Origin of the sequence: Salmonella sp. SAL04162, assembly GCF_046551535.1 — a bacterium.
Taxonomy (GTDB): Bacteria; Pseudomonadota; Gammaproteobacteria; order Enterobacterales; family Enterobacteriaceae; genus Salmonella; species Salmonella enterica.
Genome location: NZ_JBGDVX010000006.1, coordinates 229,064 through 286,523 on the forward strand (window position 1 = coordinate 229,064; position 57,460 = coordinate 286,523).

A 57,460-nucleotide genomic window follows, 5' to 3' on the forward strand; every position below is an offset into this window, starting at 1 on the left:
GTGGTTATGCTGATGGTCAACCCGAGCGTGATTGGCGCATTCACCATGATCACTACGGTTTCGGCTATCCTGTTTATGTTTGTCTGGACCATCATTCTGTGTTCATACCTGGTGTACCGCAAAAAGCGTCCCCACTTGCATGAAAAATCCATCTATAAGATGCCGCTCGGTAAGCTGATGTGCTGGGTCTGTATGGCGTTCTTTACGTTCGTGCTGGTATTACTGACGCTGGAAGACGATACGCGCCAGGCGCTGATCGTGACGCCGCTGTGGTTTATCGCGTTGGGTCTGGGCTGGCTGTTGATAGGTAAGAAACGGATGGCGGGAATGCGTTAATTGTTTTGCCCGGTAGCGCTGGCGCTTACCGGGCTTACAGCGTAGCGTTGATTTGTAGGCCGGATAAGGCGCGGTTTACAGCCGCCACCCGGCAAAATGCCTGGCTGGCGATTATTCCCCGGCCAGCGCGCGTGGGAACAGCACGTTATTCTCCAGGCTGATGTGCTCCATCAGATCATCAATCATCTCATTAATGCCGTTATACATCGCTTTCCAGGTGGTGCAGGCTTCTGGCGGCGGCGTTACATTTTGGGTGACGTGTTTGATGACGTCTACCAGCTCTCCCGCCTCGTCATGCTCGATTTCCATTACGCTTATCGGGCCCGTTGCCTGGCGACCCATACCCTGTTTGATCATGGGGAACAGGATCTGTTCTTCTTTCATCATATGGCTGGAAAGCTCTTCATGCAGCGCGGTGAGATATTTTGTCAGGCCGCGTGGGACGTTTGGCTTATCCGCGTGAACGCGTTCCACTTTGGTTGCCTGCAGGATAAGCTCCGGCAGTTGTTCGCGGTGTCGATCATGATAGCGCACCACGATATGGTCAATAATGTCCGCCAGCGGAACGGCGCGCCAGTCTTTTTCGATGGGCTGTTCAGCCAACTGCGCGAGTTGCGCTTCAATGATGTCAATATCGACGTCGTGACGCGCGGCGGCGCGCGCCAGCGTCTGTTTTCCGCCGCAGCAGTAATCCATATCGTACTGGCGAAACAGCGCCGATGCGCGGGGAATAGAGAGCGCCAGTTCGCCTAAAGGTTGATCGCGATAAGCCATTGCCGTTACCTCATTTGCAATAATATAAGTTGTATTTTAAATGCATCTTTAAGGCGAGGCTATAACTCTTTCGGGGTGCGTATAATTTAAGCCAGGATGAGATTAGCGTTCCGTGACCGGAACGACGGTCGCTTTTTCCGGTTTCGCTCTCACGGCAATGACCACGCCCGCCACCAGGAGCGCAATGCCGCTTAACGTCAGGAATGGCGGGATTTCCTGGCGCAGAATGAAGGTATAGAGCAGTCCCGCCAACGTCTCAAAAACAATCAGCGGCCCTAAAATAACGGTTGGCAATTTTTGGCTGGCGATATTCCAGCACAGCGCGCCCACCCAGGAACACAGCACCGCGATGGCGATCATCAGACCGATAAACAGCGCGGGATGCGGGCCAAAGGGCAGGGTAAATAGCGGTTTCTGGATACTCAGCCACAGACAGACCGCCGCGTAGCCGATTAACGAGACCGGCAGTGTAACCAGCGCCTGCGCCGTTGCCCACATCATGGGATGTTTGTCGGGATTTTCCCGCAGCCAGCGGGCGTTGCGCAGCGCATACCATGCCCAGCACGCTACGGAAATCAGCGCCAGCACAATGCCTGAACCATAGCGCCAGCCGCTAACATCGGATAATCCCTGACTAAGTTCAGCAATATTGACGCACAGCAGGCCAAAACCGATAAGCGCCAGCGCGGGCGCTAAACGCCGCCAGGATAATCTGCCGTCTCGTTGGCTATAGAGAACGTTAGCGAAAAGCGGAATGACGACCGGCAATGTCCCGATGATCATCGTCGACACCGGCGCGCCGGTTCGCTGAATAGCGCTGGCGAGGCAGGCGTAATAGATTACATTGCCCATCAGGGTCAGCGACAGGGCGGTGGACCAATCTTTGCGCGTCAACTGGCGTAACCGCGTGCGGCCTAACCAGGCAATCGGCAGGGCAATCAGCCCCAGCGCCAGATAGCGTCCCATTGACTGTAAGAGGGCCGGGTAATCCGGCACGATTAACGGGCCGACGAAAATCAATCCCCACATTAGCCCTGCCAGCAGGGCGTATAGCACGCCGCTAATCATCAGATTCTCCTCATAAACCGTTCTGTCATTATCAGAGAAGGTCTATGAGGATGCTACATAAATTAACTAAATTTTAACACTTACAGTACGGAGCGAAGGCTTTCTGTGAGCGTCGTCGTCGGGCGACCGATGAGTTTACGCAGCGTATGGCTGTCATCAAACAGGCCGCCTTTCGCCGCGCCAGCGTCAGAATTGGCTAACATATCCGCCAGTCCGTCAGGCAGGCCTGCGCCTTTCAGCGCGGCGGCAAAATCGACTTCACTCAGGTTCTGGTAGACGATTTTTTTTCCGCTCTGATGAGTAAGTTCATCCGCCAACTGGCTTAATGTCCAGGCGTCATCACCCGCCAGTTCGTAGACATTCCCGGCGTGACCCTCTTCACGGATGACGCGCGCGGCGGCGGCGGCATAGTCAGCGCGCATTGCGGAGGCGATTTTCCCTTCTCCCGCTGCGCCAATAAAGACGCCATGCTTCAGCGCGGCAGGGACGCTCGCCAGGTAGTTTTCCGTATACCAGCCGTTACGTAATAGCGTGTGAGGAATACCTGACTCAGCCAGCATTTTTTCCGTTTCAATATGTTCATCGGCGAGCGCCAGCGGCGATTTATCCGCATGTAGCAGGCTGGTATAGGCGATGAATTTCACCTTCGCGGCAATGGCGGCCTGAATGACGTTGCGGTGCTGCGCGGTGCGTTGTCCCACTTCGCTGGATGAAATGAGCAGCAGTTTATCAACGCCCTGTAAGGCGGTGGTCAGCGCGGCTTCGTTAGCGTAATCCGCCTGGCGAACGGCAATCCCGCGCTGACTGAGCGGGGCGGCTTTTTTCGGGTTACGGACGATCGCGACGAGGTGACTGGCGGGCGTCGTTTTTAGCAGGTTTTCAATAACGTGTTGGCCCAGTTGGCCTGTTGCGCCAGTGATAGCAATCATGGTGAACTCCTCAGTGTTGGTCTTGTGTTTTATTACGCTACCACCTAAACTTACTTTTAGTAAGTACGTACAAAAAGGTAAGTATCAATGCGCGCTCATACTCTTTCCCGGCAGTTGCGTGAAGGCAATCTCTTTGCTGAACAGTGCCCGTCCCGTGAGGTGTTAAAACATGTCACCAGTCGCTGGGGCGTACTGATTCTGGTCGCGTTACGCGACGGTACACACCGTTTTAGCGACCTGCGCCGCAAGATGGGAGGCGTGAGTGAAAAGATGCTGGCGCAGTCGTTACAGGCGCTTGAACAGGACGGATTTCTCAACCGGGTGTCATATCCAGTTGTTCCGCCGCATGTAGAGTACAGCCTGACGCCGCTTGGCGAGCAGGTGAGCGATAAAGTCGCCGCACTGGCGGACTGGATAGAACTGAATTTGCCCCAGGTATTGGCGCAGCGGGAGCGTTTATCAGATGGCGGCTAGCGCTTTATTCGGCCTGCCAGTCAGGCCGAATAAACGCAGCGCCATACGGGACTCACGTTACTTGCTCAAATCCACCTGATAAATGGCAAAACCAATATCATCGACGGCAACCTTCTTCATCGGATACTGCCCTTTCGCTTTAATGAAGGCAGCGGCTTTATCGCCTGGCGATGTTTCAAAGCGGATATCCAGCGCCGTATCGCTGTGGATTGGCGCCAGACGCCAGTTATTATCCGCCGCCGGATGGATTTCGCCCGCGCGTTTTGACTCTGCGCCAATCCATGCCGCCAGCACGGCGCGATTTTCATCCGGAGACGCAAAGGCGATATGGCTGTCGCCCGTGCCGGCAAACTTGCCGCCGTAAGCGCGATAGTTATTCGTGGCGACCAGGAACGTAGCGTTCGGGTCGACAGGCTTACCGTTAAAGGTCAGGTTTTTAATACGTTCCGCCTGCGGATTCACCATCTGGCATTCGCCATCATAGCGGGCGGGCTGTGACACATCGATTTGATAATTCACGCCATCAATGACATCGAAATTATAGGTGCGAAAGCCATCCCAATTGATCAACGATTGCGGTTTGTTGCTGTGAATATCAATCTGATTAAATTGTCCGGCAGAACATTCCAGCCACTCTTTTACCTCCTTGCCGCTGGCTTTCACCACCACCAGCGTATTCGGATAGAGATAAAGATCGGCGGCGTTACGGAAGGTCAACTGGCCTTTTTCCACTTCGACAAAACTGGCAGGATCGTTCTTACGCCCGCCAACTTTAAACGGCGCGGCGGCGGACAGCACCGGCAGTTTCGCCAGATCCGGATCGCCCTGAATAAAGTGTTCCACATACGCTTTTTGCGCGTTATTCACCACCTGTACGGTAGGATCGTCCTGCACCAGAGCAAGATAACTGTACATGTTATCGGCAGACTTGCCGATGGGCTTGCTGACAAACTCGCGGGTGGCATCGTGATCGGCTTTCAGAATATCGACCAGCTTACTGTCTTCCGCCGCCAGCGACTTTTTAGCGGCGGCGTCATAGATAGGCCGCGCTTCCGCTTTCGCCTGCGTAACCTGCCATTTGCCGCTGTCGTTATTGAGCACCAGATCGACCACTCCCAGATGGTCGCCCCACATGCCAGGCATTACCGCAGGAATGCCGTTAAGCGTACCTTTGGCGATATCCGCGCCTTTGATGTCGGCAAAATCTTTACCGGGGAAGACGGCGTGGGCGTGGCCAAACATAATCGCGTCGACGCCGGGAACTTCGCTGAGGTAATAAACCGAGTTTTCCGCCATGCTGTGGTACGGATCGGCAGAAAGGCCTGAGTGAGCAATGACTACCACGATATCAGCGCCTTTCTCGCGCATTTCGGGCACATATTTCCGGGCGGTTTCCGTAATGTCATTGACGGTAACTTTGCCGCTCAGATTCGCTTTATCCCAAATCATGATTTGCGGCGGAACAAAGCCGATATAGCCGATTTTCAGAGTTTGCGGGTTGCCGTCTTTATCAATAACGCTCGTCTCTTTAATCAGATAAGGCGTAAAGAGCGGCTTTTGGGTTTTAACGTCGATAATATTGGCGTTAACATAAGGGAATTTCGCGCCGGCCAGCGCGTTATGCAGATAGTCCAGACCATAATTAAACTCATGGTTGCCGAGGTTTCCAACCGCGTAATCCAGAGTGTTGAGCGCTTTATAGACCGGGTGAATATCACCGTCTTTGAGCCCTTTTGCCGCCATATAATCGCCCAGAGGGCTCCCCTGAATCAGGTCGCCGTTATCCACCAGCACGCTGTTTTTGACTTCATTTCGGGCGGCATGAATCAAACTTGCGGTACGTACCAATCCGAATTTTTCGGTTGCGGTATCCTTGTAATAATCGAAATCCATCATGTTGCTATGTAAATCAGTAGTTTCCATGATACGGAGATCGACGGTGGCCGCATTCACGCTGGCGGCGATCAGCGTAGCCAGAAGCGTTGCACTAAACTTAATCATCAGAGGCACCTTTTAAGAACGCAATAGAAAAGCCGGATAGTGAAAAATAGCGATGATAAACAGTGAAACCCGATATCGTTCCGACCGTCGCCAGAAGAAGGCGAAACCGCCCCATCCGGCCGATTTTTTGCGAGTGTTCACAGAAGGGTGAATCATGCCATGAAAGGTATTATCAAAACCGCAGACGGTATCACAGTTGGCGGAACCCTTAACGATCGGGTATAAGTAAAACAACGAGTTAACGCCCCCGTCATAAAGAGGTGGAGAATGTTAGAACAAGTATGCCAGCTTGCACGGAACGCGGGCGATGCCATTATGCAGGTTTATGATGGAGCCAAACCGATGGAGTACGCCCGCAAGCAGGACGATTCTCCAGTCACTGCGGCGGATATCGCCGCACATACCGTGATTCTCGAAGGGTTACGCACGCTCACGCCGGATATTCCGGTGCTTTCAGAAGAAGATCCACCTGCCTGGGAAGTGCGCCAGCACTGGCAGCGCTACTGGCTGGTCGATCCGCTCGACGGCACCAAAGAGTTCATCAAGCGCAATGGCGAATTCACGGTCAATATCGCGCTGATTGAGCAGGGCAAACCGGTGTTGGGCGTGGTCTATGCGCCGGTGCTGAAAGTGATGTACTACGCGGCGGAAGGTAAGGCCTGGAAAGAGGAGTGCGGGGTGCGTAAGCAGATTCAGGTCCGGGATGCCCGCCCGCCGCTGGTGGTGATTAGCCGTTCGCATACGGATGATGAACTCACCGAATATCTCCAACAGCTTGGCGAACATCAGACAACTTCTATTGGTTCCTCGCTGAAATTCTGTCTTGTGGCGGAAGGCCAGGCGCAGCTTTACCCCAGATTTGGGCCGACCAGCGTCTGGGACACTGCCGCAGGTCATGCCATTGCCGTTGCAGCCGGGGCGCACGTTCACGACTGGCAGGGAAAAACGCTGGACTATACCCCTCGTGAATCGTTCCTTAACCCCGGCTTCCGGGTGACTATTTACTGAGGAGCTTATGCAGCAGGCCGACCACCTGCTGTACCTCTTGCTGGGTTAACGCGCCATCTTTCACCCATTGAACCCGACCGTCTTTGTCAAGCACAATGACGGCGGACCCCTCTTCTTTTAATTGCCAGGCGTTACGCGCCACGCCATTGCTGTCGACAATAAATTGCGACCACGGATAGAGCTTTTTATTACTTTCTATACTGCTACGCACGAACATACCGGAGCCTGGGATCGCATCATCAGTGTTCACAATTGTGGTCGTCTGGTATCTGTCATGCGGGAGCTTGGCTGATTTAATCGCTTCAATCAGCGTGGCGTTTTTTTCCTTCGCTGACGTTCGACCCGCAATGTGCAGCAGGACGCGCACTTTTCCCGCCAGCTGCGCGCTATTCCAGTTTTTATAACTAAACTCATCTGTATTCAACGTCAGTTCGCCACGATCGGCAATGCCTACCGGCGGCACCCGTTGGTTAACTTCAAGGTTATGCGCACAAGCCATTATGGGGAGTAGCAGACACGACATCGCCAGAATTTTACGTAGGGTCATGGTCATTCCTTCTTTATTTTTTTGCAGGTGATCCGACCACTTTGGGCCGATAGTTAATCATATGTGCGATTGATGCTTTTTCCCGCAAAGGGGATGCCAGTTTGCGGGCGGGCGCACACTTCCTGTGAAAAATGAAGGCATATACTGAGAAAAATGAGCTGATGTTTAGATAATTCTGAATAACTGTAATCAAAAGGTAAATATACTTATGCACACTGGAAACGACGTAGATATGGTCTATAGTCATATGGCATTAAAATTTGCGCCTTAAAACTGTTGGGCCGATTGTGGCACCGCAAGGGCGTAATACTCTGCAGGAGACAACAATGAAAATTTTCCAACGCTACAACCCGCTACAGGTGGCGAAGTACGTGAAGATCCTGTTCCGTGGACGGTTATATATCAAGGATGTTGGCGCTTTTGAGTTCGATAAGGGTAAGATTCTTATCCCAAAAGTGAGAGACAAGCAGCACTTGTCTGTGATGTCTGAAGTTAACCGTCAGGTTATGCGTCTGCAAACTGAGATGGCGTAACCAAAAGTGCTATGCAGTAGGTTAAAAAAGTAAAAAAAACGGCTCCTGAATCAGGAGCCGTTGATGTTTCTGGCAAACGGATTTCAGGCCGCGCTGTCTTCTTTACCTTGCGCATCGGGCAGTTTCGGTGCCGGTACGTTGCTTTTATTGTCGAGACGCGTCACCAGCAACTGATCGATACGGTAGTTGTCGATATCCACCACTTCAAATTTGTAGCCGGAAAACTTCACCGAATCAGTACGTTTTGGAATCTTGCGCAGCATAAACATCATAAAGCCGCCAATGGTTTCATAGTTGCCGGATTGCGGAAACTCATCGATATCCAGCACGCGCATGACGTCGTCAATCGGCGTGCCGCCGTCAACCAGCCAGGAATTTTCATCGCGTGCCACAATTTGCTCTTCCAGTCCCTGGCCGACCAGGTCACCCATTAGCGTGGTCATCACATCGTTCAGCGTAATGATACCGACGACCAGCGCGTATTCATTCATAATGACCGCGAAATCTTCGCCCGCCGTTTTGAAACTTTCCAGCGCCTCAGAAAGGGTCAGCGTATCCGGCACAATCAAGGTATTGCGAATTTGCACGCCGCCATTCAGCGCCATACTTTGGTTCGCCAGCACGCGGTTCAGCAGATCTTTGGAGTCTACATAGCCGATGATGTGGTCGATATCTTCATTACACACCAAAAATTTTGAGTGCGGATGTTCGGCGACCTTTTTCTTCAGGCTTTGCTCGTCTTCGTGCAGATCAAACCAGATGATACTTTCGCGCGGCGTCATGGAAGACGGTACGGTGCGGGATTCAAGTTCAAACACATTTTCAATCAGTTCGTGCTCTTGCTTGCGCAAGACGCCCGCCAGCGCGCCGGCTTCCACCACTGCGTAAATATCATCAGAAGTAATGTCGTCTTTCCGCACCATTGGAATTTTGAACAGGCGGAAGATGTTGTTTGCCATGCCGTTAAACAGCCACACCAGCGGGCGAAAAACGAACAGGCAGAAGCGCATCGGGTTGATGATACGCAAAGCCACAGCTTCTGGCGCAATCATACCGATGCGTTTCGGGGTTAAATCCGCGAACAGGATAAACAGCCCCGTCACCAGCGAGAAAGAGAGAATAAAGCTCAGCTGCTCGGAGAGTTCTGGCGACATATAGTGCGAGAAAAGGGCGGAAAAGGCGGGCGAAAATGCCGCATCGCCGACGATACCGCCAAGAATAGCGACGGCGTTCAGGCCAATTTGCACAACGGTGAAAAACATGCCGGGATTTTCCTGCATTTTCAATACGCGTTGTGCGTTGATACTGCCTTCATCAGCTAATAACTTAAGTTTAATCTTACGTGATGCGGCAAGCGAGATCTCGGAGATGGAGAAGAACGCACTTACAGCGATCAGGCAGAATATAATGAATATACTGTTTAACATATCTTATCCGGCGAAACGCCAGATCCTCGGAAGGGAAGTTTATAAATCCGTGTGGTAACGTTTAATGAAAACCGGCTCGTAGCAGTGAGCCGATAAGTTCAGGGCTAGTATAGCGTAAGCTACTGTAAAGTCGCCAGAGGGTTCATTTTCAACTCCGACAAGTTCCCCCTACGCCAGCGTCGTCACGCGTCAGGCGGCAGGCAAACGCCGATCCCGCCAATCCCGCAGTAACCGTATGGATTTTTGTGCAGATACTGTTGGTGTTCATCTTCGGCGTAGTAAAACGGCGTCGCATGGGCGATTTCCGTGGTAATAGGGCGATGGTTTCCGGCGGCGGCCATTGCCGACTGAAAGCGCTCGCGACTGGCGTGAGCAGCGGCACTCTGTTCCGGCGTTAAGGGATAAATCGCAGAACGGTATTGCGTACCGTGATCGTTACCCTGTTGCATCCCCTGCGTTGGATCGTGATTTTCCCAGAAAATCTGTAAAAGCTGCTCATAACGGATAACGGCAGGATCGTACACTATCCGTACCGCTTCGGCATGACCGGTCTGCCCGGAGCAGACTTCCCGGTAGGTTGGATTAGGCGTGTAACCGCCCGCATACCCTGCCGCGGTGCTATATACGCCGGGCAATTGCCAGAATAAACGTTCTACGCCCCAGAAACAGCCCATAGCGAAGTAGGCGATCTCCATCCCGGCAGGGACATTGGTCATAGAGTGTTCATTTACCGCATGCAGAGTGGCGATCGGCATCGGGGTGTTGCGTCCTGGTAACGCATCTGCTTGAGTAACCAGATGTTTTTTATCAAATAAACTCATGAGCTATTCTCCCGAAAGCGTTAATTGGCGTTAAGGTTGTAACGAGACGCATCTTTGCACACAATAACAACATTAATGTATCTGGATTTAACCATAAGAAATATTTGGGCAGTCGTCTGCTTTTCAATCGCAATTGTTGATTTTATGTTAAGCCGCGGAGCGGTAGTGTGATTTTTTCCAGGGGTGGGAATAGGGGATATTCAGGAGAAAATGTGCCACATATCCGTCAGTTATGTTGGGTTAGCTTACTGTGCCTGAGCAGTTCTGCGGTAGCCGCAAATGTTCGTCTGAAAGTCGAAGGGCTATCCGGAGAGCTGGAAAAAAACGTTCGCGCACAGCTCTCTACGATTCAGAGCGATGAGGTGACGCCGGATCGGCGCTTTCGCGCCCGAGTTGATGATGCGATTCGCGAAGGGCTTAAAGCGTTAGGCTATTACGAACCCACTATCAAATTCGACTTGCTTCCACCGCCTGCGAAAGGACGGCAGGTATTAATCGCCAGGGTTACGCCCGGCCAGCCGGTGTTGATTGGCGGTACAGAAGTCATTTTACGCGGCGGCGCGCGCACGGACAAAGATTATCTGGCCTTACTGAAAACGCGTCCGGCAATCGGCACGGTGCTGAACCAGGGAGACTATGACAATTTTAAGAAGTCGTTAACCAGCGTGTCGCTACGTAAAGGCTATTTCGACAGCGAATTCGTTAAAAGTCAGTTGGGAATTGCTCTGGGCCGTCATCAGGCGTTTTGGGATATTGATTATGATAGCGGTGAGCGCTATCGCTTCGGACCTGTCACCTTCGAAGGTTCGCAGATTCGTGATGAATATTTACAAAATCTGTTGCCGTTTAAAGAGGGCGATGAGTACGAGTCGAAAGATTTGGCGGAACTAAACCGCCGACTTTCCGCTACCGGATGGTTTAATTCTGTTGTGGTGGCGCCGGAATTTGAGAAATCGCGTAAAACAAAAATTCTGCCGTTAAAAGGCGTGGTATCGCCGCGAACCGAAAACACGATTGAAACCGGGGTGGGGTACTCCACCGACGTCGGGCCGCGCGTGAAAGCGTCGTGGAAAAAACCGTGGATGAACTCCTACGGTCATAGCCTGACCACCAGCACCAGTATTTCTGCGCCGGAACAGGTGCTGGATTTTAGTTATAAAATGCCGCTGCTGAAAAACCCGCTGGAGCAATACTATCTGGTACAGGGCGGTTTTAAACGTACCGATTTGAATGATACGGAGCAGGACTCGACCACGCTTGCCGTTTCGCGTTACTGGGACCTTTCCAGCGGTTGGCAGCGGGCGATTAACCTGCGCTGGAGTTTCGACCACTTTACCCAGGGGAACGTCACCAATACCACCATGCTGTTCTACCCGGGCGTGATGATCAGCCGAACCCGCTCGCGAGGGGGACTGATGCCAACCTGGGGCGATTCGCAGCGCTACTCGGTAGACTATTCGAATACGGCCTGGGGCTCCGACGTGGATTTCTCCGTACTGCAGGCGCAAAACGTCTGGATTCGGACTTTGTACGATCGCCACCGTTTTGTGATGCGCGCCAATTTGGGCTGGATAGAAACCGGTGATTTCGACAAAGTTCCGCCGGATTTACGTTTCTTCGCCGGGGGCGACCGCAGTATTCGCGGCTATAAATACAAATCTATTTCGCCTAAAGATAGCGACGGCAATCTTAAAGGCGCCTCAAAACTGGCAACCGGATCGCTGGAGTACCAGTATAACGTCACCGGCAAATGGTGGGGGGCAGTGTTTGTCGATAGCGGCGAGGCGGTGAGTGATATTCGCCGTAGCGATTTCAAAACCGGGACCGGGGTCGGCGTGCGCTGGGCGTCGCCGGTTGGGCCTATCAAACTCGATTTTGCCGTACCGGTCGGCGACAAAGACGAACACGGTTTACAGTTTTATATCGGTCTGGGGCCTGAATTATGAGTTTATGGAAGAAAATAAGCCTCGGCGTGTTGATTTTCATTGTGGTGTTACTGGCGAGCGTTGCGTTTCTGGTCGGGACGACGACGGGGCTGCATCTGGTATTCAGTGCGGCGAACCGCTGGGTGCCGGGGCTGGAGATTGGGCAGGTCACCGGCGGCTGGCGGGACTTATCATTAAAAAATATCCGCTATGAGCAGCCGGGCGTTGCGGTGAATGCGGGCGAAATTCATCTGGCCGTCGGGCTTGATTGCCTGTGGCGCAGTAGCCTGTGCGTCAATGATCTGGCGTTAAAAAACATTAATGTCGCTATCGACAGCAAAAAAATGCCGCCTTCCGAACCGGCGCAAGAAGAGGAAGAAAGCGGACCGCTGAACCTCTCCACCCCCTGGCCCATCACGCTGTCGCGCGTGGCGTTGAATAACATCAATATCAAGATTGATGACACTACCGTTTCGGTGCTGGATTTTACCTCCGGGCTGGCATGGCAGGAGAAAAACCTGACCCTGAAACCGACGCGGCTTCAGGGACTGCTGATCGCTCTGCCGAAGGTCGCTGAGGTGGCGCAGGAAGAGGTGGTTGAACCCAAAATCGAGAAACCTCAACCGGATGAAAAGCCGCTTGGCGAAACGCTAAAAGATCTGTTTGCAAAACCAGTAATGCCGGAGATGACCGATGTTCACCTGCCGCTCAATCTGAATATCGAGTCATTTCGCGGCGAGCAGCTACGCATCACCGGCGATACCGATCTGACGGTGCGCACGATGCTGCTTAAAGTCAGCAGTATCGACGGTAATATGAAGCTGGATACTCTGGATATCGACGCCAACCAGGGCACGGTGAAAGCCTCCGGTACGGCGCAGCTCGCCAATAACTGGCCGGTCGATATTACGCTCAACAGTACGCTGAATATCGATCCGCTAAAGGGTGAAAAGATAAAACTCAAGGTCGGCGGCGCGCTACGCGAACAACTGGAGGTCGGGGTGAACCTTTCCGGGCCGATGGATGTCGCGCTTCGCGCCCAGACGCGGCTGGCGGAGGCCGGTTTACCGCTCAATCTTGAAGTCGTCAGCCAACGCATTGCCTGGCCATTGACGGGTGATACCCAGTTTCAGGCTGACGATCTGAAGCTCAAACTGAGCGGTAAGATGACCGACTATACGTTGTCGATGCGAACCGCCGTGAAAGGACAAGATATTCCGCCGGCGACCATCACGCTGGATGCCAAAGGGAATGAGCGGCAGATTAATCTCGATAAACTCACCGTCGCCGCTCTGGAGGGAAAAACCGAACTGAAAGCGCTGGTGGACTGGCAGCAGGCGATTAGCTGGCGTGGCGAACTGACGCTGAATGGCATCAATACCGCTAAAGAGATCCCGGACTGGCCCGCGAAGCTTAACGGCGTCATGAAAACCAAAGGCAGCCTCTACGGCGGCACCTGGCAGATGGATGTCCCGGAGCTCAAGCTGACCGGCAATGTGAAGCAGAACAGCGTTAACGTCAACGGGACGCTAAAGGGCAACAGCTACATGCAGTGGACGATCCCGGGGCTGCACCTTGCGCTGGGCCCAAACAGCGCCGATATAAAAGGCGAGCTTGGCGTTAAGGAGCTGAATCTTGACGCCGCCATCGATGCGCCGGGGCTGGATAATGCGCTGCCAGGACTGGGCGGCATGGCAAAAGGAATCGTTAAAGTCCGCGGTACGGTAGAAGCGCCGCAGCTGTTGGCGGATATCACCGCCCGCGGTCTGCGCTGGCAGGAGCTGTCTGTCGCCCAGGCGCGCATTGAAGGCGATATTAAATCCACCGATCAGATAGCGGGCCATCTCAACGTTCGCGTAGAGCGGATTTCGCAGCCCGACGTTAACATCAATCTGGTGACGCTTGACGCCAAAGGCAGCGAGAAGCAGCATCAGCTACAGCTCCGTGTTCAGGGAGAACCGGTATCCGGTCAACTCTCCCTGACAGGCAGTTTTGATCGCGAGGCGGCGCGCTGGAAAGGGACGTTAAGCGATACCCGTTTCCAGACGCCAGTGGGGCCATGGTCGTTGACCCGCGCGATTGCGCTGGACTACCGTAATAAAGAACAGAAAATCAGTATCGGGCCGCATTGTTGGCTGAACCCGAACGCCGAGCTGTGCATCCCGCAAACCATTGATGCGGGCGCCGCAGGGCGGGCGGTGGTCAATCTCAACCGCTTTGATCTGGCGATGCTGAAGCCATTTATGCCTGATACCACTCAGGCCAGCGGGGTCTTTAGCGGGAAAGCGGACGTGTCGTGGGATACCACCCAGGAGGGATTGCCGCAGGGGAAGGTCACGCTTTCCGGTCGTAACGTGAAGGTCACGCAGACCGTCAATGACGCGCCGTTACCGGTCGCGTTTGAGACGCTGAACCTCAGCGCCGAACTGCATAATAATCGCGCCGAGCTGGGATGGCTGATTCGCCTGACGAACAATGGTCAATTCGATGGCCAGGTGCAGGTAACCGATCCTCAGGGGCGGCGCAATCTCGGCGGTAACGTCAACATGCGCAATCTCAATCTGGCGATGGTCAACCCTGTCTTTTCGCGCGGCGAAAAAGCGGCGGGAATGTTAAACGCCAGGCTACGTCTGGGCGGCGATGTGCAAAGCCCGCAGTTGTTTGGTCAGTTGCAGCTTAGCGCGCTGGATATTGACGGTAATTTTATGCCGTTTGAGATGCAGCCGAGCCAGCTCACCATGAACTTTAGCGGTACGCGTTCGACGCTCGCCGGTATCGTGCGAACACAACAAGGGCAAATTAACCTGAACGGTAACGCCGACTGGAGCCAGATTGACAACTGGCGCGCGCGGGTGACGGCGAAAGGCAGCCGGGTGCGGATTACCGTTCCGCCGATGGTGCGCCTGGATGTCTCGCCGGATGTGGTCTTTGACGCGACGCCTTCGCTGTTCACGTTGGATGGGCGTGTGGACGTTCCGTGGGCGCGAATTGTGGTGCACGACCTGCCGGAGAGCGCGGTTGGCGTCTCCAGCGATGTGGTTATGCTCAATAATGACCTGCAACCAGAAACGCCGCAGACAGCGTCTATTCCCATCAACAGTAATCTGACGGTCCACGTCGGCAACAACGTGCGCATCGACGCCTTCGGGCTTAAAGCGCGTTTGACCGGCGATTTGAAAGTCGCGCAGGATAAGCAGGGACTGGGGCTGAATGGTCAAATCAATATTCCTGACGGCCGATTCCGCGCCTACGGCCAGGACCTGCTTGTCCGTAAAGGCGAGCTGCTGTTCTCCGGCCCGCCGGATCAGCCGCTGCTCAATATCGAAGCGATCCGTAACCCTGACGCCACCGAAGACGATGTCATTGCGGGCGTGCGTGTCACAGGCACTGCTGATGAACCCAAAGCGGAAATCTTCTCCGATCCGGCGATGCCGCAGGCTGAAGCGCTTTCTTATCTGCTGCGTGGGCAGGGGTTGGACAGCAATCAGAGTGATAGCGCAGCAATGACCTCCATGCTTATTGGCCTGGGGGTTGCGCAAAGTGGTCAGGTTGTGGGTAAAATCGGAGAGACATTCGGTGTAAGTAATCTGGCGCTGGACACGCAAGGGGTGGGCGATTCGTCTCAGGTCGTGGTCAGCGGCTATGTACTGCCGGGTCTACAGGTGAAGTATGGTGTAGGGATATTTGACTCTCTGGCGACGCTCACGTTACGTTATCGCCTGATGCCTAAGCTATATCTGGAAGCAGTGTCTGGCGTAGATCAGGCACTTGATTTGCTCTATCAGTTTGAGTTTTAGCAATGCGAATATTTGTCTATGGCAGTTTACGACAGAAACAAGGCAACAGTCACTGGATGACCAATGCCCAATTGCTTGGCGATTACCGTATCGATAACTACCAGTTGTATAGTCTGGGCCACTATCCAGGCGCAGTTCCGGGAAACGGAGCGGTATACGGTGAAGTTTATCGAATTGATAACGCCACGCTGGCCGAACTTGATGCTTTGCGCACCAGGGGCGGTGAATACGCACGCCAGTTAATCCAGACGCCTTACGGCAGCGCATGGATGTATGTATATCAACGTCCTGTTGATGGGTTAACTCTGATTGAAAGCGGTGACTGGTTAGACAGAAACCAGCCCTGAACTGAACACGCCACCCTCGGGTGGCGTTGTTTTTTTACATTCTGGCTGATGGCGCTAGCGCCGGGCATGGTGAGCTCTTATTCTGCCGTAGATCAATAATGACGCGCCGCCCAGGATAACAATGCATCCAAGAACCATAAATCCCTGCATATAGCTGCCAGTTGTCCGGTAAAAATAGCCGACCATTAGGCCTGCCAACGTACCGCCGCCGCCAGCGCCGATGCCATTAATAATACCGGAGGCTGGGCCAATCGCATGGGGTTTAACGTTCGACTGGATAATCGACCAGATATTGGGGGTAAAGCTGGCGGCATAATAACCCATCGCCAGGGTAATGAGCGTGATTTTAAAGCCCGGCGCATCGACAAATGGCAAGAGAAATAACATTACGCCGGGGATTAGTAGGCCCAGTGAAGCAATAAGTACACGCTTTTGTGTCTTATCACTGATCCATGAGATAGGGATTGCCAGTATAACCGCAGTCAGATAAGGCAGAGAACTGACCAATGCTTTACTGAATCCGGTATAGCCGAGAGAATTGACAACCATGGGGATCCATAACGTAATTCCCCAGAACAACATCCCTTGAGTGATGTAGGTAAAAATAAGGAGTAGGAAAGGGGTTCCGCCCAGCGATTCCAGGGTAAGTTTAGTTTTCTCTGTTGGCGCCGGCGCACGATAATAAGGCGCTTCTTCCTGTTTTTTCAGCATTGTTATATAAAGTGGAACCACAACAAAAATGCCGATCACACCAGTGATAATAAAAACATTTCGCCAACCGAAGGCAGCATCCAGCGGGGACAAAATCATAAATCCCAGGCCTAATGCCAAGAACTGTCCATAATACTGGATAATGCTGTTCGCCTGCGTCCGTTCTTTGTCTGAAAACCAGTCGCTGGCGAAGCGGGACTGCTGCGGCCAATAAATGCCTTCGGTAATGCCAAGCACCAACCGGCAAATCAAAATAACGTACACTGACGAGGTAAATCCGACAAAAACGGTCGCAATCGACCAGATTAGCACCATCAGAATGACTATTTTTTTCGGATCGTATCGCTGGGTAAATACGCCGCCAAAAATATTTGAAAAGGCATAGCCAATAAGAAATATGGTTAATACAATGCTGGCCGTTGCGCCATCAATATTCAGGTCGTGTGTAATCGTAGGTAACGTAACGGAAAGATTAGAACGGTCAAGATAAGCAACAAAAAGGCCGAACATTAATGTCGCGCCGATCCGTAGCCATTTTTGCATTGAGGTCATTTTTCAACTCCGTTTGGCCGCGCGCCAAAATCAATTTGACGAAATAATATCTCACCGGATTTTATGGTCATTTGTGGTACCAGCACATGCGTCCCCGTGAGCGTTTCACCATGAATATCGGCAAATTCAACATGCCTGTTTTTTAATTTAAAGATGGCGATATCGGCAAATGCCCCAGGGGCCAGCGTACCAATTTCTGCTGCCATGCCCAATAAAACTGCTGGGGTATGGGTACAGGCGTTAATGACATCGGTAAGCGCGACGCCGAGTGCTAAATATTTCGATAAAATCCATGGTAAGGCGTAAACAGGCCAGGCGAGTTTAGTGATGGTTGAGAGATCGCTACTGATGATATCCGGAAGAAAGCCATTGGCGATGGCCCGGCGTGCCGTGTTCATTGAAAAATGGCTGCGACCATTGGCGGCATCAAATATAACGCCTCTTTCCCTTGCCTGACGGACTTCGGCTAAGACAGCGCCTTCATCAGTAAGAATGGTGCTACCTTTGCCGTGAAACGCATGAGCGATAATATCGCCGTGGCGTAGCAAGGAGACAAGTTCTTTCATGGGAACGACGGGATGAGTCGAGTGTATTGCCACGGGGCACCTTAAATCGTTGGCAATACGAAGGGATTCAGTCAGCGGTTTTAAGCCATATTCAGCAATGTCCTCAGTCTGAACCTTGAGTTTTAATCCCTGAAGAACATTGCGATACTGGCGAAACAGCGCGTGGATCTTATTTTCATCAATATTGTCAGGATCATAATTTTCTTGTGACCAGGTTTGGCCCGGCGGCGACACGGTCAGAAACGCTTTGATTCGAACTTTACTGGCGCAAATCACCGTTCGGTAGAAGGCATCAAAGTTTGCCGTACCGGCAGAACCTGCATCCACGACGGTGGTGACGCCATTCGGCGGCATGTACATATCAGGCCTGACGCCGCCTTCCGTCGCGTCATAAAAAACATGCGCGTGATAATCGATAAGACCGGGAGTGACGATCATGCCGTCGGCATGGATAATCCGGGTCTCCGAAGTTACAGGATATTTATCGGCATCAACGATAATATCGTTAATGATGCGTAAATTGTTAATCTCATTAATATTACGAGCGGGATCGATGATATGTCCACCGGTAATTAATATATCATTTTTCATCATAATCTCTTAAAATAGTAAATAATTATGGCAGCCCTTAAAAATATATTAAAAAGTGTGTTTTGAGCGGATGTTATGTTGGATTAAAAATACGGTTATTGGTAGGGAGAGCTTAGGATACCTTATTAAAAAGGTAATCGGGCTTATGCACTAAATAAGAATTTGGCGCTTGCTAATATTTAGGGCGTAAGTCCATGGGAGTCTGCGGGAATTCACAAAAAAATTATTATCTTAAGCTTTTTAGAGAAAGCGTGAGCGTATTCAACCCTTTTTAATAAAAAATAAGGTAAGGTCTTATTCATTTCGTGAATGTTAAACTAATAATGATAAAAATTGTGTTCTATTCATTAGCCAATAAAAAGGCCCTCATTACTATGAGAGCCTTTATCTTGACGATTATGTAAAAGCGAACTTATTTCTTCGCTGCGCGCTCGAAGGAGGCAACGATTTCCGCTTTAGCCGCTTCGGCGTTGTCCCAACCGTCAACTTTCACCCATTTGCCTTTTTCGAGATCTTTATAATGCTCGAAGAAATGAGTGATCTGCGCTTTCAGCAGTTCCGGCAGATCGTTCACATCTTTAATGTGATCGTACTCTTTGCTCAGTTTGGTGTGCGGTACGGCAACCAGTTTCGCATCTTCACCGGATTCGTCGGTCATTTTCAGTACGCCAACCGGACGGCAACGGATGACGGCGCCTGGCTGCAGCGGGTACGGCGTCGGGACCAGAACGTCTACCGGGTCGCCGTCCAGAGACAGGGTATGGTTGATGTAACCGTAGTTGCACGGATAGAACATCGCGGTGGACATGAAGCGGTCAACGAACAGCGCGCCGCTCTCTTTGTCAACTTCGTATTTGATCGGATCTGCGTTAGCCGGGATCTCGATAACGACGTAGATATCTTCCGGCAGTTCTTTACCCGCCGGGACGTTGAGTAAGCTCATGTCTGTTTCCTTTGAATTTATGACAAACAAGTGGCGAGTATTATAGCCAACTCACGCCGAAAGTCTTCGCTTGTTTTCGTTTCCGCCTCATCTGGCGCGTCGTTGCGGAGCATGAATGACAAAGGTTAAGAACCGAAAAAATCACGGGCCTGATAAGGCAACGCCGCCATCGGACATGTTATTGCCCAATGGCGGCTTCATGCGTTATTCCGCATGGTGGTAAAGATTACGCGTCCGGGTATTCGCGGATAAAGCGTTCCACATCGTCAACCATATGGCGGTTGCCGACGAAGAACGAGCGGCGCTGGTGAAGGCTTTCCGGAATGATATCCAGAATACGTTCTTTACCATCGCTTGCTTTGCCGCCGGCCTGTTCCGCGAGGAACGCCATCGGGTTGCATTCATACAGCAGACGCAGTTTTCCCTGCGGATGGCTGGCGGTGCTGGGGTAGAGATAGATGCCGCCTTTCAGCAGGTTGCGGTGGAAATCGGCCACCAGAGAGCCAATGTAACGTGAGGTATAAGGGCGACTTGTTGAACTATCCTCTTCCTGGCAGAATTTGATGTACTTCTTCACGCCATTCGGGAATTTAATGTAGTTGCCTTCGTTAATGGAGTAGGTTTTACCCTTTTCCGGGAAACGCATACGTTCCTGGCACAGACAGAACACGCCTAACGACGGATCGTAGGTGAAAGCATGTACGCCGCAGCCAGTGGTGTAAACCAGCATGGTGGACGAGCCATACACGACATATCCCGCAGCGACCTGTTTGTTGCCGGGTTGCAGGAAATCTTCTTCGGTGACCGGCGTGCCGACGGGCGTCACGCGGCGATAAATCGAGAAAATCGTACCGACAGAGACGTTAACGTCGATGTTAGAAGAGCCATCCAGAGGGTCCATCAGCACCACATATTTCGCGTGTTCGCAGCCTTCAAAGACGACGATTTCGTCCTCTTCTTCCGATGCGATGCCCGCTACAATATCGCGCGCTTTTAGTGCAGCTTTCAGTTTCTCGTTCGCGAACAGATCGAGTTTCTGCTGAACCTCGCCCTGTACGTTCTCAGCACCGCTGGCACCCAGGATATCGACCAGACCGGCCTTGTTGATATCGCGGTGGATGATCTTGGCGCCCAATTTTATTGCCGACAGCAAAGCAGTGAGCTCACCGGTAGCCTGAGAGAACTCGTGCTGCTTTTCGACAATAAATTCACCTAACGTTTTCATAACACTTTCCCTGCAATTGATTGGAGTAAAGCGACCGTAACAATCTTAACAAACATTTCAGATGATGCGCTCAGGTGAATCGCGCCAGCAAAGTACAGATTTACCTGAAATGCGTTTCTCACTTGCCAGACATGTGCGTAAAATGGCTCGCAGATAAAAAAAGGATAGTGACGTATGCGCATTCATATTTTGGGAATTTGTGGCACTTTCATGGGGGGGCTGGCGATGCTGGCTCGCTCGCTTGGTCATGAAGTAACGGGTTCGGACGCCAATGTGTATCCGCCGATGAGTACCTTACTTGAGAAGCAAGGCATTGATCTGATCCAGGGTTATGACGCCAGCCAGCTCGATCCGCAGCCGGATCTGGTGATTATCGGCAATGCGATGACGCGCGGGAATCCGTGCGTGGAAGCGGTGCTGGAAAAAAACATTCCCTTTATGTCTGGTCCACAGTGGCTGCATGACTTTGTGTTGCGCGACCGCTGGGTACTGGCGGTCGCCGGTACCCACGGCAAAACCACGACCGCAGGCATGGCGACCTGGATACTGGAAGCGTGCGGGTACAAACCGGGCTTCGTGATCGGCGGCGTACCGGGCAACTTTGAGGTTTCCGCGCGCCTGGGCGAGAGCCCGTTCTTTGTTATCGAAGCGGATGAGTACGACTGCGCGTTCTTTGATAAACGTTCTAAATTTGTGCATTACTGCCCGCGGACGTTGATCCTCAACAACCTTGAGTTTGATCATGCCGACATCTTCGACGATCTGAAAGCGATCCAGAAGCAGTTCCACCATCTGGTGCGCATCGTGCCGGGGCAGGGGCGCATCATCTGGCCGGAAAACGACATCAACCTGAAACAGACCATGGCTCTGGGCTGCTGGAGCGAGCAGGAGCTGGTGGGCGAGCAGGGACACTGGCAGGCGAAGAAGCTGACTACGGATGCTTCCGAGTGGGAAGTGTGGCTGGACGGCGAAAAAGTCGGCGATGTGAAATGGGGCCTGGTCGGCGAACATAACATGCACAACGGTCTGATGGCGATTGCCGCCGCGCGCCACGTGGGCGTCGCGCCCGCTGAAGCGGCCAGCGCGCTGGGGTCATTTATTAACGCCCGCCGCCGTCTGGAACTGCGCGGCGAAGCGAACGGCGTGACGGTGTATGACGATTTTGCTCACCATCCGACGGCAATTCTGGCCACGCTGGCGGCGCTGCGCGGTAAAGTGGGCGGCACCGCGCGCATTATCGCAGTGCTGGAGCCGCGCTCTAACACGATGAAGATGGGGTTATGCAAGGATGACCTGGCGCCGTCGTTAGGGCGTGCGGATGAAGTGTTCCTGCTGCAGCCGCCGCATATTCCGTGGCAAGTGGCGGAAGTCGCTGAAGCCTGCGTACAGCCTGCTCACTGGAGTGGCGATGTCGATACGCTGGCGGAAATGGTGGTGAAAACCGCACAGCCTGGCGATCACATCCTGGTGATGAGCAACGGCGGTTTCGGCGGCATCCATCAGAAATTGCTGGATGGGCTGGCGAAAAAAGCTCAGAACGTAACAGCGTATTAAATGACTATGCGGTCAGCCAGCCTTGTGGCTGGCTGTTTTATATGGGGCATCTTGCCATCGAAAGCGCATTCCGCTCGCCGGGAGACGTTAAAGCAATACTGAAAAATCATTTGCCGCTCAGTATTGAAAAAGAGTAGACGCATATCCTTAAAGTAATCAGTGTAATACACTAAGAGTGTTCCGCCGGTTGCCGTATGCGGGACGAAAAGAGCCAGTTCGCAATAACAGATGAAGGTTTCGTGATTTATAAACGTCATCTTCTGCCTTTCAACGTTTGCGATGCCGCCTGGCTGCGGGCATCGTCCAGTCATAACAATGCTGATCCTGTCGCATTTATGCGGTCAGATTCAGATTGCTCAGAACCCAGCCCGCCAGCAAATTCTGTACTGAAGGTAACCACAGCGCAATTTGAATGTTGTTAACTGTATGTTCAGTTCATTTGTGCTAATATGGTTATTTACGAAATTTTCGTTCTATTAGAGTATCATGCATGTCTAAACATCAAACTCAACTTTCCTTACTGCAGGATGATATCCGCAGTCGCTATGACAGCCTTAGCAAACGTCTTAAACAAGTTGCTCAGTATATTCTGGATAACAGTAATAGCGTTGCTTTTGACACGGTCGCTTCCATCGCGCAACATGCCGATGTTCCCCCTTCGACACTGATTCGTTTTGCTAATGCGTTTGGTTTTAGCGGATTTAATGAAATGAAACAGGTATTTCGCCAGCACCTGATGGAGGAAACAGTAAGCTATACCGAGCGGGCGCGTCTGTTCAGACAGAAAAATGCGGATGAAGGGGAACCTACCCCGGAAAAGCCGGGTGAAATTCTGAAGCTATTTTCAATGGTGAATGCACAGGTATTACAACAATTACCGGTGCAGATTAAAAATGAGCAGTTGGATGCGGCGGTCAATCTGTTAGCGAAAGCCGACAATATTTATGTGATTGGATTACGTCGTTCGTTTAGCGTGGCCAGTTATTTAACCTACGCATTGCGTCATCTGGAGAGACGGGCATTTTTAATTGACGGTATTGGCGGAATGTTCTCTGAACAGCTAAGTATGGTCAGCCCCGACGATGTTGTTATTGCCATCAGCTACTCGCCTTACGCGCAGGAAGTGGTGGAATTAGTCGAGCTTGGCGCGAAACGCGGTGCGCACCATATTGCGATAACCGATAGCCAGGTCAGCCCGCTGGCAGCGTTCAGTGAAGTCTGTTTTGTGGTACGTGAAGCGCAGGTCGATGGTTTCCGTTCTCAGGTCGCGTCCATGTGTCTGGCGCAAACGTTAGCGGTTTCACTGGCGCTGGCGACGGAGTAAAAAAACAAGCCGATGATCGTATTTAGCGATCATCGGCATTGTGGTGAAACTTAATCAGAATAACGTTCGGTTTGAATTGGCTGCAGTTTTTTTCTGCGTTTTGCTAACACTACACTCTCCATTTTCTCCAGCGAAATGCCTTTTGTTTCCGGCAGGTAACGGCAGATAAAGAAGTAACTGAAGATGCAGCAGATGGCAAATATCCACATTGGAAATGCGCCGTGGAAATGCGAAAGTAAATACGGGTTTTCATTAATCATCGGGAAGAATTGCGAAACTAAAAAGTTTGCCATCCACATAAATCCGACCGAAATACTCATTCCCTGCGACCTCATCCGGTTAGGGAATATTTCAGAAATAAGCACCCATGCGCCCACGCCCCAGGAAAGCGCGTAGAAAATCATAAAGAACAGCATACCAAATAGCGCGAAATAACCGGTTGCCTGGCTGTACAGCGCCCATGAGGTGAGCAACAAGCCGATGATGCTGCCAATAGTGCCTTTACGCATCAGCGACAAACGCCCCATCTTATCCATAATCATTGCGCCAATAATGGAACCGATAAGCTGAATCACGCCGATCCAGATTGTCTGGAACAGGGCCTCCTGGGCGCTACCGGTCACATCCTTAAGGACGATTGGCGCGTAATACATCATGACGTTAACCCCTGTTACCTGTTGCAGCATAGCGATCATGCAGCCCAGAATCAGGATGAAACGCACGTTCCCGTCGCGGTAATTGAGTTTTTGATGGGCGTTTAGTTGGTCGTTTTGCAGTGAGGTTTTTATATCGGCAAGAAGATGTCTGGCATGTTCTTCGTTGGATATTTTGGTCAGTATTTTTAGCGTCTCCTCCTCGCGACCAATCATCATCATCCAGCGGGGAGATTCCGGGATTAAAAAGACTAAAATACAGAACAAAATGCAGGGAATAATACCCGCAGCAAACATATAGCGCCAGCCAAGTTCAATGAGCCAGGTATCCGCTGCAATCGATGCTATTTTGTAGTTAACGTAGAAGATCAGAATCTGACCGAAAACGATAGCGAACTGCTGCATACTTAATGCTCTGCCGCGCATGTTTTTCGGTGAGACTTCAGACATATACATCGGTGATACTGTTGCCGCCAGGCCGACTGCCAGTCCACCGATAATGCGATAAATCACAAAATGGGTGAACGTGTAGGAGAGGGAGGTGCCCACTGCGGAAATAGTGAATAACAGCGCTGAAACCATCAATGATTTCTTGCGTCCAAAACGTTTGGATAAATATCCGGCGCTAAACGAACCAATAACGCACCCCACCACAACGCAGGAAACCGCCCAGCCGGTCTCAGCAGGAGATAGATGAAAGTAGCTGGTCAGTGAACCAATCGCACCTGAAATAACAGCAGTATCGTAGCCAAATAATATTCCGCCCAGTGCGGCAATCGCGCAGATGCGTAATATGTAACCCGTATTATAACAACTATCTGATGTGGACATAGGTAGATTATCTCCAGAATAAACTTCATCTATCTGTTTGAATTTAGTGAACAAATAGACAAATTCATCTTATGTCGGTCATTGCCGTAGCTCTGCCGACGATCTTATAGCTATTGAGAACTCTCGTTTCACAACCTATGTTTTAATTTCAAAACGATCAATAATGAAACTTATGTTTTGTTATGGGTATCACATTTCGAATTTCATAATCCTGGCGTTTTTTATCGTTAAGATGCTGCGTTTTGCGCAGCGCCATCCACTATCTTGATGAATTTACTTGATTTTATTGTTTTTGTGACAGTGCCTGAACTCAATTTGTCAGGGGCCGTACTTTTTGTTCTTTCCTGGAACATCTCCATTTCGTGATCTTTTGCATGGAATTTTTCTTCTAATGAATGCAAAAATAAAATGAAAAATTTCATTGGTGTGTTGTTTCGGGAGGGATTATGTCTCAGAGAAGTAAGTACAATTCGGCCTATGTGTACGTCCTGTGTTGTATTGCGGCGCTGGCTGGATTGATGTTTGGTTATTCAACGGCGGTGATTACCGGGGTGGTATTGCCTTTACAGCAGTATTACCAACTGACGCCAACCGAGACCGGATGGGCCGTTTCCAGTATCGTGATTGGTTGTATCATCGGCGCGCTGGTCGGTGGAAAAATTGCCGATAAACTGGGGCGTAAACCTGCGCTTCTGATCATTGCGATCATTTTTATCGCTTCTTCCTTAGGGGCAGCGATGAGTGAATCGTTTATGATCTTCTCCCTTTCCCGCATTGTGTGTGGTTTTGCGGTTGGGATGGCCGGAACGGCATCCACCATGTATATGTCTGAACTGGCGCCTGCTGAAATTCGCGGCAAAGCGCTGGGCATTTACAATATTTCCGTGGTATCTGGCCAGGTTATCGTGTTTATAGTCAACTATCTGATAGCAAAAGGAATGCCTGCTGATGTGCTGGTTTCCCAGGGCTGGAAGACTATGCTTTTTGCCCAAGTGGTACCCTCCATTGCGATGTTAGCGATTACGCTTTTCCTACCCGAATCACCGGCATGGTGCGCCCGTAACAACCGCAGCGAAGCCCGTTCGATAAAGGTGCTTACCCGGATCTACAGTGGATTAACGGCCACAGATGTGGCCGCTATTTTTGACAGCATGAAAGAAACCGTACGTCCACAGGACAACGTCGCCGGGGGAGAACGCACCAACCTGAAAAGCTCGCCGGTGCTCCGCTATATTCTGTTGGTTGGATGCTGTATCGCCGTTTTGCAACAGTTCACAGGCGTTAACGTAATGAACTATTATGCGCCGCTGGTGTTGCAGAACAGCAGTACCGAAGTGGTTATGTTCCAGACCATTTTTATCGCGGTATGTAATGTGGTGGGCAGTTTTATCGGCATGATCCTGTTCGACCGCTATGGCCGTATACCGATTATGAAAATTGGTACCATCGGCTCAATTGTCGGCCTGTTGATCGCGTCATACGGTTTGTACACCCATGATACAGGCTACATTACCATCTTTGGCATCCTGTTTTTTATGCTGCTGTTTGCCGTCAGCTGGAGCGTTGGCGCATGGGTACTGATTTCTGAGGTTTTCCCTGAAAAGATAAAAGGTTTTGGGATGGGGCTGGCGGTGAGTCTGATGTGGATAGCCAACTTCCTCATCTCACTGTTGTTCCCGGTCATAAATGATAACGCCTGGCTGCAGGAGACCTTCGGCGGCGCTTTCTCGATGTGGATTTTTGTCGTCTTTAATTTGGTCTGCTATGTCTTTATTTCTCGTTATGTGCCGGAAACAAAAGGGGTGCCGCTAACAGAAATTGAACGGCTGGCCGAGAACAAGCTGCGTGAAATTCAGGGGAAACGTCGCGATGTAATAGCCTGATACCTCTCCAATATTAGCGGAGAATATCCAGAGATATTCTCCGCTGGTTACATAACCTTTACTCCCTCCAGCGAGTGCGCACAGGATATACCCTGTTGAAATCTCCCCAGTGTTTACCACCTCTACGTAACTACTTGATCCATAATAATATCGGCAAATAGGGTAAGTCTTCTTCTGCATCATTATTTTATTGCGTATTCCTGGTGGGGGCCGTGCCGTAAATACGCTATATACAAAACAGGGAAATAATTTAAGAGAAGGTGGATAGCGATCTTATGAGCGTGTGTGGCGCAGAGTTGAATAAAAAAGCCAGCCGCAGAGGACGGCTGGCAAAGTACCACTCAACGAAGTGTTATCGCGGGTAGTCTGGTGAGTTAATCCACGCGTGGTTCTCTTCCCAGGTGAAACGCCATTTTCGTAGCGGGCCGGCCATCACGTTCAGATAGTAGTTATCGTAACCCGCGATGGTGGCAACCGGGTGGTAGCCTTTAGGTACTTTCACTACATCCCGGTTATAGACCGCCATACATTCATCCAGGCTGCGATCGTCGGTGTAGACGCGCTGTAAGCAGAATCCCTGAGGTGGATTGAAACGGTGATAGTACGTCTCTTCCAGATAGGTCTCCTGGCCTTCAACTGCCGTATCGTGCTTGTGCGCGGGCCAGGAGCTGGTATCGCCTTCATTAGTGTACACTTCAACGACTAGCAGGCTGTCGGCGAGCTGGCTATCAGGAAGGATGTTATGCACCAGGCGCTGATTGCGCCCTTTTCCCCGATGCTCTACCCCGACCTCTTGTGGCGAGATCAGACGTACCGGAAGCTCTCCGAATCCCGGCGCGCTGCATACGGCCAGCTCAAGGTCGGTTTCGGCTGTCACTTTCGCCTCCGTATGATGGGGGAGGTAAACCGAATAAGCCGGAATGCGTTCAAACGGACTCATGCGCTGACCAATCCGATAGAAAAAACTGTCGGCGGCCTTAACGCTGGCCAGCCCGGCAACCAGCACCAGACAGCGTTCACGCTCATCGGACGGCAGGGTTATCGACTCTCCAGCCTTCAACTGCCAGACATCAAAACCGACATACTCCCAGCCTGCATTTTGAGGGGAAATGTGTTGGATATTTCCCGACTCAGAGGTACAGGTACTCAGCAAGTTGGCCATAATCTTCTCCTTCCTGAAAGCGTATTAACCGAGAGTCGGCATACTGAACTCCGATACGATCTGCTGTCCGTTCGGCCAACGCGAGGTAACGGTTTTCATCCGGGTATAGAAGCGCACGCCATCCGGCCCATGGACGTTCAGGGCGCCAAACACCGAGCGCTTCCAGCCGCCAAAAGAGTGAAATGCCATCGGAACCGGAACTGGAATATTAATACCGACCATCCCAGCTTCAACCGACTGGGCGAATTCGCGCGCATAGTGACCGTTGGTGGTGAAAATCACGCTGCCGTTGCCGAATTCATGGGAGTTTACCGTGCTAATGGCGGTGGCATAATCCGGGACGCGCACAATTCCGAGAACCGGGCCAAAAATTTCTTCACGCCAGATGGTCATCTCAGGCGTGACGTTATCAAACAGAGTGCCGCCGACATAAAAGCCTTCAGGATATCCCGCCACGCTATAGTTGCGGCCATCCATGACCAGAGTTGCTCCCTCGCTCACCCCTTTGTCGATGTAACTCAACACTTTCTGTTGATGAGCACGTGAAACAACCGGGCCCATTTCATTTTCATCTTTGCCGCGCAGCTCTCCCGGGCCGATACGTAGCGCCGCAATCAGCGGTTTCAGGCGTTCGATCAGACGGTCCGCCGTTTCATCGCCCACCGCGACCACTACCGGCAGCGCCATACAGCGTTCGCCCGCGGAACCAAATGCTCCGCCCATAATGGCGTTGACGGTGGCGTCCAGATCTGCATCCGGCATGACGATTGCGTGATTTTTGGCGGCCCCGAAGGCCTGTACGCGTTTGCCATGGGCGCTGGCGGTGGTATAGATATGTTCCGCGACGGCGGAGGAACCGACAAAGCTGACGGCCTGTACGCGAGGGTCGCTGGTCAACAGGCTAGCCGCCTCATTGCCACAGTGAACAACGTTAAACACGCCGTCCGGCAGGCCAGCCTCCTGCAGAAGCTGCGCCATACGTAACGATGCGGACGGCACCAGTGCGGGCGGCTTCAGGACGAAGGTATTGCCGCAAGCCAGAGCAACCGGGAACATCCACATAGGCACCATTGCCGGGAAGTTAAACGGTGTGATGCCTGCCACAACCCCAAGCGGCTGCATTAATGAAAAGCTGTCAACGCCTGAGCCGACGTTAAAGGAGTACTCTCCTTTGCTGAGATGCGGGATCCCGCAGGCAAATTCGACAACCTCTATGCCGCGCGTCAGTTCGCCAAGCGCATCTGACCAGACCTTGCCATGCTCGCTGACGATCAGCGCCGCCAGTTCGTCCCGATGCTTTTCCAGTAATACTTTGAATTCAAAAAGGATACGTGCCCGGCGTAGCGGAGTCATTTTACTCCATGCCGGAAAAGCCTCATGTGCGCTTTGAATTGCCGTCAGCATCTCCTCTCGGGTGCTCTGGGTGACCTGACGAATTACTTTACCGGTGGCCGGATTAGTCACCGGTAGCGTCTCGCCGCTGCTGCTCAGTGTCGTTTTACCATGAATAAAATTGCCGACTGTTTCCATCTCTTTTTTATCCTCTTAAACCGATGTTGACGACGTTCTGACTGAGCGGTCACAGGAAAGCCTGGTTATCTTCAGCCTAAAACGCATACCGTATTCAATGTAAATTTTAGGATTAAAAATTTCAAATTTATTTTTATGAAATTTTATTTTGAAAATTTGACGACTGATTTTTATACGAGGGTATGTGCAGTAAGAAATCAAAAATCTAATTAACTTATTGATTTTTATTGTTTTTATTTGGTGTGGTATCAATGGTTGTCTGTTGTGATGAGGAAAGATTTGGAAAAAATTATGATCTATATAGCATTTTTGTTTCATTTGCTGTGGTATAAAAATTCAAATTTCAGGGGTGTTTCGGCACCACAGTTTCGGATATTGGAGGGTAAATCATGCGCTTGTGCTTCTGTCCTTCAGAACGAGAGAATAAGGCTCAGCCCCAGTTGGCGTATGTGAGTCAGGTCAGTGAGAGCAATGGTCCGTTTGTCCGGTTCATGCATATGCACCCACAGACCGTTGAACTGATTCTTATCACCGAAGGAGACGGGGAGTATTTCATTGGCGATCGCATCTACCCGGTTCGTAAAGGCGACCTGGTCATTTATAACAGCCAGGTGGTGCATGATGAGTATCTGGAAAGCGGGCGGCCAATTGGCACTATTTGTTGTGGGATTAACAATATTTCGTGTCCGGGTCTACGTGAGAATGCGCTAATACCGGATGATATTGTGCCGGTTATTCCACTGTATCACCATTATGCGACGGTGGAAAAACTGATGAGCTCCGTGTTTACCGTTATTAATCAGCATGCGGTAGAAGGGCCAGCAATGGCGCAGCTATTGACCCAGGTAGTACTCAAATACATTGAGGGAAATGTCTTATTGCGCACAGGTAACGATGCCATACAGCGCCATGAAAATTTACTTGATTCAATAAAATCCTATATTGATCGCAATTTCTATGAGCCAATTCGGCTGGATACACTGGCGACGAAATTTAATGTCAGTCCTTATTATGTTTCCCATGAATTTAAACGCCGCTATGGTTATTCACCGATGGATTACCTGATAAAACGTAGGCTGGGGGAGGCTCAATCGTTACTAACTACGGATGAAGGCGGGCGCGAAAAGATCACCTCTATTGCCTATCGTGTTGGCTTTAGCAACCTTAGTCATTTTCAGAATTACTTCAAAAATAAAGTGGGGAAAACACCCGGTCAATATCGAAAGGACTATCGTAAAGCTAATTATTTATTATTTGAATATTAATGCTTGCTAAACTTTAATCGTCATGAGAATGGTCGCAATACTGCGGCCATTTTTATTTGTCGGTATATTTTATGCGTTTATCTATAGCGCGAAAAGTCTGGCAATATCATTAAAGAGTGATGATTTTTTTGTGATACCTGACGCATTTATCCCACTTCTTCAACCAGGATAGATAAAGTTTTTCAGGCTACAAAAAGTAATATGTTGTCCATCAAAGGTTAATTTGCATCGCGGTATGCAGTAAAAGCGTTTCATTAAGTGGGAGCCAGCAACATGTACAATGTAAAAAAGAGCATTAAGTTGGGGATTGCGCCTATCGGTTGGCGCAATGATGATATTCCTGAGATTGGTAAAGAAAATACATATAAACAAATACTTAGTGATGCCGCGCTCACCGGTTTTTCCGGGACGGAAGTTGGCGGTTGTTATCCGCAGGATCCTGCTGAGTTAAATAAAGAGTTAATGCTTCGCGGACTGGAAATACCAGGCCAGTGGTTTTCTTCCTTTATTATTCGCGATGGTATTGCATCTGCGATGAATGCTTTTGAACAGCATTGTGCTTATTTGCAGGCAATACATGCATATGTCGCCGTTGTTTCTGAACAAACTTATAGTATTCAAGGTATTATCGATAAGTGCGTTTATACAGAGAAGCCTAACTTCAGCGACAGCGAATGGCAGCTTTTATGCGAAGGACTTAATGCGCTTGGGAAAATTGCCAATGCGCACGGGCTGAAGCTCGCTTTCCATCATCATATGGGCACCGGTGTGCAGACTCTGCCAGAAGTGGATCGACTCATGGAGAATACCGATCCGCAATTTGTACATCTGCTGTTTGATACCGGGCATATATATGTTTCTGACGGCGATGTCATGCCGCTACTGAGTAAACATTTTGATCGTATTAAACACGTTCATTTTAAAGATGTGCGTAATGAAAAACTCAAAGCATGTCGCCTCGCGAAGAAATCATTCCTCAATTCTTTCCTTGATGGTGTGTTTACCGTCCCAGGCGATGGAAATATTGATTTTAAATCCGTATTAGCTTATCTGGTCGGGCATCAATATTCTGGCTGGATTGTTGTTGAGGCCGAGCAGGATCCTAAGAAATATAACCCATTGGAATATGCGCAAAAAGGTAAAAAGCATATTGATGAGTTACTGAAAAATTATCTTTAATTGAAAAGGAAACAGAAAATGACTTTAAAAGCAGGTATTGTAGGTATCGGCATGATCGGCTCCGATCACTTAAGACGTCTGGCCAACACCGTGTCGGGTGTAGAGGTTGTTGCCGTATGTGATATCGTCGCGGGTAGGGCGCAGGCGGCGCTGGATAAGTATGCGATCGAAGCCAAAGATTATAATGACTATCACGATCTGATTAATGATAAAGACGTTGAAGTGGTCATCATTACCGCATCAAATGAGGCGCACGCCGATGTGGCCGTTGCCGCGCTAAATGCTAACAAATATGTTTTCTGCGAAAAACCGTTAGCGGTGACGGCTGCGGATTGTCAGCGTGTGATTGAAGCAGAGCAGAAAAATGGTAAGCGCATGGTGCAGATTGGTTTTATGCGCCGCTACGACAAAGGTTACGTTCAGCTGAAAAATATTATCGACAGCGGCGAAATCGGTCAGCCATTAATGGTTCATGGACGTCATTACAATGCCAGCACGGTGCCAGAATACAAAACGCCACAGGCTATCTATGAAACATTGATTCATGAAATTGACGTTATGCACTGGCTGCTTAACGAAGATTATAAAACCGTTAAGGTTTACTTCCCGCGTCAGTCCAGCCTGGTGACCACTCTGCGTGATCCGCAGCTGGTTGTAATGGAAACCACCTCCGGCATCAATATTGTGGTTGAAGTATTTGTGAACTGCCAGTATGGCTACGACATTCACTGCGATGTTACCGGCGAGAAAGGAATGGCGGAGCTGCCAACCGTCGCCAGCGCCGCGGTACGGAAAGCGGCGAAGTATAGCACCGACATCCTGGTTGACTGGAAACAGCGCTTTATTGATGCATACGACATTGAGTTCCAGGATTTCTTCGATCGCCTGAACGCAGGATTGCCGCCGGCAGGCCCAACGTCATGGGATGGTTATCTGGCTGCGGTTACCGCTGATGCCTGCGTGAAGTCTCAGGAAACAGGGAATACCGAGATTGTTGAATTACCCTCAAAACCTGATTTCTACAAATAAACCTTCCGCGTATTAAAACCTTCTGCCGGATAGCGATGCTTAAGCGTCCTATCCGGCATATCACAATTTATTATCTTCTTTTATCCGGAACTTCCCTATGAAAGGCAGACTCATCTCTTCCGATCCGTATCGTCAGCAATTCCTTGTTGAGCGTGCGGTCTCTTTTTCGCATCGTCAGCGTGATTGCAGTGAATTAATCAGCGTCTTACCGCGCCACACGTTACAGCAGATTGACGGATTCGGCGGCAGCTTTACCGAAGGTGCGGGCGTGGTATTCAACAGCATGAGCGAAAAGACGAAGGCGCAATTTCTTTCCCTTTATTTTTCTGCTCAGGAACATAATTACACTCTGGCGCGGATGCCAATTCAGAGCTGTGATTTTTCCCTGGGCAATTACGCGTATGTCGATTCCAGCGCTGACCTGCAGCAGGGACGGCTCTCCTTTTCCCGCGATGAAGCGCATTTAATACCGCTGATTTCCGGGGCGTTGCGGTTAAATCCACACATGAAGCTGATGGCTTCGCCGTGGAGTCCGCCGGCGTTTATGAAAACTAATAACGATATGAACGGTGGCGGCAAGCTGCGGCGCGAATGCTACGCAGACTGGGCCGATATCATTATCAACTACCTGCTGGAATACCGCCGCCACGGTATTAATGTGCAGGCGCTTTCCGTGCAGAATGAGCCGGTGGCGGTAAAAACCTGGGACTCCTGTCTGTATAGCGTGGAAGAGGAGACAGCCTTTGCCGTGCAGTATCTGCGTCCGCGCCTCGCCCGGCAGGGTATGGATGAGATGGAGATCTATATCTGGGATCACGATAAAGATGGCCTGGTAGACTGGGCTGAACTCGCCTTTGCTGACGAAGCTAATTATAAGGGAATTAACGGGCTGGCATTCCACTGGTATACCGGCGACCATTTTTCGCAAATACAGTATCTGGCCCAGTGCCTGCCGGATAAAAAACTCCTGTTTTCCGAAGGCTGTGTGCCAATGGAGAGCGATGCCGGTAGCCAGATTCGCCACTGGCATACCTATCTCCATGACATGATTGGTAATTTCAAATCGGGTTGTAGCGGGTTTATCGACTGGAATCTGCTGTTGAACAGTGAGGGGGGGCCGAATCATCAGGGTAATCTGTGTGAAGCGCCCATTCAATACGATGCACAAAACGACGTGCTGCGGCGTAACCACTCCTGGTATGGTATTGGCCACTTCTGCCGCTATGTGCGTCCGGGGGCGAGGGTCATGCTTTCTTCAAGTTACGATAATCTTCTGGAAGAGGTGGGATTTGTGAATCCCGACGGCGAGCGTGTGCTGGTGGTGTATAACCGCGATGTCCAGGAAAGGCGTTGTCGGGTGCTGGATGGCGATAAAGAGATCGCGTTAACGCTGCCGCCGTCAGGCGCCAGTACGTTGCTATGGCGGCAGGAGTCGATCTGAATGATGAAGCTGGGATTTAATGAAGCGACCTGTATGCGAAACTCCACGCTGGCACAGGATGTTGTGTTGGCGGAACGTTTTGGCTATGACTGCATCGAAATCCGTCTGGATATGTTGCAGGAGTGGTTGCAGAAACATACGTTAAGCGAGCTGGCAGACATTTTCGCCGTCGGCCACCTTAAGCCCTGGGGCTACAATTCGCTGGAAGACATTACGTTTTGTGATAGCGAAAGCTGGGCGGAGAAACGGCGGCAGTTGGCTTTCGCCTGCCATGCTGGCTCAGTGGTGGGGGGGGATTGTCTGGTCGTGGTGCCCACCATTCGTCAGGGGGGAAATTTTCCGCCAGGGGAAACGGTGAAAGATTCAGTGAAGCGTCTGCGCGAGATGGCGGCAGTGGCGGAAGAAAGCCAGATGCGGCTGGCCTTTGAGCCGATCGGTTCCGCAGGATGCTGTGTGCGCAGTCTTGCCATGGCGATGGAGATCGTAGATGCGGTCGATCGCAGTAACGTCGGGCTGGTCGTCGATGCCTTTAATCTTTACCTGCACGATCAATGGCGGGATCTGACCACGCTTCGCCAGATCCCTGTGGAAAAGATCTTCGTTTACCATATTGATGACGCCGATAATCTGCCGCTGGCAACGCTGGAGCATTGCCATCGTCTGTTTCCTGGCAACGGCGTGATCCCACTGCATGAGATCACGCATGAGCTAGTGCAGAAGGGCTATGAGGGGATCTGTTCGCTGGAACTGTTTAACCCTGGCTACTGGCAGATGGCGGCCAGCGAAGTCTTTGCGATAGGGGCGGAAAAGACTCGCCCCTTCTTAACTGCTTAATGTTGCCGCAGCAGGAGATGGACAACCGCCGCGCCCAGCAGCGCGCAGGCCGCGGCCAGAAGAAAGACCTGCTGATAGCCGATAAACGGCGTCAGCAGGCCCGCTATTGGTCCGGTAAATCCGTAGGCCAGATCCTGAAACGCTGACCAGACGCCGAGGGCCGTACCACGAATCTCCGGTGGCACTCTGCGCACAACCTCTACGCCCAGCGATGGGAACATCAGCGAACAGCCGCAGCCGGTAATCGCCGCGCCAATCAGCGCAGCGCCTGCTGACGGGGCGGCCCACATTACCGCCAGTCCGGTCCCCTCTACCAGTAGTGAAAAGGTTGCGACCGTGGCGCCGCCGTAACGGTCGGGAAATTTGGCGCAGAAAAAGCGGACAGCGATAAACGCAATGCCAAACAGCGTCATCGCAAAACCGGTGTTATCCCAGTGACGCTCGTTGAACCAGAGGGCGGTAAACGCGCTTAGGGTGGCAAAACCAATGCCCTGGAGCACAAGCCCTGTTCCGGGCCGCCACACCAGGCCGACTACCCGTAGCACTGGCACGCGGGGACGGGCTGTTGGGATATTCCCCGGAATGCCATAGATGACTCCGCTGGCGATGATCGGCAACAGCACGACGAGGAGCGCCGGAAGCGCCAGGCCGGCCCTGGCGTAAAGCGACAGCCCCAGCGGCGCGCCGATAGCCAGCGCACCGTAGGTCGCCATGCCGTTCCAGGAAATAACCTGACCCGCGTGGGTCGAGCCCGCCAGCCACATCCCCCAGGTTAAATTACCGGTCAAAATGAAACTTTCACCGATGCCCAGCAGCACACGACCAACAATCAGTATGGCCCATGCGAGCAGCGGAACCGGGTGAGCGATTAGACTGACCAGCATCAGCAGACCTGATGCGGCGCAGTAGAACTGACCGGTGATAACCGTCCGACGTCCGCCTGACGTGTCGGCTTTTCGACCCGCGGCGCCCCGGGTAAGCAAGGTGGCGATAAACTGGCTGCCTACCGCGATACCGATCAACAGATCGCTCAGATGCAACTGCTGCTGAACGTACAGCGGCAGCATGACTAACGGGATGCCAATAGTCAGATAGTTGAGAAACATCGCGGCGCTGATGCGAAACAGCGTGATCGATGTGGAATGTTGTGTGAGAGCTGGCATGGAATCGTCCTTGAACACGCCCCTTGTCCGATGCAGACACGGGGCGTGATGAGGCAGGCATTAACGTGCCGGGCGGTATTCGCGCCAGTAGTCGATAAGCATGCGGTATTTTTGTTTCACCGTTGCGATGAGCTGTTCATCGTTAAGCTGGCCGCCTAACCACTGGCGTGACGGTTCGCCAAAGATGGTCCGGCCGACGGCGAAACCTTTCACCCAGGGCATATCCGCTGCTGCGGCGAATCCTGACTTCAACTCGCTTTCCGGTGCGTCCAGGCCAAGTATCAATATACCGCGACATTCAGGGTCATAATGCTCAATATGCTGGCTGATTTCTCGCCAACGATCTGGGCTTAACGGCGGCAGTTTCCACCAGTCCGGCAGGATCCCCAGTTGATAAAAACGTTCCACAATCTGGGGATAGTATTGCTCATTTTGGTCTGCCGCATCGCGCGGCAAGATGACTTCCAGCAGCAGATCGTGACCAGACTGGCAGCAGGCGCGGTAAACCTCGTCAATGAGCGCCTCTTGTTCAAGACGTACCGACTCTGCATCGAGTGGATGATAGAAGACCAGACATTTCACGACGTGCTCTTGCGGCCAGCTGACAAGCTGAGAGCCAATATCGCCATGTTCCAGCTTCAGCGGATACGAACCGGGCATCTCAACCGGTCGGCCAATCCACCATCCCTGGCCGGTCACGTCGTTAAGCGCCTGCTGACCAAAGGTGGTATCGGCAAGGATGCCGCTATTATTCTGTAAACCGGCCTCAAGCGCCGCCTGACGTGCCCCTTCCAGCAGTAGCATCTTCAGAGGGGGGATCGCGGATTCACTGGCGCCGACTTCATTTGCGATATCCACCAGTTGCTTGCGATGGTCAAAGGCGAATACGCACAGCTCCGGCCAGTGCTGTTTACGGGTTGTGACCCGATGAAGGTGATTCAGCCTCGGGTCTTTGTCTGGCCGGGTGATGGATTGTTCACGCGCGAGGTAGTCGTCCAGCTCTTTTTTGGTTGGCATGGCGGGGGCACAACCGTGGCGCGATACCACTAACGCGCCGCAGGCGTTTGCATAACGGCAGGCTTGCTCCCAGCTTTCATCGTTCAGGTATCCCCGCAGCAGTCCTGACATAAAGGCATCGCCCGCGCCCAGAACGTTCAGAACGTCTACGCGAACGCCGCTATGTATCTTCACCTGCGACCAGTCATCGGCGATGTTGCCTTCAAAGACTGAGCAGCCCAGCGCGCCGCGTTTGCACACCAGTACGGCCTGGGTCAACTGACGGACGCGCTGCAGGGCGGTCAGCGTGTCGGTACTGCCGCCGGCGATATGGAATTCTTCTTCGGTCCCAACGATCAGATCGAAATGGCGCAATACCTGCTGGAGCTGTTCGGTAACCTGTGATGAGGCGATGAAACGCGTTTCACCGTCTCCTAGCGACGTCAGGCCCCACAGTACGGGGCGGTAGTCGATATCCAGCGCCCGCCGCAGCCCGTGTTTTTGCGCATACTCCAGCGCTTTAAGAACGGCGGCGCGCGTATTGGGGTGAGAAAGATGGGTACCGGTGACGGCTAATGCGCGTGAAGAAGCGATGTAATCTTCGCGGATATCCTCAGGTGTTAGCGCCATGTCCGCGCAGTTATCGCGGTAGAAGATCAGAGGAAAGGTGTCCTGATCTTTAATGCCGAGGATCACCAACGCGGTCAGACGATCGCGATCCGACAGCAGGCACTGCGTATCCACACCAACGCGGTTTAATTCTTCACGAACGAAACGTCCCATATGCTCATCGCCGACGCGGGCCAGCATAGCGGAACGTAATCCCTGAATGGCCGTGCCGTAGGCAACATTGCCTGACGATCCCCCTAAATATTTAGCGAAAGTCGTCATATCCTCCAGCCGCGACCCGATTTGTTGACCATACAAATCAACGGCGACTCGTCCCAGACAGATAACGTCCAGCGGCTTTTGCTCACTACTGACTGCTTTATTCATTGACATATCCCCTAACAGAAGACGGTGTTATTTTTGCCCATACTAAGGTTTGGTGATTTCATTTTCAATAAAAATGGAAATAATGTTTTCATTTATTGTTTGAACAAGATCACAGAAATGGCATTTCCGGGCAACGCGTATGATCGTTTTTTGTTGTGTTTTTTGTTTTAATTGATTGATTATTAATGTGTTATTTATTTTAAAAGCACATGGAAGATAAATTTCATTTTCATGAAAAATACGCCTAAATGGCGAAATTTTTTAACCGTTTTTTGATCTCCTTCCCATAAATGAAATATAAATTCCATATAATTGTGAGAACGGAAATTTTGATCCTATGATAAGTCTCTGTGTTTTTGGGGCTGAAGCGATGCATAAGCAGGCAACGACAGCCGAACGGTTGATAAAAGCAGGTGGGGTACATGAAAACAATCAGGTTGACCATGGCGCAGGCTTTGGTGCGCTTTCTTGATAATCAGTACATCGACGTAGACGGCAGCGAAATCAAATTTGTAAAAGGGATTTTCGCCATTTTTGGCCACGGGAACGTCGTCGGATTGGGGCAAGCGCTGGAAGAGGACTGTGGCCAACTTAGCGTTCATCAAGGGCGTAACGAACAGGGAATGGCGCATATCGCGACGGGATTTGCCCGCCAGATGCGTCGCCATCAGATTTATGCCTGCACCTCCTCAGTGGGGCCAGGGGCCGCCAATATGATCACCGCAGCGGCGACCGCGACGGCTAACCGTATTCCACTGCTTTTGCTGCCGGGCGATGTGTACGCATCTCGTCAACCCGACCCGGTTTTGCAACAGGTTGAACAAGAACACGATCTGACGCTGAGCACCAATGACGCTTTCCGTGCAGTTAGCCGCTACTGGGATCGCATTACGCGTCCGGAACAGCTAATGAGCGCCTGTATCAGCGCGATGCGGGTGTTAACCGATCCGGCGGATACGGGGGCCGTGACGCTTTGCCTGCCACAGGATGTGCAGGGTGAAGCCTGGGATTATCCGGATTATTTTTTCGCTCGCCGGGTCTATCGTCTTGAGCGTCACGCGCCGACGGAGCCGATGCTGAACGAGGCGGTTGCGCTGATTCGCCGCCACCAGCGGCCGCTGATCGTTTGCGGTGGGGGCGTGAAGTATTCGCAGGCTGAAGAGGCGCTGCTGAGATTTGCCGAACGCTGTCATCTGCCGATTGCTGAAACCCAGGCTGGCAAGGGAGCGCTCAGTTCTGCACACCCGTTGAACGTCGGCGGGATTGGCGAAACCGGTTCACTGGCGGCGAATCTGCTGGCGCAGGAGGCCGATCTGATTATCGGTGTGGGGACGCGCTATACCGATTTCACCACCTCCTCAAAGTGGATCTTCCAGAATCCCGACGTGCGCTACTTAAATATCAACGTTAGCCGCTTTGATGTCTTCAAGCTGGATGGCGTACAGATGCAGGGTGACGCTCGCGTCGCCCTGACGCAGCTTAGCGAACGGCTGGCCCAGGAGCATTATGCTTCGCAATGGGGTGAGACTATTCACCGCGTCCGCTCGCAATATATGGCGGAAGTTGAGCGCGTCTATGCTGTGGAATATAGCGGAGAGGGCTTCAAACCTGAAATTGAGGATCATATGGATACTCAAAAGGTGTTTGAAGAGTTTAATGAGATTACGCGGTCGTGGCTGACCCAGACGCGCGTGTTGGGCGTGCTTAACCGGATGTTGCCGGAAAACGCGCTGGTGGTGGCGGCGGCGGGCAGCCTGCCGGGCGACCTCCAGCGTGTCTGGCAAAGCCGCGGCGAGAATGATTACCACGTCGAGTACGGCTACTCCTGTATGGGCTACGAAGTCAATGCCGCATTGGGGGCCAAGCTGGCGCAGCCGGAGCGCGAGGTGTACAGCTTCGTGGGCGACGGTTCGTTCATGATGCTGCACTCTGAGTTGGTCACTTCCGTCCAGATGGGGAAAAAGATTACCGTCATTTTGCTCGATAACATGACCAACGGCTGTATCAATAATCTGCAAATGGAACACGGTATGGACAGTTACTTCACCGAGTTTCGTTTCCATCAGCAGGAGAGCGGTCGTCAGGAAGGCGGGTTTATCCCGGTCGATTTCGCTCTCATCGCTGAAGGGTATGGCTGTAAAAGCTATCGCGTCACCACCATTGAACAACTGCATGAAGCGTTGGAAGATGCTCGTAAACAGACCGTGAGCACGCTGATAGACATAAAAGTGCTTCCCAAAACGATGGTGCATAAGTACCTGAGCTGGTGGCGCGTTGGCGGGGCGCAGGTATCCCGTAGCGAACGTATCCAGGCGGTAGCGCGTATGCTTGAAGAACATATCGGACAGGCCCGGCAGTACTGATTAATTTGCCGTCGTTCAGGTTGCAGAAGTGTGGTTATTGTTCTGCAACCTGAACGATACAGCGTCAACGCATTGTTTGCTTTTCAGAACGGCAAAATAAAACGATCCGTTTTTCGCAGAACTACGGATGCTTTTCTTTTGCGGTTTTAAATTTACTATTCATGAGATTAAGAGGTACGAATGAAAAAGCTTCGATGTGGTGTTATTGGCCTCGGTCGGGTAGGTAAAATGCATGTTGAGAATATGTATTTACTGCCTCAATTAGATATTATCTGCGCCGCCGATTATTTTATTGAGGAGATGAGCGATTGGCTTTATTCGGTAAATATAACTTCAGGGTATAAAAATTATCAGGAACTTTTACAGCGTGATGATATAGAGGCAGTTTTTATTTTCACCTCAACGGATATGCACGAAGAGATCGTCACGGCGGCAGCGCAGGCGGGGAAGCACATTTTTTGTGAAAAACCGCTCAGCATGAATGAAGATGAGCAGGCCTCAATGGCGGTGCTGAGAAAAGTGAAAGAGAAGGGGGTGACGCTGCAGGTTGCCTTTAATCGCCGTTTTGATCCTCAGTTTCACGAGGTCTTTGAGCTGGTGCGCAGCGGCAAGATTGGTCGGCCCCAGATGATAAAAATCACCTCCCGCGATCCGGACCTGCTACCCCATGATCTGATCAAACGTATTGGCGGTCTGATTTTTGACTTCACCATGCATGACTTTGATATGGCTCGTTTTATGATGCAGGATGAAGTCAGCGAAGTCTATGTTAAGGGCAATACGCTGATTGATCCCAGCCTGAAAAATATTGATGATGTTGATACGCTTGCGGTGATGCTGACTTTCAGAAACGGCGGCTACGCGCTCATTGATAACAGCCGTCGGGCGGTATATGGCTATGACCAACGGGTGGAGGTTTTTGGCTCAGAAGGGATGGCGTATGCGGATAACGTTAGTGAATCTACGGTGAAAGTTTTCAACAGCCAGCACTGCATAATGAAAAATCCCCTTCCTGATTTCACGGTCCGTTATCGCGAAGCTTACCGAACGGAAATATTACACTTTATTGATTCAGTCCTGCATCATACGCCGGTTGTCTGTACCGGCGAAGACGCATTATTGGCCCAGCGTATCGCTATTGCCGCGCAGCAATCATTAAAAAGCGGGCTGCCGGTGAAAATAACAAGCGATATTTATCTTTAACTGCATCTGTTAATAATGAATAAACTCTCGCACTGAAAAGTGTGAGAGCTTTTCTATACCGAGGGTAATAAAATGAAAGAAATGCAGGCAACGCTGCCCCAGACATTTTATATAAAACCAGGTAAGTTTATCTGGAGTTACCTGGGAACATTTTTATTTATGTTGGGCGGCTGTATTGAGAACAGCTGGTTATCTGCCTGGTTAAATACGCAGGGATTTGATCAAGCGCATATCGGGCAGATTTTTGCCGGATATGGGATTGTGGTCGCGATCACCTCCTGGCTATCCGGCGTCTGTGTGGACGTTTTTGGTCCTAAAAAGGTGATGGTTACCGGTTTTATCGTCTATCTTCTGGCTTCCGTCGCGTTTCTGAACTTTGCGCTACCCAGCCATGATTTTGGCGCCATTCTCGTGACCTATATGCTGCGTGGCGTGGGATATCCGCTGGTCTGTTACTCCTTCCTGGTACGCCTGACCATCCAGTTGGATAATCACCAGCAAGGGATCGGCACCTCGCTGTTTTGGGTGGTCTATAACCTTGGTTTTACCATCATTGGGCCGGTGGTGGCGGCGTCGTTAATTCCTGCGTTGGGGCATATCAACGTGATGTGGGCCGGGATGGGCGTTGCGCTGCTGGGGGTTCTCTTCATGCTGGTGCTGGAACGCAATGAATTCATTCTGAAACCGCGAACGACGCCGGTCTTCAAAGAGTTATCTGCGGGTATCTCCATTATGTATGAACGGCCACGGATCGGTCTGGCGGTGATTGTCAAAACTATTAACGGTCTTGGCACCTATGGTTTTGTTGTCGTATTACCTCTGTTTCTGCTGGATAAGCACTTTACGCTTGAGGAATGGGCGAGTATTTGGGGGATTACCTTTATCTCTAACCAGGTCTTCAACATTATCTTTGGCTGGATGGGCGATAAAATTGGTTTTCGCCGAACCATCCAGATTTTTGGCAGCATCCTGACCGGTGTCGCTACGCTGATTGTTTACTGGGTGCCGATGATATGGGGGCATAACTATGTCGCCTTTATGCTGGCGATGTGTTTGTGGGGAGCCGGGCTGGCTGGCTTTGTGCCAATGACGCCGCTGGTGCCGATGATGGCGCCGGATAAGAAGGGGGCGGCGAACTCGGCCGTGAACTTTGGTTCCGGCCTGGGGAATTTCGTTGGGCCAGCGCTGGTCTCCGTTCTGGCAGGATTCGGCACCGGCGTGGTGATGTATACTATGGCGGGGCTCTATTTATTCAGCGGCATCCTGGTGCAGTTTCTTAAAGTGCCTGGCGAGAAATAGTTTCAAATATTCTTCAAAAATCCCTTATAGCCTGTGATGTTCATCACTAAATTAAACCGGTTTTTATCAAGATTGATAAAGCCGGTTTTTTCACCCTACGTTAAATTGTACTAACGGATTACGGTTATTTACCCACTCATATACGTTCAGGGAGAAAATAATGAATATCGAGAAAACACGGTTTTGTATTAACCGGAAAATTGCACCGGGTCTAAGCATAGAAGCATTCTTTCGACTGGTTAAACGTCTTGAGTTTAATAAAGTGGAATTGCGTAATGATATGCCAAGCGGCAGCGTTACTGATGACTTGAATTATAATCAGGTGCGTAACCTGGCAGAAAAGTATGGACTTGAAATTGTCACAATTAATGCGGTCTATCCCTTCAACCAACTGACCGAGGAGGTAGTAAAAAAAACGGAAGGATTATTACGAGACGCACAGGGAGTCGGCGCGCGGGCATTAGTTCTTTGTCCGCTGAATGATGGAACGATTGTGCCGCCGGAGGTTACGGTTGAGGCAATAAAACGACTGAGCGATCTCTTTGCCCGGTATGATATTCAGGGGCTGGTTGAGCCTTTGGGATTCCGCGTAAGTTCGCTGCGTTCTGCTGTCTGGGCTCAGCAACTGATCCGGGAAGCAGGTTCCCCCTTTAAGGTTTTGCTGGATACCTTCCATCATCATCTGTACGAAGAGGCCGAAAAGGAGTTTGCGTCGCGCATTGATATTTCTGCTATCGGGTTGGTGCATTTGTCCGGTGTGGAAGACACCCGACCAACGGAAGCATTGGCTGATGAGCAGCGTATTATGCTGAGTGAAAAGGATGTAATGCAGAATTACCAGCAGGTGCAGCGTCTGGAAAATATGGGATATCGCGGTATTTACGCTTTTGAACCTTTTTCTTCCCAGTTGGCTTCCTGGAGTGAGGCGGAAATAGAGGAACAAATTAATCGCAGCGTGTCATTGCTGTTGCAATGATACAGCTAATTTCCAGGTGACCGTTTTCAGTTTCCGCAGCGTGGTATTTACAATGAAAATTGCTTTTGATGTCGATGTTATTAAACATTTACCCATTACCCAAATGGTACGGCAGGTTTCCGAGTGGGGGTATAAATATATTGAGCAGTCGCCGCACCCGCGTATTAATCCGTTTTATAAACACCCTAAAGCTGGTCGCGATACCATACAGAAATATAAACGCGCCTTGCAGAACTACGGTGTGGAAATCTCGTCATTTATTGTGGTTTATCGTTGGTCCGGCCCCGATGAAGAGCGTCGGCGCGCCGCGGTAACCAACTGGAAGCGGATGATTGAGATTGCCGTTGATATGGGCGTACAGGTGATTAATACCGAGCTTTCCGGGACGCCGGATGAGCCGGAGATTTGTGAAGAGATGTGGTATCGCTCCATGGAGGAACTGCTGCCGATCGTGGAACGAGAGGGAATTCGAATCGAAATTCAGTCTCACCCCTGGGATTTCTGTGAACTGAACGATGAGACGGTCGACATGGTGCAGTCTTTGCGTAGTGATAACGTGACCTATCTGTACAGCGCACCGCATGGCTTCTTTTACGATAAAGGGCAGGGAGACGTCGCAAGGATGCTGAACTATGCCGGGGCCGATCTTTCGCATGTTCTGCTGGCCGATACGCACAACCACACGCTTCCCTGCCGCTATATCATGAACCCGCCTGGCGTGAATGCGACGATTCATCAGCACATCGGGCTGGGAGAAGGTGAGGTCGATTTTGACGCGCTATTCCAGGCGCTGCGTGAAATGGATTTTGCAAATCGCACGTTTAAGGTGGGCGGTGAGGCAATTATCACCACGTCGCTGTTTGGTTATCCTGAAAAAATGAGTGTTCAGGCGGTGGAAACGCGCGAGCGGATCGAGCGGGAGCTACTCGGACGTTAAAAACGGGTGGATTTGCCTGTACCGCGCCACAGGCTGGCGCGGTCATTTGCGGCAATTACCCTTCGTTTTCCGCCAGCTCGCGCAGATACTGGAAGATCTGACGCGCTGATTTCGGCGGTTTGTTGCCTTCTTTCTCTTTCTTCGCATTGCGGATCAATGAACGAAGCTGTTGACGATCGGCGTGCGGCCACAGGGTCAGTACTTCGGCTACCGCGTCATCGCCTTCGACGATCAGACGATCGCGCAGATGCTCAAGCTTGTGAAACAGCACCACCTGCTGATTATGGCGGTTCTTCAGCTTGTCCAGCGCCTGGCGAATAGGTTCAACGTCGCGTTGGCGCAGCATTTTTCCGATAAGCTGCAACTGGCGGCGGCGTCCTTCCATTTTGATACGCTGGGCCAGTTCAATGGCGTCGCGCAGATCGGCGTCCAGCGGGATCTTATCCAGCGCGTTTTTCCCCAGATCCACCAGTTCCGCGCCCAGGCGTTTTAATTCCTCGGCATCGCGTTTAATTTCACTTTTACTGACCCAGATAATTTCATCGTCTTCGTCTTCGATGTCATCACCGGGAACGTCGTCGAGCCAGTCTTCGGGCTGCTTTGTCATGTCAGGCTCCTTAAAAAAAGAGGCTAATGTTACCAGTTAAGATGCGCACTGAAAAACGGTTCTCTGTTAGACTTCAGAGAAACTCTCTCTACATTATGGCATTTGCAATGAAAGTAATCTCACAAGTTGAAGCGCAGCGTAAGATTCTGGAAGAAGCAGTTTCGACAGCGCTGGAGTTAGCCTCAGGCAAATCGGATGGGGCGGAAGTCGCCGTCAGCAAGACCACCGGCATTAGCGTCAGCACCCGTTATGGTGAAGTAGAGAATGTCGAATTTAATAGCGACGGCGCGCTGGGCATTACGGTGTATCACCAGAACCGCAAAGGCAGCGCCTCTTCGACGGATTTAAGCCCGCAGGCGATTGCCCGTACCGTGCAGGCCGCGCTGGATATCGCGCGTTACACGTCGCCGGACCCGTGCGCAGGCGTGGCGGACAAAGAACTGCTGGCGTTTGACGCGCCGGATCTGGACTTGTTCCACCCGGCAGAGGTTACGCCAGACGAAGCCATTGAACTGGCCGCGCGTGCGGAGCAGGCTTCTCTAAAGGCGGATAAACGCATCACCAATACCGAAGGCGGTAGCTTTAACAGCCATTACGGCATTAAAGTGTTCGGCAACAGCCACGGCATGTTGCAGGGCTATTGCTCCACGCGCCATTCGCTCTCAAGCTGCGTCATCGCCGAAGAGAACGGCGATATGGAGCGTGATTACGCTTACACCATCGGTCGGGCAATGGCGGATCTGCAAGCGCCGGAATGGGTCGGGACCGAGTGCGCGCGCCGCACCTTATCCCGCCTGTCGCCGCGCAAGCTCTCCACCATGAAAGCGCCGGTCATTTTCGCCAATGAAGTGGCGACAGGGCTATTTGGTCATCTGGTCGGGGCGATTGCCGGCGGCGCGGTATACCGTAAATCCACTTTTCTGCTCGACTCGCTGGGCAAACAAATTCTGCCGGAATGGTTAACCATCGAAGAACACCCGCATCTGCTAAAAGGGCTGGCGTCTTCACCGTTCGACAGCGAAGGCGTGCGTACAGAGCGCCGGGACATTGTGAAGGATGGCGTACTGACGCAATGGTTGCTGACCAACTATTCCGCCCGCAAACTGGGGCTGAAAAGTACCGGTCATGCTGGCGGCATTCATAACTGGCGTATCGCCGGGCAGGGGCTGAACTTTGAGCAGTTACTGAAAGAGATGGGCACCGGCCTGGTGGTGACGGAACTGATGGGCCAGGGCGTCAGCGGTATTACCGGCGACTACTCCCGCGGCGCTGCGGGATTCTGGGTTGAAAATGGTGAAATCCAGTACCCGGTAAGTGAAATTACCATTGCCGGTAATTTAAAAGAGATGTGGCGTAATATTGTCACTGTGGGTGATGATATTGAAACGCGCAGTAATATACAGTGTGGTTCGGTATTGTTACCGGAGATGAAAATCGCCGGACAATAATACCCGTCATACTTCAGGCTGCAGGCGCGTTGGCTGCCTGCAACTTGAATTATTCAGGGTATTACACTTATCGTTAATAATAAAAAAGGAAGTGAGCAATGCGTAAAAGCCTGTTAGCTATTCTTGCTGTGTCATCGCTGGTATTCGGTTCGGCTGTTTTTGCTGCCGATCTTGAAGATAATATGGATATTCTCAATGATAACCTGAAAGTTGTTGAGAAAACGGATAGTGCCCCTGAACTGAAAGCGGCATTAACCAAAATGCGCGCGGCCGCGCTGGATGCTCAAAAAACTACGCCGCCAAAGCTGGAAGATAAAGCGCCGGATAGCCCGGAAATGAAGGATTTTCGTCACGGTTTTGACATTCTGGTCGGCCAAATTGATGGCGCGCTGAAGCTGGCGAACGAAGGTAACGTTAAAGAAGCGAAAGCGGCGGCGGAAGCGCTAAAAACCACCCGCAATACGTATCATAAGAAGTATCGTTAATTTTTGTGGGATGGCGGCTTCGCTTTATCCGCAGGTCGCCATCCGGCAAAATGTAATACCCATCACACTTTCTCACTTTATACGACAACGTCATTGTTTCGCCATTTCCTCTTTATGCCGCGATAGATCTCACACTTTCCCGGCGATAATTCATTAATGCCGCCTTTTCTGTGGCGCAGATCACCTATCCCACTCGCGTTTCCACTTCGAGGTGGAAAATAACTCGCTACAAACTTTTAACCCTTGCCGCTAGTTTTATCTCATTGCCATTAACGGGGTGAGACGCGTGGATAACGGAGCAGTAAAACACGATGCCGGTGAGCGAATTAACGAACTGGCTGAACAGGTGTTAACGCAGGTGGATGGCCTGCTGGGGCGGCATCACATTGTCCCCAATGCGGTACAGACGCAAATGCTGACCTCGCACGTTCGCGCGATGGCGCACCGGTCAATTACCGGCGAGCCTTTACCGGAAGTCGATGCCAGCTTGTTTGATGAAATCTCAGCCGAATCAATGGCGCTCGCCCGCGAAATCGTGGCGGCGTTTGGCAACCTTCCTGACGAAGAAGCCTGGCTATTATCGGTACATTTTGAAGTCGCGAAAGACAACCTCTAAGGAGCAAAAAATGGAACAGATTACCGTCGTGATTGGCGATCGCCTGGGTAAAGGCCAGAAAGTGGCGGCAGGCGTGGAAAAAGCGGGCGGTCGCGCGGTCGTCGTACCGGGCGTCGCGGCAGACATGAAGCTGGGCGATGTGATGAAAGCGGAAAACGCCACCTTCGGCATTTCATTTTGCGGCAGCGGCGGCGCGGGCGCTATCACCGCGCAAAACAAGCATGGCTACAAAGCCAAATATGGAATGCGGTCAGTGGATGAAGGCGTCACCGCTATTAATGAAGGCTGCAACGTGTTGGGTTTCGGCTTTATGGATAAAGAAGAGCTCGGCGAGCGCCTGGTGCAGGCGTGGCAAAAGAAATACGGCGCCTGATGATGAAAGAGCAATTCACCACCACGGTGAGAGTAAAAGGCAAGGGCGACGCCAAAGCACGCGCCTTTGCCGATGCGCTGAACCATGTTCAGTCGGCGGTGATGAGAGAGTCGCCGTATATCTTACTGCGTATTGAGCCACAGGATGTGCGGATTGTTCAGGCGCATGAGTCGGTGCGTAAAGAGGCCTTTCTGTTTTTCTTTTTGCGCCGGGAACGACGCACTTACAGCGTGGAGCTGGATGTGACCGTCAACGTGACCGCCATCAATCTCGACAGGGTGGATTTCGTCGCGAAACGCTGATTTTTATTAAAAAGGCATAGTTATGTTCCTGATAATACTAATTAAATCGCTCATTATCGGCGCGCTGGTCGGCGTAGGGGTGGGCGCTGGGGCTGCACGCATGTTTCACGCGCCAACCACACAGGGGATGGGCGCGTTCCGTACGTTGGGCGAACTCAACTCTTGTGAAGGCGACCCGGCATCTCACTTCTCCTTTGGACTGGGTTTCTTCTTTAACGCCTGGGCCTCGTCTGTGGCGGCCGGATCGTTCACCCAGGATGTCGATCACCGCATCATCCCTAACTGGGGCGCGGCGGCGCTAATGATCAAAAACCGTAACGTCGGCGAGACGCTGCACGACCCGAAAAAAATGGCGATCGCCTGCGCCGTCATCGGCATGATTGTCGTAACGTTCCTTAACCTGACCGCCTCATCCGTGCCAGAGGCGCTACAGGTGACGGCGGTTAAGGTGCTGGTACCGGCGGCAAACCTGCTGGTCAACATCGTCATGCCTGTGATCTTCTGGTTAGCGGCGATCGACGCTGGTAAAAAATCGGGCTTCTGGGCCACCGTTTTCGGCGGCGCGGCGCAGCTCATCATGGGGAACGCCGTACCGGGGCTGGTGCTGGGTATTTTGATCGGTAAAGGCGTAGAAGAGAGCGGCTGGAACCATGTCACCAAAGTGATGATGGTCGCCATCGTTTTGCTGTTTGTGTTGAGCGGCTTCTTCCGCGGCTTCGACATGAAAATGATCGAGTCTTTCAACATGACGGTACCGAACTGGCTTGAACTGATCCACAACTCGCTCAGCGGCAAATAACGGAGGCCACAATGGAAGAGAATAAAGGTTTTTGGTATGCCGACTGGTCGTTCCCGATCTTTGTTGGCCTGCTCTCCTCCGGCGTTTTCGCCGGGACGCATATGTACTATCTGTACGGTATCGGCGCATTTAACGAAGTCGCTTTTGTGGCGATGTTGAAAGCGGGGATGGATACCGGCGTCTACGGCGCGGTCGCCGCTTTCGGCGCCAGCTTTTTATTTGCCCGCATTATCGAAGGTTCGCTGGTCGGGATTCTGGATATCGGCGGGGCAATTCAGACTGGCGTGGGCTTAGGGGTTCCGGCGTTACTGCTGGGGGCTGGCTTTGTCTTCCCGGTGGCGAACTTTATCGCTTCGCTGATAACCGGTCTGGTGATTGGCCTGGCGATTGGCTACATCATTATTCTGGCGCGTAAGTTCACCATTAATCAGAGCGACTCCACGTACGGGGCGGACGTCATGATGGGGGCTGGTAACACTTCAGGCCGTTTTCTGGGGCCGTTGATTATCCTCAGCGCCATGACGGCATCGATTCCTATTGGTCTGGGCTCTCTGGTGGGCGCGCTGCTGTTTTATATCTGGCAGAAGCCGATTACCGGCGGCGCGATTTTAGGCGCGATGATCCTCGGTTCCATCTTCCCGATTGCGATTAGCTAACTGTTGATTTGTAGGCCGGATAAGGCGGTTGCGCCGCCATCCGGCAAAGGAGAGAACGATGTTTGATTTACTCCTGCGCCATGCGTGTCTGGTCGATGACACGCTGACTAATATTGCCCTGCAAGATGGCAAAATCGCGGCGTTGGGTGACGTTGATGGCCCGGCGGTGAAAACCATTGACCTGCGCGGCGAGTGTTACGTTAGTGCGGGTTGGATTGATTCGCACGTTCACTGCTACCCAAAATCGCCGATTTATTTCGATGAGCCGGATAGTATCGGCATCGCGACGGGGGTGACGACGGTGATTGATGCCGGCAGCACTGGCGCAGATGATATTGACGATTTTTACACCCTGACCCGTCAGGCGACCACCGACGTTTATGCGCTATTGAATATTTCCCGCGTCGGGCTGATAGCTCAGAATGAACTGGCTAACATGGCCAATATTGACGCCGATGCGGTCCGACAGGCGGTAAAACGCCACCCGGATTTTATCGTCGGCCTCAAGGCGCGGATGAGCAGCAGCGTGGTAGGCGTTAACGGCATCACGCCGCTGGAACGCGCTAAAGCCATGCAGCAAGAAAACGGCAACCTGCCGTTGATGGTGCATATTGGCAATAACCCGCCGGATCTGGACGAAATCGCGGAGCGTCTGACGGCGGGCGATATCATTACCCACTGTTACAACGGTAAGCCGAACCGTATTCTGACGCCGGAAGGCGAGCTGCGCGCCTCGGTGACACGAGCGCTGGCGCGCGGCGTGCGTCTGGACGTCGGGCATGGTACCGCCAGCCTGAGCTTTGCGGTGGCGAAACGCGCCATTAGCCTGGGGATTTTACCGCATACCATCAGTTCCGATATCTACTGCCGTAACCGCATCAATGGCCCGGTGCATTCGCTGGCTAATGTGATGTCGAAATTCCTCGCCATCGGCATGTCGCTGCCGCAGGTCATTGCGTGCGTGACGGCCAATGCCGCCGATAGCCTGAATCTGAAAACCAAAGGGCGTCTTCAGCCAGGTCTGGATGCCGACCTGACCCTCTTTACGCTTAAACGCCAGCCCGCCGTGTTGGTAGACGCGGAAAACGACAGCTTACAGGCTGAAGAATTGCTGACGCCGCTTGCCGCGATACGCGCAGGCAAGGGCTATATGACCGAACAAGGGAGCGCGGAACATGCCTTCGATTTTTGAGAAGTATCAATTAAAACAGGTGATTAATGCCTCCGGACGTATGACGGCGCTCGGCGTCTCCACGCCGCGCCCGGAAGTGATAGACGCGGCGATGGCCGGAATGAATCAGTATTTCGAGATGAAAGATCTGGTGAATAAAACTGGCGAGTACATTGCGAAATTGCTGGAGGTGGAAGGGGCGACGGTAGTCTCCTGCGCCAGTGCGGGCCTTGCCCAGTCGGTTGCCGCGGTACTGGTGCAGGACAGCGACTGGCTGCTGGAAAACCTGCACGTTACACCGATTGAAAATAACGAAATCGTCCTGCCAAAGGGCCACAACGTCAACTTTGGCGCGCCGGTGGGAACGATGGTGGCGCTGGGCGGCGGCAAACTGGTGGAAGCCGGTTACGCCAACGAATGTTCCGCCGCGCAGTTGGCGGCGGCCATTACGCCGCGCACGGCGGCTATTCTCTATATCAAATCTCACCACTGCGTACAGAAAAGTATGCTTAGTGTGGAGCAGGCTGCGGTAGTGGCACGCACGCATAATCTCCCGCTGATTGTGGACGCGGCGGCGGAAGAAGATTTGCAGTGCTACTACCGCGTGGGCGCAGATCTCGTTATCTATAGCGGCGCGAAAGCGATTGAAGGGCCGACCAGCGGGCTAGTGATTGGTAAAACGCAGTATGTTGAGTGGGTAAAACGTCAGTCAGCGGGCATTGGCCGGGCGATGAAGGTCGGCAAAGAAGGAATTATTGGCCTGACCTGCGCCATTGAATTGTACCTGCGGGCGCAAAAAGAGAGCGGCGCGGAGATGGTAGAAAAAATGGCGCCCTTTATCGACACGTTGAACACGTTTAACGGCGTCAGCGCCCGTGTGGTGTGGGACAGCGCCGGACGCGACATCGCGCGCACGGAAATTAAGTTTGATGAAGCCGTTACCGGCATCGCCACAGGCGAACTGGTCGACGCGCTGAAGCAAGGGGAATACGCGATTTACTTTCGCGGATACAAAGCCAACGAAGGAATTATTGAAGCGGATGTCCGCAGCGTCGATCGCGCGCAGTTAGCGATTGTGGCGCGTCGTATTGGCGAGGTGATTAATCAGGAGAAACAAGCATGAAACTGACCCCTAACTTTTACCGCGATCGCGTTTGCCTGAACGTACTGGCCGGTTCGAAAGATAACGCCCGGGAAATCTACGCGGCGGCGGAAGGTCATGTGCTGGTTGGCGTGCTCTCCAAAAACTATCCGGATGTGGCAAGCGCAGTCGCGGATATGCGTGAATATGCGGCGCTTATCGACAATGCGCTCTCCGTCGGACTGGGGGCAGGCGATCCTAACCAGTCGGCGATGGTGAGCGAAATCTCGCGTCAGGTACAGCCGCAGCATGTCAACCAGGTGTTTACCGGCGTCGGGACCAGCCGGGCGCTGCTGGGGCAAAATGAGACGGTGGTGAACGGTCTTGTCTCGCCGACCGGCACGCCGGGACTGGTGAAAATTTCCACCGGCCCGCTAAGCAGCCGCGCGCCGGACGGCATCGTACCCATAGAAACGGCGATTGCGCTACTCAAAGATATGGGCGGCAGCTCCGTTAAATACTTTCCGATGGGAGGACTCACCTGTCGCGACGAGTATAAAGCGGTGGCTGACGCCTGCGCCCGCCATGATTTCTGGCTGGAACCGACGGGCGGTATCGATCTGGAAAACTTCGCCGAGATTCTGCACATCGCCCTTGATGCAGGTGTAAGCAAAATCATTCCTCACATTTATAGTTCGATTATTGATAAGGTGAGCGGCAACACCCGTGCGGACGATGTGCGTCAGTTACTCGCTATCGTCCGGTCGCGTGTCGGCTAATCATGAGGAGAGAGACGTGCGATTCCCCAACCAACGTTTAGCGCAGCTATTTGCGATGCTGCAAAACGAGACGCTGCCGCAGGACGAGCTGGCGCAGCGGTTGTCGGTCTCCACGCGTACTGTTCGGGCGGATATCGCCGCGCTGAACATGTTGCTGACGCCGCATGGCGCGCAATTTACTCTCAGCCGCGGCAATGGGTATCAGCTCAAAATTGATGATCCGGCACGTTATCAATCCCTGCAAACGCAGCAATCTCCCACGCTGGCGCGCGGTCCGCGCACCAGCCAGGAGCGGATACACTATTTGCTGGCGCGTTTTTTAACCTCCGCTTTCTCGCTGAAGCTGGAGGATTTAGCAGATGAATGGTTTGTCAGCCGTGCGACGTTGCAGAACGATATGGCGGACGTGCGCGAGCATTTGCTGCGTTATCATCTGACGCTGGAAACGCGTCCGCGTCATGGCATGAAACTGTTTGGCGGAGAGATGGCGATTCGCGCCTGTCTGACCGACCTTTTATGGACGCTGGCGCAGCAGGAGCCCTCCCATCCGTTAATTGTTAGTACCACGCTGAACACCGAGGTGTCTCAACGGCTGCAGTCTCTTTTGCCGGATATTTTCTCTCATTGTCAAATCCGCCTGACCGATGAGGGCGAGCTGTTTCTGCGTTTATACTGCGCGGTGTCGGTACGGCGTATTCGCGAGGGGTATCCGTTATCGGAATGCGTGGCGGAGGAGGTCGATGAAAAGGTGCGCCATGCGGCGCATGAGATTGCGGAGCTACTACAACAGCTGGCCGACAAGCCGCTGTCGGAGCCGGAAGTAAGCTGGCTGAAGGTGCATATTGCCGCCCGCCAGGTACAGGAGATTGCCCCCAGCGCCATTAATGCCGATGATGAAGAGGCGCTGGTGCGCTATATCCTCAATTTTATTAATACCCAGTACAACTATAACCTGTTGAATGATAAACAGCTTCACGCGGACTTGCTGACCCACATCAAAACGATGATCACCCGCGTGCGCTACCAGATCATGATCCCCAACCCACTACTGGAAAATATTAAGCAGCACTATCCGATGGCGTGGGATATGACGTTGGCGGCGATATCGAGTTGGGGAAAATACACGCCGTATACCATTAGCGAAAACGAAATCGGTTTTCTGGTGCTGCATATTGGCGTTGGGCTGGAACGTAGTTACAACATTGGCTACCAGCGGCAGCCGCAGGTACTGCTGGTGTGTGATGCTGGTAATGCGATGGTGCGGATGATTGAAGCGATACTGGCGCGGAAATACCCGCAGATTGAGATAGCCCGCACTTTGACGCTACGCGACTATGAGGCGCGGGACAGTATTGTGGAGGATTTTGTGATTTCCACGGCGCGGATCGGCGAAAAAGATAAACCGGTCATCATGATCGCGCCCTTTCCTACCGACTATCAATTGGAGCAGATCGGTAAGCTGGTGCTGGTGGACAGAACCCGTCCGTGGATGCTGGATAAATATTTCGATGCCTCGCATTTTCGCATTGTGGAAGGGGAAATAGATCAACAGACGCTGTTTAAAACGCTGTGCGATCAGTTGCACGAGGAAGGCTTTGTTGATGCGGCGTTTCTCGATTCGGTTATTGAACGTGAAGCTATCGTCAGTACGTTATTAGGCGACGGGATTGCCTTGCCACACGCGCTGGGGCTGCTGGCGAAGAAAACGGTGGTTTATACGGTGCTCGCGCCACAGGGGATTGTCTGGGGTGACGAAACGGCGCACGTTATTTTTTTACTCGCCATCAGCAAAAGTGAATATGAAGAGGCGATGGCCATCTACGATATTTTCGTCACTTTCCTGCGTGAACGCGCCATGACGCGCCTCTGCGCATGTCTGAATTTTACGCAATTTAAAACGGTCGCGATGGAGTGCGTGAGTCGTTTTTGAGAGGCGTTATCCAGAATTCGATGTAATGCGAATGTAATGCTAAACTGCATTACACATTCGATTTTACTGGAGGCATAATGGCCACGCTGAACGTCCGTCTGGATGACAAACTCAAAAATGAGGCTTATGCCGTGCTGGAAAAACTGAACATTACTCCAACGGAAGCCGTGCGATTACTGTTCCAGTACGTCGCGGAAACGGGGCGCATGCCAGTGAAAACCGTCACTCTTAGCGACAGTGAAGATGCACTGATTCAGACAGTTCGGGAGAGGCTGTCTAGTCCGCAAAAGGGAATCAAGGTTAGTCTGGATGACTTATGAACTGGAATTCGACCCGAGGGCCTTAAAAGAGTGGCATAAGCTGGGCGATACGGTGAAGGCTCAGCTTAAGAAAAAGTTGGCTGATGTGCTATTGAACCCCAGAATCGACTCTGCCCGTTTAAACGGTCTTCCTGACTGCTATAAAATTAAGCTTAAATCGTCCGGTTATCGTCTGGTGTACCAGGTTCGGGATGACGTTGTGATTGTGTTTGTTGTTGCGGTCGGCAAGCGAGAACATTCAGCCGTCTATCACGATGCAAACAAACGGCTTTAGCGATCAACGCAAATGATGCACTACCTGGTTGCTGCTACCGCGCCAGATAAGCGCCGGGTCTTTCAGATCCTGCACAAATTTGCCATCGACCAGCACGTTGATGAGATCGACCACCTGCATCTGTGCGGCGTTGAGTTCATCGAGCTTGTAGCCGGTCCACACCCAGATATCTTTCCCGGGGCACTCCGCGTGGATACGTTGTACCAGTGTCAGAATATCCGGTACGTTTTGCGGATGCAGCGGATCGCCGCCCGACAGCGAGATCCCCTGACGGTGAATGCGCGTGTCGTTCAGATCGGCAATGATCTTATCTTCCATCTCTTTGGTAAACGGCTGGCCGGAGTTCAGCCGCCAGGTGCTTTTGTTATAGCAGCCAGGGCATTCATGCACGCACCCTGACACAAACAGGGTGCAGCGGGTGCCGGGGCCGTTAACGATATCGACGGGGTAGTATTGGTGAAAGTTCATGTTTCCTCGTTGCATTTGGCGCTGTAGCGGCGTTGGCCGCTCTCACTTACCCAGGTCACTTACTTATGTAAGCTTCCTGGGATTCGTTCGTTTGCCGCCTTGCTACAACACCAACTGCTTAGAGGAAACTCATGAAATTGGAACTATAGCCAGCGGTTGTAGGCCGGATAAGGTGTTTACACCGCCATCCGGCATTTACGCATTGCAAACGGAGAATTAACCTATCTGCCCATTGCCTAAATGCTTCACGCGGCGCTTCACTTCTTCCTGCTTACCGGCGTTAAACGGACGCGCGTCCGGGCTGCCTAAATAACCGCACACGCGGCGGGTGACCGAGACGCGGGCGGCGTCGTGGTTGCCGCATTTCGGGCAGGTGAAACCTTTACTGGTACATTCGAACTCGCCGGTAAAGCCGCACTCGTAGCATTCATCGATCGGCGTGTTGGTGCCGTAATACGGTACATGCTGATAGCTGTAATCCCAGACATCTTCCAGCGCCTTCAGGTTGTGCTGAATGTTCGGGTATTCGCCGTAGCAAATGAAACCCCCGTTCGCCAGCGGCGGATACGGTGCTTCGAAATCGATTTTGTCGTACGGGTTGACCTTCTTCTCCACGTCGAGGTGGAAGCTGTTGGTGTAGTAACCTTTATCGGTTACGCCCGGCACCACGCCGAACTCGGCGGTATCCAGACGGCAGAAGCGGTCACAGAGGTTTTCACTTGGCGTGCTGTACAGACTAAAGCCGTAGCCGGTCTCTTCTTTCCACTGATCCACGGCCTGACGCAGACGTTCCACAATGGCGATACCTTTGGCGCGCAGCTGCTCGCTGTCGTACAGGTGCTCGCCGCCGAACAGCGCGTTAATGGTTTCATGGATACCAATGTAGCCCAGAGAGATGGACGCACGACCATTTTTAAAGATTTCAGACACGTCGTCGTCCGCTTTCAGCCGCACGCCG

Annotated in this window: 53 protein-coding genes (2 of these 53 cut by a window edge); 33 read left to right on the forward strand and 20 right to left on the reverse strand. The window is 52.0% G+C overall.

Translation table 11 applies throughout. The features are described 5' to 3' along the window. Nucleotides 1–336, forward strand: the end of a protein-coding gene (gene cycA, locus ACLJRH_RS14355; RefSeq protein WP_023136349.1) for a D-serine/D-alanine/glycine transporter. The gene continues 1,074 nt to the left of window position 1, outside the view; only the last 336 of its 1,410 coding nucleotides appear in the window; the start codon falls outside the window, past its left edge; it ends in the stop codon at nt 334–336. A gap of 111 nt (nt 337–447) precedes the next feature. Here cycA and ytfE read toward each other — a convergent pair whose 3' ends face one another. The 3 genes from ytfE to ACLJRH_RS14370 all read right to left on the reverse strand — a co-directional run bounded on the left by ytfE (nt 448) and on the right by ACLJRH_RS14370 (nt 3,107). After that, entirely contained in the window at nt 448–1,110 is a 663-nt protein-coding gene (ytfE, locus tag ACLJRH_RS14360; RefSeq protein WP_000331467.1) for an iron-sulfur cluster repair protein YtfE, read from the reverse strand. Nucleotides 1,111–1,212: 102 nt separating this feature from the next. Continuing rightward, a complete protein-coding gene (locus ACLJRH_RS14365) occupies nt 1,213–2,178 on the reverse strand; it encodes a DMT family transporter (protein WP_000623290.1) in 966 nt (321 codons plus the stop codon). A gap of 80 nt (nt 2,179–2,258) precedes the next feature. Further along, nucleotides 2,259–3,107: an SDR family oxidoreductase gene (locus tag ACLJRH_RS14370; RefSeq protein ID WP_000560616.1), complete on the reverse strand. Its 849-nt coding sequence runs from the start codon at nt 3,105–3,107 to the stop codon at nt 2,259–2,261. Between the two features lie 87 nt (nt 3,108–3,194). Here ACLJRH_RS14370 and ACLJRH_RS14375 point away from each other — a divergent pair, with 87 nt between their 5' ends. After that, nucleotides 3,195–3,581 carry a winged helix-turn-helix transcriptional regulator gene (locus ACLJRH_RS14375; RefSeq protein WP_001201297.1) on the forward strand — a complete coding sequence of 129 codons (387 nt, stop codon included), beginning with the start codon at nt 3,195–3,197 and terminating at the stop codon, nt 3,579–3,581. Between the two features lie 57 nt (nt 3,582–3,638). On the opposite strand, the gene ACLJRH_RS14380 is transcribed toward ACLJRH_RS14375, so the two are convergent. Then, nucleotides 3,639–5,582, reverse strand: a complete 1,944-nt coding sequence (locus tag ACLJRH_RS14380) for a bifunctional 2',3'-cyclic-nucleotide 2'-phosphodiesterase/3'-nucleotidase (protein ID WP_000589376.1) — start codon at nt 5,580–5,582, stop codon at nt 3,639–3,641. A 267-nt stretch (nt 5,583–5,849) separates the two neighbouring features. Here ACLJRH_RS14380 and cysQ point away from each other — a divergent pair, with 267 nt between their 5' ends. Then, nucleotides 5,850–6,590, forward strand: coding sequence for a 3'(2'),5'-bisphosphate nucleotidase CysQ (cysQ, locus tag ACLJRH_RS14385; RefSeq protein WP_000893398.1), 741 nt, complete (start codon nt 5,850–5,852; stop codon nt 6,588–6,590). Here the strand turns inward: cysQ and ACLJRH_RS14390 are convergent. Continuing rightward, the gene (locus ACLJRH_RS14390) at nt 6,580–7,137 is read right to left on the reverse strand and encodes a YtfJ family protein (RefSeq protein WP_023223142.1); all 558 of its coding nucleotides are present in this window, start codon (nt 7,135–7,137) and stop codon (nt 6,580–6,582) included. The genes cysQ and ACLJRH_RS14390 overlap by 11 nt on opposite strands. A gap of 326 nt (nt 7,138–7,463) precedes the next feature. Here ACLJRH_RS14390 and ACLJRH_RS14395 point away from each other — a divergent pair, with 326 nt between their 5' ends. Then, nucleotides 7,464–7,670 (forward strand): DUF1107 domain-containing protein, encoded by a 207-nt coding sequence (locus ACLJRH_RS14395; RefSeq protein ID WP_000689229.1) that lies wholly within the window; start codon nt 7,464–7,466, stop codon nt 7,668–7,670. Nucleotides 7,671–7,753: 83 nt separating this feature from the next. On the opposite strand, the gene ACLJRH_RS14400 is transcribed toward ACLJRH_RS14395, so the two are convergent. After that, entirely contained in the window at nt 7,754–9,097 is a 1,344-nt protein-coding gene (locus ACLJRH_RS14400; RefSeq protein WP_000934970.1) for a hemolysin family protein, read from the reverse strand. Between the two features lie 182 nt (nt 9,098–9,279). Further along, nucleotides 9,280–9,918, reverse strand: coding sequence for a peptide-methionine (S)-S-oxide reductase MsrA (msrA, locus tag ACLJRH_RS14405; protein ID WP_000051464.1), 639 nt, complete (start codon nt 9,916–9,918; stop codon nt 9,280–9,282). Nucleotides 9,919–10,130: 212 nt separating this feature from the next. Between msrA and tamA the strand changes: the two genes are divergently transcribed. The 3 genes from tamA to ACLJRH_RS14420 are packed head-to-tail and all read left to right on the forward strand — an operon-like array spanning nt 10,131 to nt 15,987. After that, complete coding sequence (gene tamA, locus ACLJRH_RS14410) at nt 10,131–11,864, forward strand: autotransporter assembly complex protein TamA (RefSeq protein ID WP_001120235.1); 1,734 nt, start codon at nt 10,131–10,133, stop codon at nt 11,862–11,864. After that, nucleotides 11,861–15,640, forward strand: coding sequence for an autotransporter assembly complex protein TamB (gene tamB, locus ACLJRH_RS14415; protein ID WP_001527168.1), 3,780 nt, complete (start codon nt 11,861–11,863; stop codon nt 15,638–15,640). Before tamA ends, tamB begins: the two co-directional genes overlap by 4 nt. Nucleotides 15,641–15,642: 2 nt before the next feature. Further along, complete coding sequence (locus ACLJRH_RS14420) at nt 15,643–15,987, forward strand: gamma-glutamylcyclotransferase (protein WP_001219167.1); 345 nt, start codon at nt 15,643–15,645, stop codon at nt 15,985–15,987. Between the two features lie 54 nt (nt 15,988–16,041). Here the strand turns inward: ACLJRH_RS14420 and ACLJRH_RS14425 are convergent, their stop codons facing one another. The 4 genes from ACLJRH_RS14425 to fbp all read right to left on the reverse strand — a co-directional run bounded on the left by ACLJRH_RS14425 (nt 16,042) and on the right by fbp (nt 20,575). After that, nucleotides 16,042–17,250: an MFS transporter gene (locus ACLJRH_RS14425; RefSeq protein WP_000203125.1), complete on the reverse strand. Its 1,209-nt coding sequence runs from the start codon at nt 17,248–17,250 to the stop codon at nt 16,042–16,044. Next, entirely contained in the window at nt 17,247–18,410 is a 1,164-nt protein-coding gene (locus tag ACLJRH_RS14430; RefSeq protein ID WP_000977205.1) for a metallo-dependent hydrolase, read from the reverse strand. The genes ACLJRH_RS14425 and ACLJRH_RS14430 overlap by 4 nt, the downstream gene beginning before the upstream one ends. 409 nt (nt 18,411–18,819) lie before the next feature. After that, on the reverse strand, nt 18,820–19,350 hold the full coding sequence (ppa, locus tag ACLJRH_RS14435; protein WP_000055079.1) for an inorganic diphosphatase: 531 nt from the start codon (nt 19,348–19,350) through the stop codon (nt 18,820–18,822). 226 nt (nt 19,351–19,576) lie between these two features. Continuing rightward, nucleotides 19,577–20,575: a class 1 fructose-bisphosphatase gene (fbp, locus tag ACLJRH_RS14440; RefSeq protein ID WP_000853764.1), complete on the reverse strand. Its 999-nt coding sequence runs from the start codon at nt 20,573–20,575 to the stop codon at nt 19,577–19,579. Nucleotides 20,576–20,749: 174 nt separating this feature from the next. On the opposite strand from fbp, the gene mpl reads away from it, so the two are divergent. Together mpl and iolR are read left to right on the forward strand one after the other, a co-directional pair. Continuing rightward, on the forward strand, nt 20,750–22,129 hold the full coding sequence (gene mpl / locus ACLJRH_RS14445) for a UDP-N-acetylmuramate:L-alanyl-gamma-D-glutamyl-meso-diaminopimelate ligase (protein WP_001219833.1): 1,380 nt from the start codon (nt 20,750–20,752) through the stop codon (nt 22,127–22,129). A 490-nt stretch (nt 22,130–22,619) separates the two neighbouring features. Then, nucleotides 22,620–23,453: a myo-inositol utilization transcriptional regulator IolR gene (iolR, locus tag ACLJRH_RS14450; protein WP_000033840.1), complete on the forward strand. Its 834-nt coding sequence runs from the start codon at nt 22,620–22,622 to the stop codon at nt 23,451–23,453. Nucleotides 23,454–23,503: 50 nt separating this feature from the next. On the opposite strand, the gene iolT1 is transcribed toward iolR, so the two are convergent. Further along, the gene (gene iolT1 / locus ACLJRH_RS14455) at nt 23,504–24,937 is read right to left on the reverse strand and encodes a myo-inositol import MFS transporter IolT1 (RefSeq protein WP_000107709.1); all 1,434 of its coding nucleotides are present in this window, start codon (nt 24,935–24,937) and stop codon (nt 23,504–23,506) included. Between the two features lie 446 nt (nt 24,938–25,383). Here iolT1 and iolT2 point away from each other — a divergent pair, with 446 nt between their 5' ends. Further along, nucleotides 25,384–26,820 carry a myo-inositol import MFS transporter IolT2 gene (iolT2, locus tag ACLJRH_RS14460; RefSeq protein WP_000083108.1) on the forward strand — a complete coding sequence of 479 codons (1,437 nt, stop codon included), beginning with the start codon at nt 25,384–25,386 and terminating at the stop codon, nt 26,818–26,820. A 352-nt stretch (nt 26,821–27,172) separates the two neighbouring features. Here iolT2 and iolB read toward each other — a convergent pair whose 3' ends face one another. Genes iolB through ACLJRH_RS14475 form a run of 3 tightly spaced genes read right to left on the reverse strand, consistent with a single transcriptional unit; the run spans nt 27,173 to nt 29,830 of the window. Then, nucleotides 27,173–27,982: a 5-deoxy-glucuronate isomerase gene (gene iolB / locus ACLJRH_RS14465; protein WP_000002010.1), complete on the reverse strand. Its 810-nt coding sequence runs from the start codon at nt 27,980–27,982 to the stop codon at nt 27,173–27,175. Nucleotides 27,983–28,006: 24 nt separating this feature from the next. Continuing rightward, entirely contained in the window at nt 28,007–29,512 is a 1,506-nt protein-coding gene (iolA, locus tag ACLJRH_RS14470; RefSeq protein WP_023137273.1) for a malonate-semialdehyde dehydrogenase IolA, read from the reverse strand. 15 nt (nt 29,513–29,527) lie between these two features. After that, nucleotides 29,528–29,830 (reverse strand): hypothetical protein, encoded by a 303-nt coding sequence (locus ACLJRH_RS14475; protein WP_071786680.1) that lies wholly within the window; start codon nt 29,828–29,830, stop codon nt 29,528–29,530. A gap of 122 nt (nt 29,831–29,952) precedes the next feature. Between ACLJRH_RS14475 and reiD the strand changes: the two genes are divergently transcribed. The 5 genes from reiD (at nt 29,953) to iolI1 (ending at nt 35,260) form a co-directional block, all read left to right on the forward strand. Beyond that, the gene (gene reiD, locus ACLJRH_RS14480; protein WP_000332219.1) at nt 29,953–30,777 is read left to right on the forward strand and encodes a myo-inositol utilization transcriptional regulator ReiD; all 825 of its coding nucleotides are present in this window, start codon (nt 29,953–29,955) and stop codon (nt 30,775–30,777) included. 258 nt (nt 30,778–31,035) lie between these two features. Continuing rightward, the gene (gene iolE / locus ACLJRH_RS14485; RefSeq protein WP_012601329.1) at nt 31,036–31,956 is read left to right on the forward strand and encodes a myo-inosose-2 dehydratase; all 921 of its coding nucleotides are present in this window, start codon (nt 31,036–31,038) and stop codon (nt 31,954–31,956) included. Between the two features lie 18 nt (nt 31,957–31,974). Continuing rightward, nucleotides 31,975–32,985: an inositol 2-dehydrogenase IolG1 gene (iolG1, locus tag ACLJRH_RS14490; RefSeq protein WP_000172704.1), complete on the forward strand. Its 1,011-nt coding sequence runs from the start codon at nt 31,975–31,977 to the stop codon at nt 32,983–32,985. A 97-nt stretch (nt 32,986–33,082) separates the two neighbouring features. Then, nucleotides 33,083–34,426: a lysosomal glucosyl ceramidase-like type III secretion effector SrfJ gene (srfJ, locus tag ACLJRH_RS14495; RefSeq protein ID WP_000678388.1), complete on the forward strand. Its 1,344-nt coding sequence runs from the start codon at nt 33,083–33,085 to the stop codon at nt 34,424–34,426. After that, complete coding sequence (iolI1, locus tag ACLJRH_RS14500; protein WP_080187402.1) at nt 34,427–35,260, forward strand: 2-keto-myo-inositol isomerase IolI1; 834 nt, start codon at nt 34,427–34,429, stop codon at nt 35,258–35,260. On the opposite strand, the gene ACLJRH_RS14505 is transcribed toward iolI1, so the two are convergent. Both ACLJRH_RS14505 and ACLJRH_RS14510 read right to left on the reverse strand, forming a co-directional pair. Then, nucleotides 35,257–36,423, reverse strand: a complete 1,167-nt coding sequence (locus tag ACLJRH_RS14505; protein ID WP_001111174.1) for an MFS transporter — start codon at nt 36,421–36,423, stop codon at nt 35,257–35,259. The genes iolI1 and ACLJRH_RS14505 overlap by 4 nt on opposite strands. A 60-nt stretch (nt 36,424–36,483) precedes the next feature. After that, entirely contained in the window at nt 36,484–38,421 is a 1,938-nt protein-coding gene (locus ACLJRH_RS14510; RefSeq protein ID WP_077906186.1) for a bifunctional 5-dehydro-2-deoxygluconokinase/5-dehydro-2-deoxyphosphogluconate aldolase, read from the reverse strand. Between the two features lie 416 nt (nt 38,422–38,837). Between ACLJRH_RS14510 and iolD the strand changes: the two genes are divergently transcribed. The 5 genes from iolD to iolH all read left to right on the forward strand — a co-directional run bounded on the left by iolD (nt 38,838) and on the right by iolH (nt 45,193). Continuing rightward, nucleotides 38,838–40,778 (forward strand): 3D-(3,5/4)-trihydroxycyclohexane-1,2-dione acylhydrolase (decyclizing), encoded by a 1,941-nt coding sequence (gene iolD, locus ACLJRH_RS14515; protein WP_023137275.1) that lies wholly within the window; start codon nt 38,838–38,840, stop codon nt 40,776–40,778. Between the two features lie 180 nt (nt 40,779–40,958). Beyond that, complete coding sequence (gene iolG2 / locus ACLJRH_RS14520; protein ID WP_000736098.1) at nt 40,959–41,981, forward strand: D-chiro-inositol-2-dehydrogenase IolG2; 1,023 nt, start codon at nt 40,959–40,961, stop codon at nt 41,979–41,981. 72 nt (nt 41,982–42,053) lie between these two features. After that, a complete protein-coding gene (locus ACLJRH_RS14525; RefSeq protein ID WP_000661780.1) occupies nt 42,054–43,280 on the forward strand; it encodes an MFS transporter in 1,227 nt (408 codons plus the stop codon). A 160-nt stretch (nt 43,281–43,440) separates the two neighbouring features. After that, complete coding sequence (iolI2, locus tag ACLJRH_RS14530) at nt 43,441–44,256, forward strand: 2-keto-myo-inositol isomerase IolI2 (protein WP_001019386.1); 816 nt, start codon at nt 43,441–43,443, stop codon at nt 44,254–44,256. Between the two features lie 52 nt (nt 44,257–44,308). Next, nucleotides 44,309–45,193 carry a sugar phosphate isomerase/epimerase IolH gene (gene iolH / locus ACLJRH_RS14535; protein WP_023137276.1) on the forward strand — a complete coding sequence of 295 codons (885 nt, stop codon included), beginning with the start codon at nt 44,309–44,311 and terminating at the stop codon, nt 45,191–45,193. Between the two features lie 55 nt (nt 45,194–45,248). On the opposite strand, the gene yjgA is transcribed toward iolH, so the two are convergent. Then, nucleotides 45,249–45,800 carry a ribosome biogenesis factor YjgA gene (gene yjgA / locus ACLJRH_RS14540; protein WP_000166287.1) on the reverse strand — a complete coding sequence of 184 codons (552 nt, stop codon included), beginning with the start codon at nt 45,798–45,800 and terminating at the stop codon, nt 45,249–45,251. Between the two features lie 95 nt (nt 45,801–45,895). Here yjgA and pmbA point away from each other — a divergent pair, with 95 nt between their 5' ends. The 13 genes from pmbA (at nt 45,896) to ACLJRH_RS14605 (ending at nt 56,034) form a co-directional block, all read left to right on the forward strand. After that, nucleotides 45,896–47,248: a metalloprotease PmbA gene (gene pmbA, locus ACLJRH_RS14545; protein ID WP_000852997.1), complete on the forward strand. Its 1,353-nt coding sequence runs from the start codon at nt 45,896–45,898 to the stop codon at nt 47,246–47,248. A gap of 98 nt (nt 47,249–47,346) precedes the next feature. Next, nucleotides 47,347–47,733: a cytochrome b562 gene (cybC, locus tag ACLJRH_RS14550; RefSeq protein ID WP_001232233.1), complete on the forward strand. Its 387-nt coding sequence runs from the start codon at nt 47,347–47,349 to the stop codon at nt 47,731–47,733. 277 nt (nt 47,734–48,010) lie between these two features. Further along, nucleotides 48,011–48,349, forward strand: a complete 339-nt coding sequence (locus tag ACLJRH_RS14555) for a glycine dehydrogenase (protein ID WP_001255103.1) — start codon at nt 48,011–48,013, stop codon at nt 48,347–48,349. A gap of 10 nt (nt 48,350–48,359) precedes the next feature. Next, complete coding sequence (locus ACLJRH_RS14560) at nt 48,360–48,722, forward strand: SFCGS family glycine-rich protein (protein ID WP_000435389.1); 363 nt, start codon at nt 48,360–48,362, stop codon at nt 48,720–48,722. Further along, entirely contained in the window at nt 48,722–49,024 is a 303-nt protein-coding gene (locus ACLJRH_RS14565; RefSeq protein WP_000975187.1) for a DUF4312 family protein, read from the forward strand. Before ACLJRH_RS14560 ends, ACLJRH_RS14565 begins: the two co-directional genes overlap by 1 nt. 22 nt (nt 49,025–49,046) lie before the next feature. After that, entirely contained in the window at nt 49,047–49,823 is a 777-nt protein-coding gene (locus ACLJRH_RS14570; RefSeq protein ID WP_000478578.1) for a DUF4311 domain-containing protein, read from the forward strand. An 11-nt stretch (nt 49,824–49,834) separates the two neighbouring features. Next, on the forward strand, nt 49,835–50,479 hold the full coding sequence (locus tag ACLJRH_RS14575) for a DUF4310 family protein (protein WP_000392127.1): 645 nt from the start codon (nt 49,835–49,837) through the stop codon (nt 50,477–50,479). Nucleotides 50,480–50,537: 58 nt separating this feature from the next. Further along, nucleotides 50,538–51,671, forward strand: a complete 1,134-nt coding sequence (locus tag ACLJRH_RS14580; protein WP_000459925.1) for an amidohydrolase/deacetylase family metallohydrolase — start codon at nt 50,538–50,540, stop codon at nt 51,669–51,671. Continuing rightward, complete coding sequence (locus ACLJRH_RS14585) at nt 51,655–52,773, forward strand: DgaE family pyridoxal phosphate-dependent ammonia lyase (RefSeq protein ID WP_023137277.1); 1,119 nt, start codon at nt 51,655–51,657, stop codon at nt 52,771–52,773. Before ACLJRH_RS14580 ends, ACLJRH_RS14585 begins: the two co-directional genes overlap by 17 nt. Next, a complete protein-coding gene (gene dagF / locus ACLJRH_RS14590; RefSeq protein WP_000779262.1) occupies nt 52,770–53,510 on the forward strand; it encodes a 2-dehydro-3-deoxy-phosphogluconate aldolase in 741 nt (246 codons plus the stop codon). The genes ACLJRH_RS14585 and dagF overlap by 4 nt, the downstream gene beginning before the upstream one ends. A 16-nt stretch (nt 53,511–53,526) precedes the next feature. After that, nucleotides 53,527–55,440, forward strand: coding sequence for a BglG family transcription antiterminator (locus tag ACLJRH_RS14595; RefSeq protein ID WP_023137278.1), 1,914 nt, complete (start codon nt 53,527–53,529; stop codon nt 55,438–55,440). Between the two features lie 77 nt (nt 55,441–55,517). Continuing rightward, nucleotides 55,518–55,760 (forward strand): type II toxin-antitoxin system RelB/DinJ family antitoxin, encoded by a 243-nt coding sequence (locus ACLJRH_RS14600; protein ID WP_000212724.1) that lies wholly within the window; start codon nt 55,518–55,520, stop codon nt 55,758–55,760. After that, a complete protein-coding gene (locus ACLJRH_RS14605; RefSeq protein WP_000220578.1) occupies nt 55,750–56,034 on the forward strand; it encodes a type II toxin-antitoxin system RelE family toxin in 285 nt (94 codons plus the stop codon). The genes ACLJRH_RS14600 and ACLJRH_RS14605 overlap by 11 nt, the downstream gene beginning before the upstream one ends. 3 nt (nt 56,035–56,037) lie before the next feature. Here the strand turns inward: ACLJRH_RS14605 and nrdG are convergent, their stop codons facing one another. Next, complete coding sequence (gene nrdG / locus ACLJRH_RS14610) at nt 56,038–56,502, reverse strand: anaerobic ribonucleoside-triphosphate reductase-activating protein (RefSeq protein WP_001009178.1); 465 nt, start codon at nt 56,500–56,502, stop codon at nt 56,038–56,040. A gap of 216 nt (nt 56,503–56,718) precedes the next feature. Then, nucleotides 56,719–57,460, reverse strand: partial view of an anaerobic ribonucleoside-triphosphate reductase gene (nrdD, locus tag ACLJRH_RS14615; protein ID WP_000187821.1) — the final stretch only. 1,397 nt of this gene lie beyond the right edge of the window; the window shows 742 of its 2,139 coding nt (coding positions 1,398–2,139); its start codon lies beyond the right edge, outside the window; its stop codon occupies nt 56,719–56,721.

Bases quoted from the DNA above. Each gene is read 5' to 3' on its own strand.
- ytfE (WP_000331467.1), bottom strand. From the start codon at position 1,110: ATGGCTTATCGCGATCAACCTTTAGGCGAACTGGCGCTCTCTATTCCC.
- ACLJRH_RS14365 (WP_000623290.1), bottom strand. From the start codon at position 2,178: ATGATTAGCGGCGTGCTATACGCCCTGCTGGCAGGGCTAATGTGGGGA.
- ACLJRH_RS14370 (WP_000560616.1), bottom strand. From the start codon at position 3,107: ATGATTGCTATCACTGGCGCAACAGGCCAACTGGGCCAACACGTTATT.
- ACLJRH_RS14375 (WP_001201297.1), top strand. From the start codon at position 3,195: ATGCGCGCTCATACTCTTTCCCGGCAGTTGCGTGAAGGCAATCTCTTT.
- ACLJRH_RS14380 (WP_000589376.1), bottom strand. From the start codon at position 5,582: ATGATTAAGTTTAGTGCAACGCTTCTGGCTACGCTGATCGCCGCCAGC.
- cysQ (WP_000893398.1), top strand. From the start codon at position 5,850: ATGTTAGAACAAGTATGCCAGCTTGCACGGAACGCGGGCGATGCCATT.
- ACLJRH_RS14390 (WP_023223142.1), bottom strand. From the start codon at position 7,137: ATGACCCTACGTAAAATTCTGGCGATGTCGTGTCTGCTACTCCCCATA.
- ACLJRH_RS14395 (WP_000689229.1), top strand. From the start codon at position 7,464: ATGAAAATTTTCCAACGCTACAACCCGCTACAGGTGGCGAAGTACGTG.
- ACLJRH_RS14400 (WP_000934970.1), bottom strand. From the start codon at position 9,097: ATGTTAAACAGTATATTCATTATATTCTGCCTGATCGCTGTAAGTGCG.
- msrA (WP_000051464.1), bottom strand. From the start codon at position 9,918: ATGAGTTTATTTGATAAAAAACATCTGGTTACTCAAGCAGATGCGTTA.
- tamB (WP_001527168.1), top strand. From the start codon at position 11,861: ATGAGTTTATGGAAGAAAATAAGCCTCGGCGTGTTGATTTTCATTGTG.
- ACLJRH_RS14420 (WP_001219167.1), top strand. From the start codon at position 15,643: ATGCGAATATTTGTCTATGGCAGTTTACGACAGAAACAAGGCAACAGT.
- ACLJRH_RS14425 (WP_000203125.1), bottom strand. From the start codon at position 17,250: ATGACCTCAATGCAAAAATGGCTACGGATCGGCGCGACATTAATGTTC.
- ACLJRH_RS14430 (WP_000977205.1), bottom strand. From the start codon at position 18,410: ATGATGAAAAATGATATATTAATTACCGGTGGACATATCATCGATCCC.
- ppa (WP_000055079.1), bottom strand. From the start codon at position 19,350: ATGAGCTTACTCAACGTCCCGGCGGGTAAAGAACTGCCGGAAGATATC.
- fbp (WP_000853764.1), bottom strand. From the start codon at position 20,575: ATGAAAACGTTAGGTGAATTTATTGTCGAAAAGCAGCACGAGTTCTCT.
- mpl (WP_001219833.1), top strand. From the start codon at position 20,750: ATGCGCATTCATATTTTGGGAATTTGTGGCACTTTCATGGGGGGGCTG.
- iolR (WP_000033840.1), top strand. From the start codon at position 22,620: ATGTCTAAACATCAAACTCAACTTTCCTTACTGCAGGATGATATCCGC.
- iolT1 (WP_000107709.1), bottom strand. From the start codon at position 24,937: ATGTCCACATCAGATAGTTGTTATAATACGGGTTACATATTACGCATC.
- iolT2 (WP_000083108.1), top strand. From the start codon at position 25,384: ATGTCTCAGAGAAGTAAGTACAATTCGGCCTATGTGTACGTCCTGTGT.
- iolB (WP_000002010.1), bottom strand. From the start codon at position 27,982: ATGGCCAACTTGCTGAGTACCTGTACCTCTGAGTCGGGAAATATCCAA.
- iolA (WP_023137273.1), bottom strand. From the start codon at position 29,512: ATGGAAACAGTCGGCAATTTTATTCATGGTAAAACGACACTGAGCAGC.
- ACLJRH_RS14475 (WP_071786680.1), bottom strand. From the start codon at position 29,830: ATGAAACAAAAATGCTATATAGATCATAATTTTTTCCAAATCTTTCCT.
- iolG1 (WP_000172704.1), top strand. From the start codon at position 31,975: ATGACTTTAAAAGCAGGTATTGTAGGTATCGGCATGATCGGCTCCGAT.
- srfJ (WP_000678388.1), top strand. From the start codon at position 33,083: ATGAAAGGCAGACTCATCTCTTCCGATCCGTATCGTCAGCAATTCCTT.
- iolI1 (WP_080187402.1), top strand. From the start codon at position 34,427: ATGATGAAGCTGGGATTTAATGAAGCGACCTGTATGCGAAACTCCACG.
- ACLJRH_RS14505 (WP_001111174.1), bottom strand. From the start codon at position 36,423: ATGCCAGCTCTCACACAACATTCCACATCGATCACGCTGTTTCGCATC.
- ACLJRH_RS14510 (WP_077906186.1), bottom strand. From the start codon at position 38,421: ATGTCAATGAATAAAGCAGTCAGTAGTGAGCAAAAGCCGCTGGACGTT.
- iolD (WP_023137275.1), top strand. From the start codon at position 38,838: ATGAAAACAATCAGGTTGACCATGGCGCAGGCTTTGGTGCGCTTTCTT.
- iolG2 (WP_000736098.1), top strand. From the start codon at position 40,959: ATGAAAAAGCTTCGATGTGGTGTTATTGGCCTCGGTCGGGTAGGTAAA.
- ACLJRH_RS14525 (WP_000661780.1), top strand. From the start codon at position 42,054: ATGAAAGAAATGCAGGCAACGCTGCCCCAGACATTTTATATAAAACCA.
- iolI2 (WP_001019386.1), top strand. From the start codon at position 43,441: ATGAATATCGAGAAAACACGGTTTTGTATTAACCGGAAAATTGCACCG.
- iolH (WP_023137276.1), top strand. From the start codon at position 44,309: ATGAAAATTGCTTTTGATGTCGATGTTATTAAACATTTACCCATTACC.
- yjgA (WP_000166287.1), bottom strand. From the start codon at position 45,800: ATGACAAAGCAGCCCGAAGACTGGCTCGACGACGTTCCCGGTGATGAC.
- pmbA (WP_000852997.1), top strand. From the start codon at position 45,896: ATGGCATTTGCAATGAAAGTAATCTCACAAGTTGAAGCGCAGCGTAAG.
- cybC (WP_001232233.1), top strand. From the start codon at position 47,347: ATGCGTAAAAGCCTGTTAGCTATTCTTGCTGTGTCATCGCTGGTATTC.
- ACLJRH_RS14560 (WP_000435389.1), top strand. From the start codon at position 48,360: ATGGAACAGATTACCGTCGTGATTGGCGATCGCCTGGGTAAAGGCCAG.
- ACLJRH_RS14565 (WP_000975187.1), top strand. From the start codon at position 48,722: ATGATGAAAGAGCAATTCACCACCACGGTGAGAGTAAAAGGCAAGGGC.
- ACLJRH_RS14570 (WP_000478578.1), top strand. From the start codon at position 49,047: ATGTTCCTGATAATACTAATTAAATCGCTCATTATCGGCGCGCTGGTC.
- ACLJRH_RS14575 (WP_000392127.1), top strand. From the start codon at position 49,835: ATGGAAGAGAATAAAGGTTTTTGGTATGCCGACTGGTCGTTCCCGATC.
- ACLJRH_RS14580 (WP_000459925.1), top strand. From the start codon at position 50,538: ATGTTTGATTTACTCCTGCGCCATGCGTGTCTGGTCGATGACACGCTG.
- ACLJRH_RS14585 (WP_023137277.1), top strand. From the start codon at position 51,655: ATGCCTTCGATTTTTGAGAAGTATCAATTAAAACAGGTGATTAATGCC.
- dagF (WP_000779262.1), top strand. From the start codon at position 52,770: ATGAAACTGACCCCTAACTTTTACCGCGATCGCGTTTGCCTGAACGTA.
- ACLJRH_RS14600 (WP_000212724.1), top strand. From the start codon at position 55,518: ATGGCCACGCTGAACGTCCGTCTGGATGACAAACTCAAAAATGAGGCT.
- ACLJRH_RS14605 (WP_000220578.1), top strand. From the start codon at position 55,750: ATGACTTATGAACTGGAATTCGACCCGAGGGCCTTAAAAGAGTGGCAT.
- nrdG (WP_001009178.1), bottom strand. From the start codon at position 56,502: ATGAACTTTCACCAATACTACCCCGTCGATATCGTTAACGGCCCCGGC.